Source organism: Bartonella fuyuanensis, from assembly GCF_014197255.1.
In the GTDB taxonomy this organism is placed as follows: Bacteria; Pseudomonadota; Alphaproteobacteria; order Rhizobiales; family Rhizobiaceae; genus Bartonella; species Bartonella fuyuanensis.
Genome location: NZ_JACIFE010000001.1, coordinates 1 through 57671, shown reverse-complemented (window position 1 = coordinate 57671; position 57671 = coordinate 1). Strand labels below are relative to the sequence as shown.

The window sequence follows — 57671 nt, the reverse complement described above, 5'->3', positions numbered from 1 at the left end:
TGCTGTGCTCGTTTTGGAAAATATTGTGCGCAAATTTCCTGCGGGTGAAACATTTGTTACTGTTTTGAGAGAGATCAACCTGACTATTAGGCGGGGCGAAATGGTGGCGATTGTGGGGGCTTCCGGTTCTGGAAAATCCACATTGATGAATATTTTAGGTTGTTTGGATCGACCAAATTCTGGCCGTTATTTGATTTCAGGACAAGAAACAGCTTCTCTTTCTGTTGATGAATTATCAGCTTTGCGCCGCAACTATTTTGGATTTATTTTTCAGCGTTATCACTTGTTGAATGAATTAACTGCACTTGGCAATGTTGAGATTCCAGCTATTTATGCAGGTTGTGCACCAGATGTGAGAAAAAAACGTGCTCAGAACTTATTAACACGTTTAGGTATGGGAGATAGAGTAAATCATCGTCCTAATCAACTTTCAGGGGGGCAGCAACAACGAGTCTCTATTGCTCGAGCATTGATGAATAATGCACAGGTCATTCTTGCTGATGAGCCAACCGGTGCTTTAGATAAATCTAGTGGACAAGAAGTGTTGCGTATTCTAGATGAACTTCATCAAGAAGGACATACCATTATTATCGTAACGCATGATATGCAGGTGGCTAAAAGAGCAGAGCGTATTATCGAAATCAGTGATGGAGAAATTATTGCAGATAATGTATTAAAGCGCAAAAAAATAAAGAATGCGTCTTATATTCAGGAAAAACAAAATTTGAAGGATCAGAAAACACTAGGTTTTTTTCGAGCTTTTGTTGAACGTTTTCGTGAAACATTTGTCATGGCTTTGTTGGCTATGAATGCACATCGTATGCGGACTTTTTTAACAATGCTTGGGGTGATTATCGGTATTGGAGCAATTATTGCTATGGTGGCTTTGGGAAATGGTACGCGGGAAAAAATTATGGAAAATTTTAAGAGTTTGGGTTCTAATACATTAACAATTTTACCTGGAAAAAACTTATCTGACCCACAGGCAGAGAAAATAACAAGTTTGGTGGAAGCAGATGCAGAGGCTCTCTCCGGCTTACCCTATGTTTCTGGTGTAACGCCTCAAATTTCAGTAAGCTCAACGGTACGTTTTGGTGCTGTTGAAGCCAATGCTGTAATTACTGGGGTAGGAGAACAATATTTTCAGACGCAAGGACTCAAAGCTGTTCAAGGAAGATTGTTTGATCAAAAAAGTGTGCATGAGCGAGCTGTTGATCTCGTGATTGAAAAAGAAGCACTTTCTGTGCTTTTCCCTCATAGTCATGAAAATCCCATTGGAAAAATTGTTCATTTGGGTAATGTTCCCGTGCGTATTATTGGTGTTGTAGATCCGCAACGTATGGGAGGAAATTCAAATACGTTGCAGGTTTATTTACCCTATACAGCTGTGCAAACACGATTTGTTGGAACAACGCAAGTTCGTGCAATTACGGTTAGGATCGCCGATGAAATTGATTCACATTTAGCAGAAACTATGGTTCGACGTTTTCTCATTATGCGCCATGGTGAGGAAGATTTTTTCATTAAAAATTCTGAATTTTTCCGTGAACGTATCATGGAGAGTACACGTATTTTAACGCTTTTAGTGTCTTCAATTGCATCGATTTCATTGATTGTAGGAGGAATTGGAGTGATGAATATTATGTTGGTTACAGTTTCTGAGCGGATCAATGAAATCGGGGTGCGTATGGCTGTTGGTGCACGACAGAGCGATATTTTACAACAATTTTTAATTGAAGCAGTTTTAGTATGTGTGATTGGAGGTGGTTTAGGAATTCTCTTTGGTTTTTCTGTTGGAGGTTTATTTCTTTTGTTTAAGGCGCCTATCCACTTAGTTTATACTATTGATTCTATCATCCTATCTCTTTCTTTTTCGACGTTCATTGGAATATGTTTTGGTTTTTCTCCAGCGCGCCAGGCTTCACGGCTTGCTCCTGTTGTGGCTCTTACGCGTGGTTAAGTAGTTATCAATTACCGGTGTGTTTGTTGTTATCTAAACTTGTATGAAGTGTTTATGAAGAAAAATATGGGAAAATGCTTAGTTATTCACTGCTCTTTCCTAATAAAAAGCCTTGATTCGTTAAAACTATAGGCTCTTTAGAAGAATGAAGTTTTTATAGAACAACAAATTAGGTGAGATGTGGTGTGTAAGATGCCTTGAGATATTAAATGTTTTGAGAATGCGTGATGAATATTCTTAAATCTTCTTTGTCAGGTCTTATGTGAGTGAACCATATAAATGGGGATGCAAGGTGAAATCTGCTAAATAAAACCGGATTGGTTACAAACTGGCGTTAACTAGGTATCTTTGTTCTTTGAGATGTAGGAAGGAAGTCGATAATCTTCATGAAACGTTGTCCTTTGAAGTGAGCAGGTGAAACGCGTTAGACAAAAAGTTGGATTTTGGGCTATTATTTTAAAGATTAATGGTGGGATTTATGGTGTCCTTTGAAGGAAGAAGAGGTAGCACCATTGAGAGTTAAAAAGATTGATAACAAAAAACTGGACGGGTGAACTTTTCAAAATAAAAAAGAAAACGAGATCCAAACTGGGTAAAGCTTTTAAATTTTGCTGTTTTGCTAAAGGATAATGTGCAGAATAAAACAGTTTTGCAAATGCGCACTGTTTTTTAGGCTTTAAGCTTGAAAGTGAACAATATAAACAAGACTCGTTTTAGATTTTGCTCTACATGATAAATGTTTCCCTCAATAATAGAAAGAAACTTGGCTTCAAGAATGTTATTCGCCAAATTTTACAAATCTTTAAGATATTGGAAGATATAACTTTTTTGCTTTTTTTAAAGAGCCTTTCATGAAAAATAGAACGCGGACAGAATAGACACGTGTTTTACATTCATGTACTTGTTCAAAAATATCTCTTGGTACATTTAAAATCTGTTTCATGATGCCTGAGTATGAATGATTTAAAAGTCCTTGTGAACGGAGTTCCCCAGTTTGCTGGAAATTCTATTTATAGCCATTGGAATATCATCTATAAATCAGGGTTGTGAGATAGGTTTGGGATGTGAGTGATGTTTCTTTAAGTGTGTCGAGGTGCAATCCGGTGAATGTGCAATTGAAGTGGATCATTCTATTTTGCCTGAATGGTAGGGTTTTTCTATAACCATATTGAAAGAGATTTCGTGGAAAGTGAATAGAGAAAACAGTGTGAAGCGGTTTGTAGGTGGAAAGGTTTCTAAAAAATTAAAAGGGTAAAAATCAGAATGCGGTTCTGATATAGACTTGAAGCGTTTTAATATATTGGAATATAAGAATGCGGATTTGATTGATCTGTTGGATTGTGCTTTCAGCATTGCTCTTTTTAACTGGATAAACAATGAAATGGATATCAGGCATTAAATATTTAAATTCACGCATTGAACGCCATATGTGGTAATCATGAGTGACGATATAAAGGGTTTTATAGTGGTGTTTTTTGATCCAGGCAGAGCTTTCTTCTGCATTGCCTCTAGTATTAATTGCTTGATATCCGATGTCAATACAGCAGGAGGTAAGTTGTGAAGTAATATGCATATGATGCATGAAATCCTTCAGATTGGTTGTCGTGTTTACGCCACTGATGAGGAGACGTGAACCAAGTCCCTTTTGTAAGAGATGGAGGCCTGTTTCTATTCGGTTTTCTCCGCCTGTAAGCACAATGATTGCATCAGCTTTGGAAAGGGGGATTGGAGGATAAAGTTGTTCGGTTTTTTCATAAAAAACAAGAAAACCACCCCAGAAAATGAAAACAGTAATTGCAAAAGCAAGAGTTGTCAGTGGAAAATAACGAAATAAAAAACACGGAGACCAACTATAGTAGGCCCGTTTTGGAAGAGGGCGCTTGAAATTGTTTTGCGTCAATGAGTTAGAATGATAGGAGTGGTGAGTCATAAAATTAAAATAAACCATTTTCACATTGATCGATTTTTTTCAGTTGCGTTAAAATAGTCATGTGATTTGTAAGGGTGGTGACAAAAGAAACAAAAATAATAAGGAAGATGATTTTTCCATAGGGAATGGAATTCATGGAAATATGTCCAAACAAAGCTGTTACTTGACTAGCTTCTACTCTTCCCAAGTTATAATTCGTCCAGATGCAAAAAACTAAAAACAGAAATATACTCGTGAAACCACCAAATAAGGCGCCACGGAGGGAGGTTTTAAAAAAATGCCAGGCAAATTGGCGTGCAATAAAAAGAGTTTCAGTACCAAGGAAATATAATACATTGATAATATGTGCATTTTCTGCTAGTGCATTGCGGGTGGAAAAAATAATGGTGAGCATAAGAGAGCCTAGAACTAATGCTAATATTGAAAGACCAATGAAAACAGTGGTGTGTGCCATGGTTGCAAAACGATGGACCCAAATGCGGTGATCATCAAATTGACCACCTGGAATTTGAGTTTTAATGGCGTGATTAATAGCAGAAAAATTGATTGTTTCATTCCCTTTTAAGGTGACAATGATAAGGCGGGGAAGAGGAAGTTCTTTGAAATTGAAACCTGTTCCAAACCATGGCTCTAGTAACTTTTCAGTGGCTTTTTGGTCAACAATTTTTGCATCTTGTACACCAGAAAATGTTTTAACTAATTGGACGGCATCACGGAGTGTTTTGTTGATATCAACATTGTCAACGGGGCGTATTTGGATTGTTGCTTCGTAGCTAATTTGATTGCTCCAATTTTTGGCCGCACGGTGGATTAAATCAACACCAATTAAGGTGAAACTTGAGAGAAAGGTCATAATAGAAATCACTGCAACTAATGCTTTCCCGGAAATATTGCTGCTGGGAATGATCGCCGTTGTGTTTTTTTGATTGCTTGTAAAAATGGAGAAAGATTTATTCATGAATTGTCATCCGTCCGTTATGGAGAAGCATACGCCGTGCTGCAACTTGTTCCATTAAGGCGATATCGTGGGTGGCAATGATAACAGCTGTTCCAAAACGGTTTAGTTCAATAAACAAACGGAGTAGGCGTTTTGCCAAGGGCGGATCGACATTGCCTGTTGGTTCATCCGCAAGTAGAATTTCTGGTTGATCAATGAGCGCGCGTGCAATGGCAACTCTTTGTTTTTCTCCACCGGAAAGAACTGGTGGTAAAACATGTATGTGGTCTCCTAGACCTACCCAACAAAGAAGATCTTCCACTTCACTGCGATAGGTTGCTTCTTCTTGCCCTTTAATGCGTAATGGTAAAGAAACATTTTCATAAGTGGTCATGTGGTCGAGTAAACGAAAGTCTTGAAAAACTACACCAATACGTTGTCGGATCGCAGGGAGTTCTTGTCGTTTGAGCAGCGCAGTGTCTGTGCCAAATAAATCAATATGACCGCGGGTGGGTTTGAGTGCCAAAAACATAAGCCGCATCAGCGACGTTTTCCCTGCTCCAGAGGCACCAGTAAGAAATTGAAATGATCCAGGAGGAATATGAAAGCTAATATCACGAAGGACTTCAGGGCCCATTCCATAGCGTAGACCAACATTTTCAAAATGAATCACTTTTTGTTATTACTCCTGATTTTATATTGCATCATTTATTTTAAGAATTCTTGCTTTTATTGTTTTAGGTTTTTGCTGTAAGCTTGTTTATTTTAGAGTTTATAATTTTCAATATTTTTTATATGCTTTTGTTATAGATAAATATTTTTTCTTAAAAATATGATCACTTATACTTTTTCTTTTTACTTTTATTTATGATTTTAACAGGAATTTCAAAGTGATTCTAGCATAAACATTAGAACTATTTTTCTTTCTTGCTCAGATGCTTTTTTACATTGAATGGGCAGTGAGGGATTTTAAAAAGCTATGTTGCTTTTTTGATCTCACTTTCTTGTTCGCATTCATCTCCTGATCTTGAAGTTTTTTCTTTAATTGTTTCTTAATTTGTTATGAAGAAAAGCCTTTATTGTTAGAATTGTTGAGTATCTCATGAATTGTTTTGTGTTTTATTCTCACCAGTGGTTCTCGTAACAATGCTGAGATAATTTTAGCAAAAAAACAAAAACCACCGTATGTTGTATTTTAGTATTGTTTCTTTAACTTTGTCGATTGGCAATCAGATCTTCAATAATTTGTGGCTCAGCGAGGGTTGAAATATCGCCAAGAGTATCAAAATCATTTTCGGCAATTTTCCGTAAAATACGTCGCATAATTTTTCCTGATCTCGTTTTGGGAAGCTGATGAACAAATTGAATTTTATCCAATATGGCAATGGGACCTATTTCCTTTCTGACATGCTTAATGAGGTCTTTTTGCAATCCTTCATGAGCAGGTGTTTTCTCCATTAAGGTGACAAAACTGTAGATTCCTTGCCCTTTAATGGGGTGAGGATAACCAACAACAGCAGCTTCTGAAATAGCAGGATGTGAAACAAGGGCTGATTCAATCTCTGCGGTTCCTAATCTGTGTCCCGAGACATTGAGAGTGTCATCAATGCGGCCTGTAATCCAATAGTATCCATCGTTATCACGTTTACAACCATCGCCTGTAAAATATTTTCCTTTATATGTGGAAAAATAGGTTTCTATAAAGCGCTTATGGTCATTGTAGAGGGTACGCATTTGACCAGGCCATGAGTCAATGATGCAAAGATTGCCTTCTGCCTCATTTTCTAAAATATTGCCTTGGTTATCGACTATTTGAGGTTGAACACCAAAAAAAGGGCGTGTGGCTGATCCTGCTTTTAAATTTGTGGCACCAGGTAAGGGAGTGATCATATGCCCTCCTGTTTCTGTTTGCCACCATGTATCGAGAATGGGACATCTGTCATTTCCCACTGTATGGTGAAACCATTCCCATGCTTCTGGATTAATCGGTTCGCCTACCGTGCCTAAAAGCCGTAAAGATGTTCTATCTGTGTGCTCAACAAATGAATCTCCTGCACTCATTAACATGCGAATAGCTGTGGGTGCAGTATAGAGCGTGTTCACTTTATGTTTATCAACAATTTCCCAAAATCTGCTTTTGTTAGGAAAACTTGGTATTCCTTCAAACATGAGAGTTGTAGCACGGTTGCACAGAGGACCATAAATCAAGTAAGAATGACCGGTAATCCAGCCAATATCAGCTGTACACCAGTAAACTTCATCAGGATGATAATCAAAAACATATTGATGGGTCATCGCAGCATAAACAAGATAGCCTGCTGTTGTATGCAAAACACCTTTGGGTTTACCAGTTGAGCCTGAAGTATAAAGTATGAAAAGCGGATCTTCAGCCTTCATTTGTTCTGGTGGACAGTCTGTTTTTGCATGAGATAGTTCTTCATGGTACCAAAAGTCACGTCCTTTTATCCATTGAATGGGGCCACAAGTTCGCTGTATAACCATGACTTGATTCACTTGCACATTCTGGCGTGCTGCAATGTCAATAGCATGATCAACATTGTCTTTTAAATTAATCTGTTTTCCTCCACGCAAGCCTTGATCGGCAGTAATAATGAAGGTTGATTCACAATCAACAATGCGTCCTGCTATTGCTTCACTAGAAAAACCAGCAAAAATAACCGAATGAATGGCGCCAATGCGAGCACAAGCGAGCATGGCATAAGCGGCTTCGAGGATCATGGGTAAGTAAATGGTAACTCTGTCTCCTTTTTTAACACCATGTTTTTTTAAGATATTAGCAAGACGACAAACATGTTCATAAAGTTCATTATAGGTTACTTTTTTATCATGATAGGGAGTGTCTCCTTCCCAAATGAGCGCAATGTGATCACCATGGTTTTTTAAATGGCGATCAATGCAATTATAGGCAACATTTGTTAGCCCATCCTCGTACCATTGAATCGATACATCATCATTAAAAGAAGTGTTTTTTACTTTTGTATAGGGTTTAAACCATTCAATGCGTTGCCCATGTTTTGCCCAGAAGGTTTCTGGGTCATTGATGCTTTCTTGATACCATTGTTGATAAGTCTCTTCATTGATCAACGCATTTTTTTTGATATCAGTTGGTATTGGATAAATTTTTTCAGACATAGGTTCCCTCTCTTATTTTTTTTGGAAAAATCAGTCGCTAGATTTTTGTGTTTTTTAGCAGAATTTTTCCAAAGAGCTTTTCATTCAAAAAACCTACTTGAGATTAGACTAATTTACAAAGATTTGCATAGTCAATTTTTAAAATCAGCGATGTTTGTATTTTAAGAGAGTGTTCTTCCACTGTTTAAGCATACAAGTGCTATAAAGCATGGAATCATCAAGAAATATAAATTGTAGAAGAATACAATAAAGAGCGTTTTGTTGGAGAGAGCTTTTTATAAGCAAGGAGCAGAAAGATAAAAACAACAAACATGCAAAACATTCTTATGATTTCATAATGAATATCCGTGTTATAGATAGGATACTAAATGGGTATATCTAAAAATATTTTATCCAACGATATTTAATTTTGGTGTATTTTTTCAAATATATTTATAAAATTATTTAACTTCAGAGATAGCTTTGTAACTATTCTCTATAAATTACAACCAAATATCCATAAGCTTTCTGTCTAAAGCTTAAAGCAGTAGTTCCTAAGAGGCCTTCTGTGAAACTTGTGATTCCAATTGTAATAATTTATTGCTTTTAATGGAATCATCGCAATAATTATATTGAATGTTTTTTTGCGATGAGTAATTTTGCAATCATTTTTTCAGGAATGCGTAACTCATTATTTTTCCTTTGTAAAGGATTTCTTTTTTGTGGGCATTGGGGTGGAGTAGTGAGTCCGAGAGAGCGTTTTGCAAAGTAGAGCCAATGCGCAAAATATGAGATCTTATTTTAAAGCTAGTGCTATTTTGAAGCTCTTGTAGGTGTTATGGCTGTCTTGGTGAGAAACTACTGGAATGTTTTCTGCTAGTTTGTTGAGAGCAATATTTTTTCTCATTGCTATTGTTTTTGACTTTTAAGAGGGTTTTCAATGGAAGTGAATTTCCATTAGGGGAAATTGTTTTACACAGGGCGCTTTCCAAATAAAGCGGAGCCAATGCGAAGGACATTAGAGCCAAATTGTAAAGCAGTTTTAAAGTCATTGGACATACCCATTGAAAGTTTTGGAAGACCTGCTTGCTTTGCTAATTTTGCTAACAGTGCAAAATAGGGGCCAGGGTTTTCTTGTGCGGGTGGAATCGCCATAAGACCGATAATATTGAGTCCATAATTGTTTTTGCATTGAAAAACAAAAGGGATCACGCTTTGTGGTGCAACGCCATTTTTTTGAGGTTCTAACCCAATGTTGACCTGAATATAGCAGGGGAGGGATCTTTTTTGTTTTTGCATTTCTTCGGATAAAATTTTGGCTATTTTTTCACGATCAACCGTTTGAATGACATCAAAAATTTTTACAGCTTCAGCGGCTTTATTTGATTGGAGAGGACCAATGAGATGAAGTTCAATAGTTTTAAATTGTTGCTGTAAATCAGGCCATTTTTGCGCTGCTTCTTGTACGCGGTTTTCTGCAAACAAAGATTGGCCTGCTTGCAAAAGGGGACGTATATCAGTGGCAGAAACAGTTTTTGAAACAGCGATAAGTTCAATTTCTTCTAGGGGGCGTTGTGTTTCTTGGCATATTGCTGCAATATCTTTTTTAAGGTTTTGCCATGCTTCAATGGAAGGAGCTTGAGGAGGTATTTGTATATTCATAGGTTTGTACTTTCTACCATTTTTATTCAAGAATTGGTCGCTTTTATAAAATACTTAGGGAAATATTTCATGAAAATGTTGACGATGAGGTTAATCCATGGTCAAGCATAATAAAATAAGTTTTTTGGTTCAGTTTTATTAAAAGAGTATAATGGGAATGACAATTCAACATTATAATATAGGCGAACGTTACAATCCGCGTGCAATAGAGAAAAAATGGCAAGAAATTTGGGATGAAAAGAAAATTTTTCAGACTACCCAAAAGAGTTGTAGCGAAAAATATTATGTTTTAGAGATGTTTCCTTATCCATCAGGTCGCATTCATATGGGACATGTGCGCAATTATGCGATGGGGGATGTGGTTGCACGCTATAAAAGGGCAAAGGGATTTAATGTGCTTCATCCTATGGGGTGGGATGCTTTTGGTATGCCGGCGGAAAATGCTGCTCTGCAAAGTAAAGTACATCCTAAAACTTGGACTTATCAAAATATTGCGGTCATGCGTGATCAATTAAAGCAATTAGGGCTTTCATTGGATTGGACGCGGGAGTTTGCAACTTGTGATGTGGAATATTACCATCGCCAACAAATGTTGTTTCTTGATTTCTATCAAAAGGGGTTGGTCGCCCGTAAAGTGGCTAAGGTGAATTGGGATCCTGTTGATCATACTGTTTTGGCTAATGAACAGGTTGTTGATGGTAGGGGATGGCGTTCTGGCGCGTTGGTTGAACAACGTGAGTTGATCCAGTGGTTTTTCAAAATTAGTGATTTTAGTGAAGATCTCTTGGCAGGGCTTGAAAAGTTGAACCAATGGCCGGAGAAAGTTCGCACGATGCAAAAAAATTGGATTGGAAAATCACAAGGTTTGTTGATTCGTTGGGCTTTAAAGTCAACCAAGGACGCTGATGATGTTTGTGAGAAATTTGATGAGGTTGTTTGTTATTCAACGCGTCCTGACACACTTTTTGGCGCTTCCTTTTTGGCTCTGTCTGTTGATCATCCCATTGCACAAAATTTGGCAAAAAAAAATAAAGCGTTGAGTGCTTTTATCGAAAATTGTCGATGTGGTGGAACGACAACCGTAACACTTGAAACAGCTGAAAAACAAGGGTTTCTCACTCCTCTTTTGGCGATACATCCTTTTGATTCAGCAATCCATATTCCCGTTTATATCGCTAATTTTGTGCTTATGGATTATGGAACGGGGGTTGTTTTTGGTTGTCCAGCTCATGATCAGAGAGATTTCGATTTTGCGTGTAAATATGATCTTCCAATAAAACCGGTGGTTTTGCCAAAGGGGATACACGCAGAAGATTTTGCGATTACTGAAACACCTTATATTGGTGATGGGGTGATGATCAATTCCGGCTTTTTGGATGGCTTGACACCTCAACAAGCTTTTGAAGAAGTAGCTAAAAGGCTCGAGAAACAAGTGCTTAATGGGCAACCTCAAGGGAAAAAAACGGTGCAATTTCGATTACGTGATTGGGGGATTTCACGTCAACGTTATTGGGGGTGTCCCATTCCGATGATCCATTGTCCAAGTTGTGGGGTTGTCCCCGTGCCACGCGCTGATTTGCCAGTTGTGTTGCCTGATGATGTTACTTTTGATCAACCGGGAAATCCTCTTGTGCGGCATGAAACATGGCAGAATGTTACTTGTCCTTCTTGTGGTCAACCGGCTAAACGCGAAACCGATACAATGGATACATTTGTTGACTCTTCTTGGTATTATGCACGCTTTACGGATCCTTTTTCACTGGAACCTGTTGACAAACAAGCTACAGCTGAATGGTTGCCTGTGCAACAATATATTGGTGGAATTGAGCACGCAATTTTGCATCTTCTTTATGCACGCTTTTTTATGCGTGCTATGAAATTAGTTGGTCATGTGATGGTAGATGAGCCTTTTAAGGGACTTTTTACTCAAGGGATGGTGGTCCATGAAACCTATCGAGATGAGTTGGGGTGGGTTTCTCCAATGGATATTTCAATTGTTGAAAAAGATGGAAAACGACAGGCTTATAAATTAACCGATCAAAGTGAGGTAACAATTGGTTCGATTGAAAAAATGTCAAAATCAAAAAAGAATGTCGTTGATCCTGATGATATTATCGCATCCTATGGGGCTGATACTGTACGTTGGTTTGTGTTGTCAGATTCTCCTCCTGATCGGGATGTTATCTGGACAGAATCTGGTGTTGAAGGTGCATATCGCTTTGTCCAGCGTGTTTGGCGTTATGTGGCTTTGAGTGCTGCTGTTTTAAAGGATGTAGCACCTTGTGCAGGGCATAAGGGGGAGGCTTTGGAACTTTCAAAGGTAGCACATCGCACGCTTTGCGCTGTAGAAGATGATTTGGAAAAATTCGCTTTTAACCGGGCAATTGCACGTCTTTACGAATTCTTAAATAGTCTGGCCCCATTGTTAAATAGGATAGCAAGTGTTGACGATGAAATGAAAGCTTCTTTACGTCAAGCCATGGATTTTTTTCTTGCCATGCTTGCGCCAATGATGCCCCATTTAGCAGAAGAATGTCATGCTGCTTTGGGGGGAAAAACTTTAATGTCTGTACTTGCTTGGCCTGTTTATGATCCCACGTTAACGATTGAAGAATGCTACACTTTGCCGGTACAAATTAACGGTAAAAAACGAGGAGAGATAACCGTTGCAGCAATAGCGAGTGAAACGATGATTAAAGAAGCAGTTTTGGCTTTAGATTTTGTACAGATGCAGTTGGTTGAAAAACCCATGAAAAAAATCATTATTGTTCCAAAAAGGATTGTGAATGTTGTTTTTTAAAAATTTGATTCGTGCTGTTTTAGTTGGTGTACTCACACTGTTGGGTGGATGCAAAGTTGAGCCGCTTTACCGTCAAGAGTTACAGAGTTCAATGACGATGGATTCTGCTACTTATGTGGATTCTATTGCTGGGCACCCTTCTGGGCGAGCTTCTTTGGGGCTTGCATCGAAGCTTGCTTCGATCGTTGTGGAAGAACCTTCGGATCGGTTTGGTCAAATGGTGCGCAATCATTTGCTGTTTCTGTTGTATGGAAAGGGGGGTAAATCTTCTACACCGGCTTATCGATTGGCATTGCAGATAGCTGTATTTACAAGAGAATCTATGCAGATAGAGATTGATTTCGAGAAAAAACGAAAGGGGAGACCTTCTGTTGGGACTGTTATGAGCAGAGCTTCTTACACTTTGCAAGATATGAAAAATACTTTTGTTGCAACAGGAACAGCGACATTAAATGCATCTTTTGACCGACTTCGTCAAGAATATGCAACGCTGCAGGCAGAAGAAGATGCAAAAAAACGTGTTGCAGAAGAATTAGCTGAACAGATTTTCTTGTTACTTGCAAAAGACCTTTCCAATAAAACTTCTAGATATTAAACAATATTTTGTCCTGTTTTTTTCCAGTCGTTGAGAAATATTTGCAATCCTTTTTCGGTAAGAGGATGTTTGACGAGTGCTTTTAAGATGGCTGGTGGAACTGTTGCAACATCAGCACCGCTTAGGGCTGCTTCTTTGACATGATTAACGGTGCGGATTGAGGCCGCCAAGATTTGTGTTTCAAAGTTATAGTTAGCATAAATTGTGCGAATTTCATGAAGTAGTTCACGACCATCGCTTCCGCAATCATCAAGTCTACCAATAAAAGGCGAAACAAATGTTGCGCCGGCTTTGGCAGCTAATAAGGCTTGATTGGTAGAAAAACAAAGTGTGAGATTTGTTTTTAGTCCTTCTGCTGTAAGGGCTTTACAGGCTTTTAATCCATCAAAGGTTAAAGGAAGTTTGATGCAAATATTATCGGCAATCTTTGCTAAAACAGCTGCTTCTTTCATTATATCTTCAAATTGAGTTGCTACAACTTCAGCAGAAACAGGTCCACTAACGAGGCCACAAATTTCTTTTGTAACATCAAGAATGTTGCGTCCTGATTTTAAGATAAGAGAGGGATTGGTGGTAACACCATCAACAAGGTTTAAATTCTGTAATTCTTGAATTTCTTCAATATTGGCGCTATCGACAAAAAATTTCATATCTAATCTCTTCTTTTTACTTTTACTCTTTTTATTCAAAGCTTTCATATCTTGTTTTTTGTTATGCGCTATTTTTGCTTGCAAAAGCAAGAGCCAGAATTAATATCTGTATAAAGAATAAGAATGCTATGGTGTTAATGATGCCTTTACTTTCTGGAAGGCAATTTATTAGTTATTTCTACGTTTATTTCATGGAGTTTTTCGTGAAATGCATAGGATTTATGGTAGACCACAACCGTTGCATATCTCCATCTTTGCGTTGCGGTATCTTTATACTTATGGAAATAAGTTAGGCATTATCATATACTTTGCTCATTTTCTATTTGTGATTACTTTTGTAGATTTGAGAATGTTCATAAGATGTTTCCTTTTCTTATGTGGTTTATGGTTAATTTTCTTTTAATATGCAACCGAATGGATTTATTGGGTCGAAAAACACCATCAAAGAAGGTATGTAAAATTTTACGTATAAAGTATTTTCTATGATCAATAAATTGATTTATAATGATAAATAATCATTTTTTATTTGGGTTATAATTCCGAAAACAGTAAGATTTTTTATTACATATCTTACTTTATGTTTGATCAATTAAATAATTTGCTTATCCCTCATAAGAGGGTTGGAATGTGGGGAGCAAACAGTTAAGAAACGATTAAAAGATGCTTCTTATGAATCGTTTTAAGTGCTAAAATCTGGTGCAACATTGAAGATTGATGAAGTTGTGATGGTTGTGCTGGCTTGCACTTTTGTGACACATAAAGATGGTGGTGATCAGTGGATTTATCGTGATACAATTCACGATTTCTGTCATGAAAAGAGTTTGTTTTTTTATGAGAGTGCGATGAAGGGGGGATGTATTTTATGAAATGGTGTACTTTAGGGGGAAATATAAAAACCACTTAGAAGAGGTCGTGGGTTTGTTTAGGACGCTGGGTTGTTTACAGTGCATTATTTCTAAGACATTGTTTACAGATTGGTGGGATTAAGATTTTCATTTTTTGATCTGTGGTGAGGTGCTTAATGGTTTATGATGGTTGGATGCGTCATGAGATGATGAAAAAAATAGACTAAAAATAGCGTTTAATATTTAGAGATTTTATTAGAAATATTTTTTGAAAATAGAAATCTGTATAGCCAATTCTTCAACAATATACTTTTGTATTTTGTTGTCTTGTTGTGGGTTCTCAATCAAGTTGAGAGATGGACGTGCTGTGGTGATGTTTTGGCAAGAAATAGATAAATATTGTGATACTTCCTCTAGAAATATATTCTATCTATAATCAAAATGTAGAGTATTCTCATGTCAATAAAGATTGATAAGTGTTCCTTGATGAATTTAAAATGAGAAAAACTTATCAGATTAAGGGTTTTTATTATAATATGTAAAATTGATTTATCTTTATAAATCAGTCTGTTTTGGATAAATTGAGCCGTAAAGCAGTAAAAAATAATGGTGTATGTGGTGGGAAGAAGTCACAAGAGGGGATGGTTTTGTTGAGCGGCACATTTACGATATCATGTTAATGCTTAAGTGATGGGTTTATTTGCCCGAGAAAATGGTGTTGTTTTTTTGCTCGGGAGGTTTTTATTGACGCGTTGGTGATGGAGTGAATGTTAAAAAGAATTCTTGTGAGAAAAGTGTTGTGATAGGGAGTGGAGAGATTGAATCCCGCAATGAATTTTATAAGAGTGTTTAAAGATAAAGCATAGATCTGTTGGTTCTCAAAGGGATGTAAATTGGTTAAAAAGATGAGCTCAAACATGATAGAGGAAAAGATTGTATCCGTGTTGGTTCCTCTTCCTGTTTCTCACGCTTATAGTTACAAAGTTCCACCTTCTATGGAAGTGAATGTTGGTTCTTTTGTTCGAGTTCCGGTAATGGGACGCGAATTTTGTGGTTTTGTTGTAGATGTTGGAGAAAAAATAGCTGCTGGGCAAGGAACTATTTCGGTGGCGCGTGAAAAATTACGCTCTCTTCTTCATGTTTTTGATTGTCCTCCATTAACGGCAGAAATGATTACATTTTTGCATTTTGTTAGTCGCTATACAATGGCACCTTTTGGTCTTGTTGCACGATTGGTTTTGTCTGTACCGGCTGCTTTAGAGCCGGAAGCGCAGGTGCTGGGGTTGCGATATTGTGGTGGAAATATAGGACGTATAACATCAGCGCGATCACGGGTTTTGAAATTGGTGCGTAATGAGAAGGTATGGACACGTTCTGGTCTTGCGCATGCGGCTGGAACTTCAGTTTCTGTTATTGAAGGTTTAAAAGCGTTAGGGGTTTTTGAAGATGTTATGGTTCCTGCTCCTGATCTTGTGGAAATGCCTGATCCTGATTTTTGCATCCCTCAGCTGCAGGGAGCGCAAAATAAAGCAGCAACATTGTTGCGGGAAGGTGTTTTATCTTCTCAGTTTCAAGTTTTTTTGCTTGATGGTGTTACGGGCTCAGGAAAGACAGAAGTTTATTTTGAAGCAGTGGCTCAAGCCTTCAAAGGAGCCAAGCAGGTTTTAATTTTATTGCCGGAAATTGCTTTAACTCAGCAGTTTTTAGATCGTTTTTATGCGCGCTTTGGTGCTGTTGCGGCAGAATGGCATTCTGATTTGACTCTACGTCGTAGAGAACGCGTTTGGCGGCAAGTTGCCGAAGGACGAGTGCGTGTCGTTGCGGGTGCTCGTTCAGCACTTTTTCTTCCTTTTCATGAGCTTGGCTTGATTGTTGTCGATGAAGAGCATGATAGCGCTTATAAACAAGAAGAGCGCATTTTTTATCATGCGCGTGATATGGCAGTGGCTCGGGGATCTTTTGAGAATTTTCCTGTTATTTTATCCTCAGCAACACCATCGATTGAAAGTCAAGCCAATGTTTTAAAAGGGCGTTATCAAAGGGTGTCTTTACCATTTCGTTTTAAAGAAGTAGCGCTGCCACAGTTGCGGGTGGTTGATATGCGTCAAGAAGGGGTACCAAAGGGGCGCTTTATTTCCTTTATTCTTGAAAGGGCTTTAAAACAAACGCTTGATAAGGGCGAACAAGCCCTTCTTTTCCTTAATCGCCGCGGTTATGCACCTTTAACTTTATGCCGAGTTTGTGGATATCGTTTTCATTGTAACGATTGTTCAAGTTGGTTGGTAGAACATCGCGCTCAAAGGCAATTGAAATGTCATCATTGTGGATATCATCAACCCCTTCCCGAGGCATGTCCTGAATGCGGAATATTAGATCAATTTGTGGCTTGTGGACCGGGTGTGGAAAGAATTGCAGAAGAGACACAAATGCTTTTTCCACAGGCACGATCATTGATTCTTTCAACAGATCTCAAAGGGGGAATTGCTCAGTTGCGAAGTGAATTGCACGCCATTGCGAATGGCGATGTGGATATTATTATTGGAACACAGTTAGTTGCTAAAGGATATCATTTTCCCAAGCTCTCTCTGGTTGGCGTTATTGATGCTGATCTTGGTCTGGCAAATGGCGATTTACGCGCAAGTGAAAGGACCTTTCAGCTTCTTTCCCAAGTTACCGGAAGAGCAGGGCGTGTGGGATTGGAAAGTTTAGGATTATTACAAACTTATCAACCAGATCATCCAGTCATAAAAGCACTGCTTTCATGCCGACCAGAAGATTTTTACACACGTGAGATTGCAGTACGTCAGCATTATCATTTGCCTCCCTATGGGCGATTTGCTTCTTTGATTGTGTCTGCGCAACAGCGCCAAGAAGCAGAACATTATGCGCGTGCATTACGTCAAGCAGCGCCGCGGGAAAAAAACATTTCTGTTATGGGACCAGCAGAGGCTCCTTTGGCTCTGGTTCGAGGGCGTTATCGTTTTCGGCTTTTACTGCAAGGACAGCGCTCTTTTAATATACAAGGGTTTATACGTGCAATGCTTGCAAATACACCCAAAATGCCCAGTTCTGTTCGGGTTCAAATTGATATTGATCCGCAAAGCTTTTTTTAAAATCAGTATCGTATAAAACGAAGAAATCTTTACTAAAGTGTTTTCTCTTTAGCTATTATATATTCAAGATAGTGTCTAAGCAGTAGAGTATTATCTGCGTGTGTTATGGCGAACAGCAGCATCGGAGAAATATCTTTGTTATGGGATCAGAAAAGGCACTTTTGCTCTGGTTCGCGGGTTTTATCGTTTTCTGCTTTTTTGTTTTAGGAACAATATCCTTTTGATAGGGGGAAATGTTTGCCAATGTTTCTAAAATGTCTAGTTTCGTTTGAATACAAATTGATATTAATCAATGATTTTTCTAAAATTAGGGCAAGATTCAAAGTAAAAGTTGTGGGTTTAAGGAAGGTCGTATTTTTAAGGTTATTTGATCTTTATCCCTTCTGCAGTTGCTTATTATAGAGGATTTGTGTTGTAGGAGGCATCTTGGTTTTCTGTCGAATTAGGATGAGAATGTAAATTTATTTTGGAGCGTAGAAGCACAAATAAGCATCTTTTATTCTCGTCTTTTTTATTTAATTTTGGAATTTTTACAAACGTTTGTAGCGATGTTTTTTAAATAATGGAAATTTCCCAGTTTCCTGACGCTTTTTTACTTTCGTTCTTTTAATAGGGGCACGTTTTTTATGCAAGGCAGAGCATCCCGAATAGATAGTCCCAAAACAACATATTATTATATTTATATGCTTGTTTAAGCAAATGGTTCTTAGCACGCTTGAATTCATTTTACGATGTGTACTATGGATGAAAAGTTTTCATGAATGAAAAAGCCGTTAGGGATTTTCAGCTTTATTTCATAAAGGTTAAAAGTTGACGCTATTATATTATTTTAGCTCTTAGTGTTACGAGAGCTCCTGATATTGAGAATATTATAGGAGGTGTTTTTTTTAATCGTTTTATCCATCTTTCTTGTTTGTGATGAGCAAAGGATCGATTTTGATAAAAAGATTTGAAGTGAAAAAAATTTATGATGTCAGAAGGGATTCAATATGAAGAATGATATGTTATTATTATAAATCAATATGTTGTATATTTAAAAAATATTTTTAAAAGGAAATATATTTGGTGAAACGTTTAAAGGAGGTGGATATTTGAAGAAAAAATATCGATTTTTTCTTCATGTTAAAGGAGATATCCGTTGTTTTCTTTGCTTATGAGTTTGAAGTAACATATTTTTGCGGTTGCAGCTCGCTTTTCGCGAAAGCTCTTGTAGAGAGAAGAGGGATGGTTTTTAATGCTAAAGAAGAATTGTTTTTGCAGGTGGAAAAAGCATTTGAAGCAAAATAAAAATAAAGGGAGTGAAAAAAAATCTCAAGGAATGCTAAAAAAGGCATAAGAAACCATGATGCCATTTTGCGGATCTAAAAAATTTTTTTCAAAAATATTTTGAATATTTTATCTAAAATTTTTTAAAAGTAGCAATTTGTGGTGTTGCGAGTCAGTTATGTCTATGCTAGAGATCAAGAAGTTTTTGTTCTAGATTTTAAGAAAAAAATTCTTGCAATCGGGAATATCTGTTTCATTTCATCTGATAACTATCAGAGAATCGCTCAAAGGAAAGAGGCGGTATTTCGTGTTAGATTCGTTTTCTCTCATGCCGCTGCCATTAGTAGATCAACGCTATGCGCAAGCGCTTTTTGATTGCGTTCAAGAAGCAGGAAATGTTGAAAAGGTCGAAAAGGCAGTGGAGGATTTTTTGCTTGTCTTGGAGCAAAATGAAGATTTAAAACGCTTTGTGCTTAGCCCATTCTTTTCAGTTAAAGAGCAAATGAAGGTGATGCAATCTGTTTGTAAACACATCAAATTTGCTGATAAAAATGTAGGGCGGGTTATTGGTGATTTTTTGCACGTTATCACAGTAAACCGTAGGCTTGGTGCTCTATGTGGTATTTTACATGCTTTTCAGCGCTGTGTTGCACGCGCTCGTAGCCAAATTACAGCGCAAATTATTTCTGCGCATTCACTGAGTTCTCAACAAAGTCAAGAATTGTGTAAGGCTTTGGAAGGTGTCGTTGGGGGAAAAGTCTTGCTACACATCATCGTGGATCCAACAATCCTTGGTGGATTAATCGTTCGTGTAGGGGCGTTTCAAATTGATACGTCTCTTCTAACAAAATTGTCTTCACTTAAGCTTGCATTGAAAAAAGAGGTCAGCTGATGGATATTAGACCATCTGAAATTTCAAAAATTCTAAAAGAGCAAATCAAAAACTTTGACCAAAAAGCTGAGGTTTCAGAAATTGGTTGGGTTCTCTCTGTGGGGGATGGTATCGCTCGTGTTTATGGTTTGGATAATGTTCAAGCAGGAGAAATGGTCACATTTCCAAATGGGGTATGCGGTATGGCTCTCAATTTGGAAGTTGATAATGTTGGTGTTGTAATTTTTGGTTCAGATCGCGATATTCGTGAAGGGGATTGTGTAAAGCGATTGGGCGCTATTGTGGATGTTCCTGTGGGGACTGCTTTGCTTGGGCGTGTGGTTGATGCTTTGGGGAATCCTATAGATGGTAAAGGTCCTCTTAGGGCAACAGAGCGTCGTCGTATTGATGTTAAGGCGCCAGGGATTATTCCGCGTCAGTCTGTGCATGAACCAATGTCGACTGGATTAAAAGCGATTGATGCACTTATTCCCATTGGACGAGGGCAGCGTGAATTAGTGATTGGTGATCGCCAGACAGGAAAAACAGCGATTTTGCTCGATACATTTTTAAACCAAAAACCTTTTCATGAAAAAGGTGCCGGACGAGATCAAGATAAAGTTTATTGTATTTATGTGGCTATTGGTCAAAAGCGTTCAACGGTGGCGCAATTTGTTAAAGTTTTGGAAGAACATGGTGCGTTGGAATATTCTATTATCGTTGCGGCAACCGCTTCTGATCCAGCGCCATTGCAATTTATTGCACCTCTTGCCGGATGTGCTATGGGTGAATATTTTCGTGATAATGGGCAACATGCTTTGATCGGTTATGATGATTTGTCAAAACAGGCGGTGGCTTACCGTCAAATGTCTCTTTTGTTGCGTCGTCCTCCAGGTCGTGAAGCTTATCCGGGAGATGTTTTCTATCTTCATTCACGTCTTTTGGAGCGGGCTGCAAAGTTGAATGCGGAAAATGGATCCGGGTCGTTGACGGCTTTGCCGGTTATTGAAACGCAAGCAAATGATGTTTCGGCCTATATTCCTACAAATGTAATTTCAATTACTGATGGACAGATTTTTCTGGAGACTAATTTATTTTATCAAGGAATTCGTCCTGCTGTTAATGTTGGTCTTTCTGTGTCGCGTGTTGGTTCTGCAGCGCAAATTAAGGCGATGAAGCAGGTTGCTGGCTCGATTAAAGGTGAATTGGCGCAATATCGTGAAATGGCAGCTTTTGCGCAGTTTGGCTCTGATTTGGATGCATCAACCCAGCGTTTGTTGAATCGGGGAGCGCGCTTGACAGAGCTTTTGAAGCAGCCACAATTTTCTCCACTCAAAACAGAAGAACAGGTGGTGGTTATTTTTGCGGGCGTGAATGGTTATCTAGATGCTTTGGCAGTTTCTGATGTTTCGCGGTTTGAGCAGGGGCTTTTGGTGCTTTTGCGTAGTGATTATCAAGATCTCTTAAAGGCAATTGCAGAGCAAAAGCAGATAACAGATGAGCTGAAAGATAAATTGATAACTGTTCTTAATACTTATGCAAAAAATTTTTCGTGATGAATTGATGGAATGCTTCGATGGCCTCACTAAAGGATCTTAGAGACCGTATTACTTCGGTTAAAGCAACACAAAAGATCACCAAAGCTATGCAGATGGTTGCAGCAGCGAGGTTGCACCGTGCTCAGGAGGCGGCGCAATCTGCACGTCCTTATGCGAAGAAGATGGCTGATATTTTGACCAGTGTTGCTGCTGATGTGGATGGTGTCGATGCGCCTGCTCTTATGCGTGGCACGGGACGAGATGATGTGCATCTCTTAGTGGTGTGTACAGCTGAACGCGGTTTATGTGGTGCTTTTAATGTGCAAATCGCTCGGCGCGCACGTGAACAAATTAAAGCACTGTTGGCAGTCGGTAAAATAGTAAAAATTATTACCGTGGGCAAAAAAGGTGCGGATATTTTATCGCGCGATTACAAGAGTTTGATCGTTGATCACATCGATTTGCATGCTGTAAAGCGAATTAGTTTTGCAGAAGCAGTGATGATCAGTCAACGGGTTGTCGATTTATTCAATGAAGGTGCTTTCGATGTTTGTACATTGTTTTATTCTGAATTTGTTTCAGTAATTAATCAGCGTCCAACAGCGTTTGCTTTGATTCCAATGATCGCTCCAAAAGCGGCCGTTGAGGCAATAGGCGTTGTAGAGCAAAGCAATCACAAAGGTTCACAATCGGTTGTTTATGAATATGAACCTAGTGCTGCTTCTCTTTTAGAGGCGCTCGTGCCGCGCAATCTTTCGGTGCAGATTTTTCAGGCTTTGTTGGAAAATGTTGCTGGTGAAATGGGTGCAAAGATGACGGCTATGGACAATGCATCGCGCAATGCAGGGGAAATGATTAATAAATTGACGGTGGCTTATAATCGTCAACGTCAAGCACAAATTACGACAGAATTGATCGAAATTATTGCGGGCGCTGAAGCGCTTTAAATGGAAAAGGTAAGGATTGATGGTAAAAGCAGTAACCTCAAGCAAAGAAATAGAAAAAGGTGAAAAAAAGAAGCCAGCTGTTCGTTCCAGCGTAAAAAAAGCCACTTCAAAATCTCAGGTGGATGTAAAGGTTTCATCTGCATCTGCGCGTAGTGCGGCTAAAGATATGTCTGGAAAAAAAGATGCATCCACAAAAAAAGAAGAGCGTCCCAAAAATGCTATTGGTGAGATCAAGCAGGTTATTGGAGCTATCGTTGATGTGCAATTTGAAGGTGCGTTGCCAAATATTCTCAACGCTTTGGAGACAGAGAATTTAGGCAATCGCTTGGTGTTAGAAGTTGCGCAGCATTTGGGTGAAAATACCGTGCGTACGATTGCCATGGATACAACTGATGGTTTGATGCGGGGCCAAAAAGTTGTGGATACAGGCGCGCAAATTAGCGTTCCTGTAGGAGAAGCAACGTTGGGGCGTATTATGAATGTGATTGGAGAACCAGTGGATAATGTGGGGCCAATTCGTGCGACCAAAACGCGTTCTATTCATCAAGCCGCACCTGAATATGTCGAGCAATCGACGGTTTCAGAGATTCTTATCACTGGTATTAAAGTCGTGGATTTGTTAGCCCCTTATTCCAAAGGGGGTAAAATTGGTTTGTTTGGTGGTGCTGGTGTTGGAAAAACCGTTCTGATTATGGAGCTTATAAACAATATTGCAAAGGCGCATGGTGGTTATTCTGTATTTGCTGGGGTGGGAGAACGTACACGTGAGGGAAATGATCTTTATTATGAAATGATCGAAAGCCGCGTGAATGTGAATCCAAAAGAAAATAATGGTTCGACGGAAGGGTCAAAATGTGCACTTGTTTATGGACAAATGAATGAGCCACCAGGAGCACGGGCGCGTGTAGCACTTTCAGGATTGACAATTGCAGAAAGCTTCCGTGATGAAGGACAAGATGTTCTCTTCTTTGTGGATAATATTTTTCGTTTCACACAAGCAGGAGCTGAGGTATCAGCTCTTTTAGGGCGTATTCCTTCTGCTGTGGGGTATCAGCCAACTTTAGCAACAGATATGGGAGCTTTGCAAGAACGTATTACAAGCACAAAAACAGGCTCAATTACTTCTGTTCAGGCAATTTATGTTCCAGCAGATGACTTGACGGATCCAGCACCAGCGACGTCTTTTGCCCATTTGGATGCAACAACTGTTCTTTCTCGCTCTATTGCTGAAAAAGGAATTTATCCGGCAGTTGATCCGCTCGACTCTTTCTCGCGCATGTTGGATCCGTTGATTGTGGGAGAAGAGCACTATACTGTTGCTTGTCAAGTGCAGACCATTTTACAACGTTATAGAGCACTTCAGGATATTATTGCTATTCTTGGGATGGACGAACTTTCTGAAGACGACAAATTATTGGTAGGACGGGCGCGTAAAATTGAACGTTTCCTTTCGCAACCTTTCCATGTAGCTGAAGCTTTTACTGGTTCTCCAGGAAAGCTTGTCTCTCTGGAAGATACAATCAAAGGTTTTAAAGGTCTTTGTGCTGGAGATTATGACGATTTACCGGAAGCTGCTTTTTACATGGTGGGATCGATTAATGAAGCACTTGAAAAAGGAAAACGTCTTATGGCAGAGGCTTCTAAGTAAGAAAAAATCTGTCATGAATATTTATCGCTAAAAAGGATAAGTCGTTGAAAAAAACGGATAGGCCTTATATCGAATATTGTGGAGTTTTTTGTGGAAAACAATAGAGAAGAGCATTTTTTGTTTGAGCTTGTGTCACCTGAAAAAATTGTGTTTTCAGAACAGGTAGTTTCTGTTGTTCTTCCTTCAGCTGCAGGTTCTTTGACAGTTATGGCGCATCATGCACCATTGGTGGCAAGCATTGTGTTGGGCGGTATTCGTGTTTGCACTTCTTCGGGTGAGAAATTATTTGCTGTTTGTGGAGGTGTTGCGAATATTACTTTTTCAGGATGCTCTTTATTAGTAGAACATGTGGTGGCTGTAGATCATATTTCTTTTGATGTATTAGAACAGAAAATTTTACAGATTCAAGCAACATTAGAGGGGGGAGAAAGTGATGAGGACAACCATAAAATAAAGGCTTTTTTCCAGCAGTTGTCAGCTGATGCCGCTGTATTGATAGAGGCGTAACAGAGTATACAGGAAAAAGTAACATGATCGGGAGAAAGAGTGCGGTTGTGTCTGCTAAAAGAGGCGGAAAACCTTTCCCTCGTCCTGGTCGTGTTTTTGCGGGACCTTGGCCAAAATGTTTTGTTTATATTTTTGCTTCTCTTATTTTGCAATGGGCTTATGGTTTAGGGGCTAATATTGTTCAGTCTAATATTGTCCATCTTACCGGCGATTTTCACGCAAATTTGGCTGAGACAACATGGTTGGTTGCTGCCTATATGGCACCAAATGTGAGTGTAGCGATTATGTTGATCAAAATCCGCTATCAATTTGGTTTGCGGGCTTTTGCTGAATTATCAATTCTTGGCTTTGTTTTGGTTTGCGTGTTGCAGCTCTTTGTTACGGATTTACGCTCGGCATTGATTATTCGCTTTTTTGCTGGTATTGCTGCTGCCCCTTTGGCTTCGCTTGCATTACTTTATATGATGGAGGCTTTTGCACCTGCAAAGAAATTTACTGTTGGTCTTAGTTTGAATTATATGAATGCGGCTTTAGCAGCTCCTTTATCACGTTTGATTTCTCCTGATTTGATGGAAAATGGTGGTTTTTCCAATCTTTCTGCTCTGGAAATGGGGTTGGTGCTTATCAGTTTGGTCTGTATCTATACTTTGCCTCTTACTCCAGTTGTCCGTAGTAAGGTTATTCAAAGGTTAGATTGGATAAGCTATGGTTTGATTGCCCTTGGTCTTGGATTAAATGCCGTGATTATGTCTGTTGGCATATTGTATTGGTGGTATGAAGCACCTTGGATTGGTTGGGGCCTCGCACTTGCTGTCTTCTCACTGACTATTGCTATTATTATTGAGCTTAATAGAGAAAAACCATTGATTGATTTGCGTTGGATTTTCAGTAAAGAAATGGTCCAATCTGTTTTTATTTTATTGATCTTTCATGTTTTCTTGTTAGAGAGGTCAACTTTACCCGTAGGTTTTTTTAAGCTTTTTGGTCTGTTCAATCGTGAAATGGCTCCTATGTATCTTGCGGTGACATTGGGGACGTTATTGGGGGGGGCAGTTTGTGTCTTTTTTTTACGCGCAGGACGTGAGGATTATTTTTATTTGTTAGCTTTGGGTTGTTTGGCGTTGGGAGCTTATTTAGATAGTCATGTAAATCATTTAACGCGTCCACGAGATATGATGTTGAGTCAAGGATTGGTGAGTTTTAGTTATGCACTTTTTTTGCCTCCTGCTCTTTTCAAAGGGTTTGTGATAGCTGGGGCACGAGGACCGCGTTACGTTTTAAGCTTTATCGCTGTTTTTTTGCTAACGCAAGTGACCGGGGGGTTGATAGGGGCAGCTTTTTTTGGCAGCCTACAGTTTTATTTCGCCCATAAAAACTTTGAGTCCTTAACACAAAATATTGTTGTTACTGATCCGCTTGTTTCTGCTGAGATGAATACTTTATATTCACCTTCTTATGATGTTGCTATTCCCAATGGCTTGGGGGGGGAGAAGGGCACTTCTATATTGGTCGAGAAATTTAAGTTAACAGCAAATATTTTTGCTTATGATGACGTTTTTCGGCTTTATTTTTATATTTCAATGGTTGTATTCGTTATCTTCCTTGTCACAATGATTGTTAAATCATGCTCTTTGCGAAAATTAGAAAAGTAGAGTAATGTCATAGAAAGAGGGGTGCAAAAAATGATAAAAGCGTTACGGTCAAAAGCTACGATTGTTGCATTCCTATCAGGCGTTACGGGTATTTTGTTGATTTTGTGGGTCTGGAGGCTTCCTCCTTTTGTGAGTAATATCCAAATAACGGATAATGCTTCTATTAAAGGTGATATTATTCTGGTAAGTTCACAAATTTCTGGTGTGATCGCACGAATATATGTGCAAGATTATCAACGTGTTGAAAAGGGAATGTTGTTATTTGAGCTTGATGATTCTCTTTTTCGTCAGCAGTTTGCAAGGGCACAGGCTATTCTCGATTCAAAAAATGCAAAATTGGCAAGTATTGAATTGCAAGCACAGCTTTTACAGGGCGAAATTAATACAGCAGAAATCGAATTGGCGCGTTCGCGGGCATTTTCCAATGTTGTTCCTGAAAGTAAAAAATTAGGCTTTGGTGAGGCAGAAAATTCTGTTTCTCGTCCTTTTTCGCAGCTCTTGACTGCACTTGAAACAAAACGACAATTGCAAAAACAGTTAAATCTTGAACGGCAAAGTTTACAGTCGGAAATTGCGGGAGCTAAAGTGGGTGTTGAGTTGGCAAAACTTAATCTTGATCATACAAAGATTTTATCTCCTCGAACAGGCTATATTGGATTAGTGGGAGCGCGGGTAGGGCAATATGTTATGCCGGGTACACAATTGGTCTCTGTTATTTCTGATGATATTTGGATTATTGCTAATTATAAGGAAACGCAGCTTTCTCAGATGCGTGTGGGGCAACCGGTTGTTTTTTCTGTTGATGCTTTGAACAATAAAAAGTTAACAGGGCGGGTGGTTCGTTTTGCACCTGCTACAGGTTCAGAGTTTTCATTGTTAAAAACGGATACGACAATTGGTAATTTTATCAAAATTGCGCAACGTATTTCAGTACGGATTTCTTTGGATCCCGGGCAGGAAGGAATTGAAAAACTTATTCCTGGAATGTCTGTGGTTACCTATGTGGATACTTCGCAGTAGATCGATTCTGGAGGATAAAAGTTTGGATTTTTTCAGTTTAAGTTTTATACTATTTTCTTATAGTAAGTGGCTATTCACGTTGGAAGAGTTCGTGTGGTTTGTTATAATCCGGCTTTTAAAACTCTTAAAATTCTTATTTGTTATGTTGTCAAGTAATGTTTTTTGGAACATTAAAGCGCCTGCATCTTTAATTTATTCTATTTCTTTTTAAATAATTCAGAAGAGAGGGGTGGAATATTGAAAGTTTTCCTGTAGTTCATAATAATGCCATCCTTTGAGATGTCGTGATACGAACTGTATGTATGAGCAGTAGAAGAGCCTGCTAGACAGGATCATCAATTGGTGAGATGGATGAAAACTTATCCTTTGGGGGAGGGGTATGAAATGCAGAGGAGGGGGTAGAGTGTTGTGTTTTGTAAACTATAAAAATGCCCGCTTTGAAACGGGCATTGAACGGGGAGGTTTTGGTTATATCGTTAATTTTTACGTATTAGAAAGAGGCTTGCTAAAACGACCCCTGCTGCTAATGCAAGGGTTTTTTTAGGGTTTTCTTTCGCTTTTTTCTTTAATTTTGTAGCGTGTTCATTGAGGTGATAAAAGGCGTGACGGCTTTTTTGTTTCCATGTGTTAAACAGCTCAGAAATGTTTTCGAAGCTATCATTTTGAAACTTCCAACGATTTACGGGAACTAGCTCTCTTTTTAAAAGTGCAATACGTTTTTTAATTTTAGCATTTTTGCTATGGGTTGAAAATAGACACATCTACTGACTCCTTCATGTGTTATATGTTGCATGATGGTTGGAATTGTGTTTGGGATTTTTCTATAACGGCTTGAAAATTGAAAAGTTGCATTGATTATACGGTTTCTGGGTGGGATGAAAATTAAAAGTTTGGGTTTTATAGACATTTCTTAATGTGCATGAGTTTATTTCATAAGCGCGTTTGTTAAGGGTAGAAGTTGAAATTTTGTAAAATGGTGTAAGGTCCATTGTACACCTCTATCGTTATTTTATAGAGGTGGAAGATGATGCTTTCATTTTTTGGGGGGCTTGTTTTTTTAAGTGTTGTGGAATAGCCTTTAATCTTTGGAGTGGTTTATGGGGAATCTTTATTCTTTATTTATCGTTTTTATCTACATGTTTGCTTGTGGTGCGTTGGGGAGTGTGATTAATTATTTTAATCTAAGAAGATTTCAAATGGGAAAATCTTACAATATTTGAGTTTGCCATTCAAATTTGTAAAAAGATAGATTATTATAAATCGACATATTGGCTTAATTGGGCGATATTTTTCATGTATTTTTTAAAATTGCATTTTGATGGGTGCTATTTGTTGTGTTGTAAAATACTGTTCTGCGATAACATTAATATGAAATAGGTTTGCAACTTAGAAATACAATATTATCTCTGTTTGATTTCAGTTTCTTTTTGAGGAAACAAAGTGTGAAAGCATAAACTTGAACGGGAATGGTAGAATTTATCCGGTGTGTCTAGAGAATGAATCGCATCTATGAGCTGAATTGCATCAGTGGTTAGCAGGTAAGTCTAGAACAATCTATGAAGATGGGCGGAGGTATAATTTTCATCCTTTGAGGCCGCACGGAGGAAGTCAATGTAAATGATGATTGAGAGTGCAGGTTTTAAAAATTTGAGGAATTAATGAGTACGACCTATGCTTTATTTAAACCACTTGAGCGTCGTTGGTCTGTTAGTGTTGCTGTTGGGGGTGTGATCGTTGGGGGGCAGAGTCCAATCGTTGTACAGTCAATGACCAATACAGATACAGCAGATGTCGATGCAACTGTTGCACAGATTGCTGCCCTTTGGCAAGCTGGTTCACAATTGGTGCGGCTTACTGTTGATCGCGATGAAGCAGCCGCTGCTGTACCAAAAATACGAGAGCGATTGGAAAAATTAGGATTTTTTGTCCCGTTGGTTGGGGATTTTCATTATATTGGCCATAAGCTTTTATCAGAGCATCCTGCGTGTGCTGAAGCACTTGCAAAATATCGCATCAATCCTGGAAATGTTGGTTTTGGCGCAAAAAAAGATCGCCAATTTGCTGAAATTATTGAGATTGCTTGTCGGTATCGTAAACCTATTCGCATTGGTGTGAATTGGGGTTCTCTTGATAACGCGTTGTTAACACGACTTATGGATGAAAATGCACAGCAAGAAAATCCTTTATCTGTTGCTGAAGTTATGCGAGAAACTGTTGTGCAGTCAGCTCTGCAGTCGGCTCTTTGGGCTGAAGAGATGGGATTGGGGCGTAATCAAATTATTCTTTCTGCTAAAGTGAGTGATGTCCAAAATCTTATTGCTGTTTATACTTCCTTGGCAGAGCGCTGTGATTATGCCCTTCATTTGGGATTGACTGAGGCAGGGATGGGAACAAAGGGAATTGTTGCTTCTTCGGTGGCTTTGGGCATTTTATTGCAGCAAGGGATTGGCGATACAATACGAATTTCCTTAACGCCAGAACCTGGTGGTGATCGGACACGAGAAGTAAAAGTGGGGCAGGAACTTTTGCAAGTAATGGGGTTTCAGCAGTTTTTGCCTGTGGTTGCGGCTTGCCCTGGATGTGGGCGTACGACCTCAACGGTTTTTCAACAATTAGCGCAAAAAATTGAAGCGAATTTATACAAAAATATGCCTGTTTGGCGTGAAAAATATCCTGGTGTTGAAAGTTTGAAGGTTGCTGTGATGGGATGTATCGTCAATGGACCGGGAGAATCAAAACATGCGGATATTGGAATTTCATTGCCTGGAATGGGGGAAAGTCCAGCAGCACCTGTTTTTATTGAAGGAAAAAAGGTGAAGATTTTGCGTGGAGAACATATTGCTGAGGAATTTGAATCTCTCTTGAGTGATTATATTCATACACGCTTTGGGCAGGGATAAAATAGATTCTTGGAATTTCTTTGCTTGTAAATCAATATTCAGTCCTCATTTAGCCGCATGTTGAAAAAAAGCTAATTGTTCTAAATTGAAACGCTTTTGTATTGTTTTCAAAAATTTCTCCTTGATGACATTACTTTCATAGCAGAGCACTTAAAAACTAAACGTAACATTATCTCCAAAACATTTTTATGATTTTTTTGTAAAGTTGAATAAATCGTATTATGATTTTGCATAATTAATGAGGTAGTTTTCGTTGTTTTAAAAACCTTATTATTTAATTTTTTAGACAAAAACTTCACTGTTTGAAGATCATAAGGTTGTATGATTCCTTCGATTTACAGATTGTAGTCATATGAGTTTACAGAGTAAAGGTGCGTTGCTATAGTTTCTTTATTTTGTGCTTATAAGAAAAGCATTATTATGGTTGACTCTGCTGGATGCTGAAAAGCTTTTTTAGAATAAAATATAAACTCTTATAATCGGTACATATTTTGTTGATTATTTAGCCAATATATGGATATCGCGGCGTTTTTAATGTTGATGACAACACCATTTGGTTGGTTTTTTCTTGATGACCTTAAAGGGGAGAGAAAAAACCAAAAAGCGAATTCTCTTATTTATAAAGCTGATTCTCTGATCTTGCACGCTCAACTCTTGGTTAGTTTTCTCTTTATAAAACTAAGTGAAAAAGTAAATTTTATTTTATGGTTGTTTCTTTCAGTTTTACTGATTTTTGCAATGGTTTTCTTTGAGCTGAAAAAAGAACTTGCTGTTATTTTAGTCTGTATGATTTTTTATTTAATTAAGGATAAATATCTTCTTGTAGAAGTTATTTTGCATGATGGTATGAATGATTATTTCAAAGCTACATATGAATTTTTCTTGGAAACCGTTGGGGGATTTAGCTTATTGGTATTTTTACATGAGTGCATCTATGGTTAATATATTTTTTTCTCATTCGTTGATATTTGGGGTATCTATTTATTGGTTTATCTGTTGATAGATTTTTTAAAAAGTTCTAAAGAAATTTTAATGAGAATAGTAGCGTGTTGTCGCGTGTGTTTTGTGGGGTTTTATAGTGGGTTAAGGCTTTAAGTTATTAAAGCGCATCATTATTTCAAATGTTAAATAAAAAACCGAATATTTTCAGTTTTCCTTATTTCAAATCTGGCTATATTAAATCAATCAAAATCATGTTTCTTGTCCATTATAAATTGGCTTGAGGTAAAAGTTATTGAAGAAGGAAGTACAAGTACTTCTTGTGAATCTTTTCACGCGCTAGAATCTTTGATACAACAGAAAGCTGACAAAGAAAATGATTGTACCAGATTATGCCTTTATCAAGGAGTAATCATGGTATACACTAGCTTTTTTCTTCTTGTTTGTATTTTTGATACTACTTCACTAAGTAGAGTTCAAGGGAAGGAAATTTATAGTCTCTTCCGACAGGATTTTTTCATTGCTGATTTTATTATTGGTATCTTTAGCGGATTATACTACTATCTCCCTTAAAATATAAGTCATCTTTTTAAGATAATTTTTATAGCTCGCATGCTTATTGTGAGTAGTTTTTCTTCAATTGTACAGTGAGTTCTGTATTTTCTGATGTTAGAAGATATTCTTGGCTAAATAATAAAAAAATTATTTATGGAGTTTCTGAGTGACATATCCCTTTGGATAGATCGTAAAATCAAATGCAGCAATAATTTGATATAAATAAGCTCAAAACAAAAATATATATTAGCATAGTTGATGAGAATCATCTAAATCAAATAAATTATGTTTATTAAAAGGTTAGAGTGGGGAAATCATAATATATAACGCGTGTTATAGTATTTATAGCTTTTTTTCTACATCATTATTATTGCGATGTATTCGCGTAGATAGTCTAGAGTAGTACAATAAACTTTATGAAGAATGTATAAGTAAAAAATACGATTTTCTCCCGAGAGTATTATGCTTTTTTATTGTCTTTTACGGGCTTATAAAATGTCCTGTTTTATCCTTATCCTGTTTATTTTTACTTTCTAGTAGAAGATGAAAACATAAAGGAGAAAACGAGTTTTCCTTTTTACAGTCGTTTTTTATTCGGCTTTAAAGTCTTCATGCCAATATCTTTTAAAGTGTGGAAATTACGCATAACTTTACCATTTTCATTTTTTAATGGAGTATCTTTCATGCAATAGGACTCCTTGAATATATTTATGTTATAAATTTGTGCACTTGGTTTAATGCCCTCAATGTTTGTCACATCCATTTCATGATAGAAGCTATAATGTAGATCAATGATATTGAAGTTTCTTTGAAAAATCTATTATGCATTCAACAAAGAGAATGCGTACAATCGGGAGACGAAGTTTAATTTTTGCGTGTAGCGCTAAAGCGAGCTGCTTGGTGGAGAGGGAGTGCTTTAGGATCAAAAGGGTGTAAGAGTGCTTCTGCTTTTGTAATCAGTTTATCGCGTTTTTTTTGCGTTTCTTTAATGCCATAAAGACGAACAAAAGTTGCTTTTTGTGCTGTTTCATCTTTCCCAGCAGTTTTTCCTAGAGTTTGCGTGTTGGCGGTGACATCAAGAAGGTCATCGGTTAATTGAAATGCTAAACCAAGATAGGTACCAAAAGCAGTAAGCTTTTCGGTTAATTCTTTGGATGCATTACCAATGATGGCACCTGCTTGGCAAGCAAAGCTTATGAGGGTTGCTGTTTTCATGCGTTGTAGAGTGATGATGTCAATATTTTCTTGCGGGCGTTTTTCAGCTTCAAGATCCAGCATTTGCCCACCTAGCATACCACCAAGTCCTGCTGATTGTGCAAGAGATGTGATCAATTTTATTCTAATGTCTGTGGATAATCCACACGCTTTATGGGCAATAATTTCAAAGGCAAATGTCAAAAGAGCATTGCCTGCTAAAATTGCTGTTGCTTCATCAAATGCTAGGTGGACGGTGGGTTTTCCACGCCGGAGTGTATCATTATCCATAGCAGGAAGATCATCGTGAATGAGCGAATAACAGTGAATACACTCTAAAGCACATGCAACATCGAGAGAATGTTCTATTGGGATATCAAAAAGTGCAGCGCTTTGAATCACAAGAAAAGGACGTAGGCGTTTTCCACCGTTCAATACACCATAACGCATGGCTTTGATTAATTTTTCAGGGCGTAAAATTTCACCATTTTGGATTTCATCATTTAACAATATGGTTAATCGTTTTTCAACGGCGTGGCCATGTTCTGCAAGAAGGGTGGTAAATTCGTGCATTCTTGCTTCCTTTGTTTTAAGAAAATGAAATTATAAAGTTCAAACAGAAAAGATGTTGCTTCTACTTAATTTTCATAAATTTGCGTAGGTTTTCATTAAAAATCAACTTCTCTTTTAGGCTATATCGCCACTGTAGAGACAAATTCCTTTTAAAGCAAAATAAAAATTAAATAAAAGTCTTATGAAAATGCTTTCATTTTTGGATAAAATGCTTAAATTCTACGAAGAATGGTCGATATTCATTTAGGTGTTGTGAACATTCTTTATGATAAAAGGAAGATCATTTTGACATTGCCTCTTCTTTTTTATCAGTGTATAATGCTCCAGAATTTTATGGTGTTTTAACTAAAGCGTTGTCATTTTGACGTTAGCTTTTTTTGTTTAATGGATTTGGAGTGTCTTTTTATGGCTGTACCTAAACGAAAAACCTCTCCAGCAAAGAGGGGCATGCGCCGTTCGGCTGATGCTCTGAAGGTGCCGACTTATATCGAGGATAAAAATTCTGGTGAATTGCGTCGTCCTCATCATATTGATTTGAAAACGGGAATGTATCGTGGGCGTTCTGTCTTAGTGGTTAAGAACTGAGCGTTTTATTTCTTTTCCAGTCTAGAATTAATTCTTCCTTGAAACATCGGTAAATGCTTGGGATAAGCGTGGGGAGCCGAGGGTTTTTGTCATAGAAAATTGTTGGAGATGATTTTCTTGTTTCCTTGAGACGCTGTAAAGGATGACTTGTATACAGTTCTTTTCAGATGTTTTAATTGAACTTTTTGTTGAATTTAGTATAAGCAGCTCGGTGATGGAATCGTTTTCCTTAAGAAGATTCTTAAAAATAGCTTATAGAGAAGTTAAAAGGTGAAAATAATCAATGCTATCATAATGTAAAACTGTATAGTTCATTTGCATTGTTCTTAATTTTATTCATCTATCTATCTTTTAAGGGGGTGTATATTTCTAATCTTGTTAGACTGTAAAATATTTTCATTTAGGGTGATTATATAAGACTCAGACGAGATTTGAAATATGAGCTGTTTTGCTGAGAATATCTGATGAAATATTGAAGGTAATGGTTTGTCCATAGAACTTATATTGTGGTCTGTATTTCTCAGGAAAAGAATTATGATTTATGCTCATGTTGTATTGGCAGATAAAAATGATGCATTATTTTACGCTGTGAATGAAAGATCTATCGTAGGATTGTCTCGTTTTAAATTGGTTCCGTGCAATCTGATAACAGTTACTTGCTTATAACGCTATAGGGGGTAGGGGGATAAAATTCTATAAGAAAGGAGAAAATGTCTGTAATGAATGATTTTAAATGCAAAGCTTAGTTGCAATGTGGAAAGCTAAGTATATTTTGATAACAGCAGACTTCCTTATGAGAAAAAAAACTTTAGTAAGATAAAGGGTATGCTTATTTGATAATATTTAGTACTTCTGATGATAAAGGTATATAAGGCTTTTTTTATGAGTATTACGCTTTCTTTTCATATTTTTGAGTTAAGAATTTTTCATATATTTTTCTTATCTTTATGAATATAAAGAATTTATTACGAACGCTTGTGAAATAAGTCAACGTAAAATCGGATGTGTCATGCATGGGGTTTTGCGAAGTATTTTGTTAAAGCCGGTATGGTTCTTCAATCCATAGCTGGTTTATTAAGGATTTTATGGGATTGCTTGTCTCATACAGTTTGTGCTTTTTTGCTGTCTGTCGATCAATATTCAATTCCCTGCAGAATGTTTGAAACAATGATTAAGACTTTTAAAGGTTTTATGATTCGTTCCAGATTTTGTGTGTCTTATTAGTGTAAGAATATTGCATATAGCTTTTTGCATAGTCATTGCAATGAAAATCTAGCTTTATTTCGAAAAAATATGAACTTGCAAATGTAAATACCAACATTCGTTTTTATTGTTGTTTTTTTAATTTAGCTTTATATTTTTTAAAAGCATTGAAAGAAGCGCTTTTTAAAGAGTAAAGATTACAGTTTGTTTCACATTTTTGTTTTTTTCATTTTCTATGGGCGTAAGCTTTTCTCATGCAAAACAAAACATCCAATACAAAATACATTTATGTTGTACATTTGTGCGGTTTAAGAAATATTTCTTAATGTTGATCTCACCTATTTTATAACGGTGTTTATGAATAATACAAGGGTAAAGTTTCTGTAAAGTGTATAAACTTCATAGGGTATTATGGTCGTTAAACGTAATCAAAGAGCAGATTGTCACCGTCATGACATTTGCAAGCTCTCAATGTTGTTTACAGCTTTTGGTCCTTGAGCTGGTTCATGAATAGGTATTTTGGGTTTTTTCTTGTACAGTTTTACCTGATAAGCTAGTTTTGCTTGTGGTATGCAAGAAAGTGTTTTTGATTGATTCAATATAAGAGAAATTTAAAATAAGCGAATCATACGATCTTCAGAGGTTTAATTTAATATGAATTGCACTATATTATGATTTTAAATCGATATTTATCTATAGATCAAGCAAATGAGGGTTCAGTTGGTAGATTTCACTAACAAGTTAGACTGTTTATAGATTGGTGCTGGTTAAAAAATCTTCTCCTTGAAAGCATAAAAGATGTTAAAAAATAAAACCAGCAAAGAGCTGGTTTTATAAAAATATCTTGTTAGAGGGAAGAGTGCATTATGCAGCGTAGACGGCTTTATTATCTCCCTCTGTCTCTTCTCTTTCAGTTTTAAATTCATGTTTCGGTTTGTTGGAAAGATGCATCTCTATAAGATTGATAGCTTCCGTTTCAGAAAGACGATTAATAACCGCAATTTCGCGGGCCATTCTTTCGAGAGCAGCAGTATAAAGTTGACGTTCAGAATAGGATCGCTCGGGCTGTAAGGTAGAGCGGAAAAGATCACGCACTACTTCAGCAATACAAATAAGATCTCCTGAGTTGATTTTAGCGTCATATTCTTGTGCGCGGCGCGACCACATGGTTCGTTTAATACGCGCTTTTCCGTGTAAGATTTTTAAGGCACGTTCGACCGAATCACCAGCAGATAATTTCCGCATTCCAATGGAAAGGGCTTTTGCAATGGGGACTTTGATATCCATTTTGTCTTTCGCAAAATGAATGACAAAAAGTTTTAATTTATGTCCTGCAACTTCCTGATCTTCAATTGCTATAATTTGTCCTACTCCATGAGTAGGGTAGACGATATATTCAGAAGTTGCAAATTCTTTAGTCTTGGAGGATGTTCCATGCTGGGATGCCATATTTTAGTTTACTCCCTTATGATCAACAAATGTATCGGAAAACAGGTTATAAACCTGAGGGTTGAGTTTTCTTTAACCAAGTATATTGTCAATTTAAGCGAGTATAAAAGCTGCATACTTTTAAATTCAACAGAAATACATTGCTTTACTACAAAAAGCAAAGAAAAATACTTAGAAAGATGATCATGTTAAAATAACATTAACATCAAATGTTAAAAGAATCAATCATTTCGCTTAAGGATTTTTTTTTATTTTTACAAAAAAAGTCTTTCAATTGTTGAAAAAGGAGGGGGTGTACACAGTATCATTACTATTCTCCACTTCCTGGATTTTCCGAAAAATACTTTTCTAGTTTATTTGGAACACCATCCATCTCTTTCGCTTGAGGAAGAGGCTCTTTTTTGGTTGTCAGATTAGGCCATTTGTTTGCGTAATGAAGATTAAGTTCTAACCACTTTTCGAGCCCTGGTTCTGTATCAGGCTTAATTGCTTCTGCTGGACATTCTGGTTCGCAAACACCACAATCAATACATTCATCGGGGTGAATGACCAACATATTTTCACCTTCATAAAAACAGTCAACAGGGCACACTTCAACGCAATCAGTATATTTGCAATGAATGCAGTTGTCGGTTACTACATAAGCCAAGATCAAACTCCATTTGTTACTTTAATGCTCTTTAGAAGAAGGTGTGTGCGTATTTTGATGCTTGGTGAGTTGATCGCGTAGCACAGCTAATTTCGCAAAAGGTGAATCAGGATTAAGGCGTTTTTCTTTTTGAAAGGGTTTATGATTCGCACGTTTCCCTTGGAATTTCTGGTGTTTATGAGAACATTTCATTTGTGATGAGGCTTCTTGAGGGGAATTCTCATTTTCTTTTTCCCCCTTTTTTACAGCATCCTTCAGCTTATTTTGCCACTTATTTCCAGATTTATCACGTTTTTTTTGTGGAGAGTGGTGAGATTGATGCCTATAATGCCATAACAAGATAATCTTATCTTTTGCTGCAAAGAGGGGAGGATTGGAAAAAATTCCAACAGGTTCAGCTTCCGGTAAATGATTGGGATTATTGGGATGTTTTTCAACACAAGAGGATGAAACGTTTGAAGATGAGGTATTTTTTTCTTCTTGTGTTGTTTCTGAAGCTTGCCATTGCCTACCAACACATTCTGCTGCAGGAACATTTCGGGCTGTTCCATTGTTAGGAGAAGAGCTTTTGTGAGAAAGGAGATTTTGTTCAAAAACAACACTGTTTATGCTGTACGATTGATAGCCAAGCCCTTTGAGGATTTCTTCCATATCATTTCCATTGGCCCCTAGAATGGACATCATGGTTGGTGTAATAAAAAAACTTTTTCCGTCGTAGGCACCATCAGGTTTGGGATCACTTCCTTGTTTCCAATGAAGTGCAGGGCGGATGAGATTTGCAAGACGTTCTAAAATATCAATTCGGACTGCACGTTGTCCTAAGATTCGGTAACCGGCTAATTGATAAAATTGATGGTTATAGGTGGGATCAACAATCAAAGAGGTTCGACCCGCTGATAATGCTGCAAAAATTTCACCCAAACCAGTTTGATCTGCTCCCGCATTTTGAAGATTCCATAGAAGGGTAATGGCTTGAACTGGGGAGGGTTTAAGCATGCCTGCAATATAGATATGAAAAGCGCCAAAACGCACGCCTAGACGCCGAAGGATAGTTCGTGATTCTTGCGCAAGATTTTTAACAATATCTAAGACTTCGCGACGAGGTAAAATCCCTAAAGAGTTAACCAGTTGTAAGGCAAGATTGTGCGTTGAATCCGTTAAATTATCAGCATTGCGTAAATCGAAGAGGGGTTTTAAAGCGGTTTCAAAATGAAAGGTTACAAAACGCTCTAATCGTTTTACAACGTTATCGCGAGATTCGCCTGTGAGTTGTGCATCCGCTAAAATAATCAGTTTGGGTTTGAAAAAATCTTCTGTTGCTACAAGTTGTCCTACGGGTTGACCAATCCAGCGTACAATGCCATCAGAACTGAGGGTAAAATCTCCATTGGCACAAGCACAAAAACGCATTGCGCGCTTGGAAAAAGCAAGAACCAAATTTTCATTCTTTGTTGAAGTTTGATGATCAGGTGTTTGATCGGTACCGTGTTTGTTGGCATAAAAACGAAAACCTTCAAATTTTCCTTGTCCGTGTTTTTCAATGAGAATATCATCTTGAAGAATTTCATGCTGTTGAACAATCTTGCTATTCATGATTATTTTCTTTCTCAGTCCAGACTAGTAAAAAGCTTTCTGCGTCAATTTTATAATGATGTTATTTCTTTAACACGTTTGTTGCGTTTGCTTCAATCACTCTTGTCGTTTTTTGATGTTTCTTTTTGCACCTTTAAAAATTAGGTGATTTTTTTATTCAGGTTTCATTCAGCTAAGATGCTTTATGCTTGTAAATTACACTTATTAGTTGTAATGTAAAGCTGAAAGCATGAATAAGTTCTTCAATTTAAAAGGAAACGGAATCAGTCATTAAAAAACAGCTTTTGTTTTGCCTGATTATTTTATTTTTTTGCTGTTTTATCATGAAAAATGAAAAGAATTTTTTCAAATAGTTCATAGACTAAAAGGCATACTATAAAGGCGCTTTGTAGGTGAAATTGTATCTTATGACAAGAAGTTTTACCATAACAATAAAAAAAACAATTGCGATTATAAAATTACACGCTAAAGTAGTGTACGCATAAGTAAGCAACTTTTGCGTTATTTAAAAACAATGATGCCGTTGCCAAATCAATTTTGATAATTTTAATCGCAAGGGGTTATTATGGGTAATCTTTCAAATGCTGTTTATAAAAGCAGCAAAAATTATAGCGATGCAGACAAAAGCTTAGGGCGTAATATGATGCGTTCTGCTATGCAAGCACCTTATCTTGAACGACAAAAAGAGCATGATTTGGCTCTGCGGTGGAAAGACAAACGTGATGATGATGCCATGCATCAAATTGCAGCCGCTCATATGCGTTTGGTGATTGCTATTGCTAATCGCTTTAAACGTTTCAAAATGCCATTGGGGGATTTGGTACAAGAAGGGTATGTGGGGCTATTGGAAGCTGCTGCACGTTTTGAACCTGATCGGGAAGTGCGTTTTTCAACGTATGCAACATGGTGGATACGTGCTTCGATTCAAGATTATATTTTGCGAAATTGGTCAATTGTTCGAGGGGGAACTAGTTCTTCGCAAAAAGCTCTTTTCTTTAATCTGCGGCGTTTGCGAGCAAAATTGGTTCAAGATGATAGTGCTTTGTCAAAACAGGATATTTTTCGTACAATCGCTGAAAAACTTGGTGTTTCCGTGCGCGATGTGGAAACAATGGATTTTCGTTTTTCCAGTTCTGATAATTCCTTGAGTGTTTCTATTTCTGAGAACAGTGATAATCCCATTGCTAAGATGGATGTGTTGGTGGATGATAGTCCTCTTCCTGATGCTTTAATTGAGCAAGTGATTGATGGTCAACGGCGTACACAATGGCTTTATGATGCGTTGCAAATTCTTAATGAACGAGAATTGGAAATTATTCGCTTTCGTCGCTTGAATGAAGAGGGGGCTACTCTAGAAGTTCTCGGTGAAAAGTTAGGAATTTCGAAAGAGCGCGTACGCCAAATTGAAGCACGGGCTTTGCAGAAATTGCGCTCTGCTCTTCTTACCGTTCATTCAGAAGATGCTTACGATATATAAATAGAGAAAGGCTTTATGGGGCGAAAAAGGAAGAATGTATAAAGAGGGGCGTATGAGACCATGATTGAAGCTAGATTTAGGTTTAGCCAGATTTGTCGAAGCATACGTCTTCTGTAGGTACTTTTAGCGATAGTTGATGAGCAGAGCAAGAGAGTTGAGGGGGGAGAGTGATGTCGGTTTGAAGAAGTGTGTATCAAGAAGAGTCATACGAAGGCGTGATGAAGTGGATTTTAAGTGTCTCACTTCATTTTCTAATATGCTTTAAAAGAGAAGGATTTGAGACAGACAGAAAAGAATTAAGCTTGTAGTAGAGAAAGAAAATTTATTCTGTGATGATTTTAACCTCTGTACCTGCGTTTAAAGTTTGAGTTGGTGAGAGGCCATTGAGAATGCGAAAAAGTTTTTCTTTGTTTGGTGTATGTTGCATTTTATTTGCAAGATTGGCAACGTTTTCTCCTGGTTTAACGCGGATAACACGGATTTTTAGGGGCTTCAGTTTTTTTAACTGTGAAGGTGAAAGAATATGAAAACTTTCTACCGTTTTTTGAGCAATTTCTGAAAAATTTTGAAAATTATAGGGAGCAGCTGTCAGAAAACGAAAGATGTGATTGTTGAACAGAATGACAACCACATCAAATTTCCATTGCTCATTAGTAGCATGTGCATGCGCTCCAAGTAAATTTGGGCTTTGAAATTCTTGATGCGTAAATCCTTGAATTGTGATGGGGCGGATAGAAGATTGATCTAGCCCGATAATCCATCCACTTTTCAAATAGTCACTGGCAGATATCTCAGCAGAATATGGAATAGCATCAAAACGGATCGCAATTTTATCTGGTCCGCTGGCCCAAACAGTGTGGCCTGAATGTTCTATGGTAAAATTGGTCGGAACAGAAAAAGTTATGCGTAATTGTGGATGAATAAATTGGTTGCCTCGTACAAAGCCTGCAGATAAGCTTCCTCCAAAAATCATGCCATCAATGCTTTTGAGAAAAGAATCATGATTGGTAGTTTTACTATTTTCTTTACTGATTTTGCGTGCTTTTTCTATTGCAAGTTGAATGCGTTGCGGAGTGGTTGGGTGAGATGCTAGAAAGTCTAAAGAGGCATTTGGAGTGCCGGAAATATGACTAAAAGCGCTATAGGCTGCCATTGTTTGAAGAAAATGCGGTGAAGCAAAGGGATCATATCCTGCTTGTTGGAGCATTTCGAGTGCAAGAGAATCAGCTTCTAATTCTTGATTGCGTGAAAATTGTGCGAGTTGTTGCTTGTTTTGTATCGGGGTGTGAAGTTTTTTGCCAATAGAAGAAGGAAGACGGGCGGATATGTGATTTGCCATCTTTAATTCGATTTCTTTTTGCAGGCGTAAAATACCATGATTGGCTCTGATATGTGCTATCTCATGGGCTAAAATTGCTGCAACTTCTGAAGAATTATTGGCTAATGCTAGCATACCACGAGTGATGTAGATCGAGCCATTAGGGAGCGCAAATGCATTGACACTTTCTGAGTTTAAAATCGTTACAGAATAGCTTTGATGGGTCTTGTGGGATGCAATTGTTAGTTTACGGATAATCTTTGCTAAAAGGCGTTCAAGTTTTGCATCATAATAGGCGCCGCCATACATTTGCAAAATCCGTGGGTGTTGTAGAGCGCTTAATGTAACATAGATATTGTTAGGGTCAGAAAGTTCGATTGTTTTAGAAGAAGTGGAAGAAAGCCTCTTATTTTGAGAAAAAGGCGTATGACAAGCAGAAAGAAGAAGCACTAAACTTATGAAAGTTGCCCTACACAAGGGCGAGAGAAAAAGAAAATTTCGTTGAAGAATGGAGTCCATTAGATTATGGTGCGCTTTGTTTCAGCAGTGTAATTTGGCTAATTTCATTTGTGCTTTTCTATCGTGTGTTTTTGACAAGATAAGACTTTAGAGATAAGAATTCTCCTGATTGTATCACGGTTATTGCTTATAAAAATAGCTCTTACTTTATAACAAAGATACACTATAAGGAAAATTTTGTGAAAGGCAAAGTATGGCATGACAACATTTACACTATTATTAAATGGAGATGTTCGTATCACTGATCGTTTGCTTAATCAAATTCAAAATAGTCGGGTGATCGCTGCTGATGGTGGTATGCGTCATGCGGCAGCGCTTAATGTGGTGCCTGAGTTGTGGTTAGGGGACTTTGATTCATCTGATGAAAATTTAATTCGTAAATATAGCCATGTTCCGCGTGAAGTTTTTTCTTCTGATAAAGATATGACAGATAGTGCTTTAGCATGTGAAAGAGCACTGCAAAATGGCGCTAAAAAGCTTATTTTGTGCGGTGCTTTGGGAGGTGAAAGAAGTGATCATAGCCTTGCTCATATGACGCAAGCATTGATGTTGGCTGAAAGGGGAATTTCAGTATTGTTAACATCTGGTTTGGAAGAAGGTTGGCCAGTTTTGCCAAAAATTTGTTCGTATGATTTGCCTGAGGGATGTTTGTTTAGTCTTATCGGTTTTGCTGATTTAAAAGGTTTAACTTTGACAGGGGTAAAATGGCCAATCTGTGATAAAAATGTGCCATTTGGCTCTTCTTTGACACTTTCTAACCATATTTGTGGAACCTTTTCTTGCTATTTAAGTTCTGGAAAAGCTATATTATTAGCGTCTGTGCCTATTCCATAAAAGCTCTTCCGATATATTTAAATAAGGCAGGGGGGGGCTCGAGTGATTAAGTGCCGACAGAAACGATATATTGTTGTATGATCTTGAAAAGGAAAGGTTTTGATATGTTAAAATCAATTTTTAAAGTGGCTGTTGTTTTAGTCATTGGTTTCAGTTCGGTAGCTTGTACTACAAATGATGAGCGCGTTGCACGTTACGGTATAGGAGGTGCAGCAATTGGTGCCTTGGCTGGAACTGCTATTGCTGGAACTACTCCTGGAGCAGCGCTTACCGGAGCAGCATTGGGGGCTTTTGCTGGAACAGTAACGGGGGCAGCTGCAAATCAAAAAAGACAACAAAAACAGGAATCACAATTGTGTATGTATCGTGGCCGTAGAGGATCTATTTACCAAGCTCCTTGTGTACAAAGAATACAACAGGTACAAGAATTGTGTACTTATCGTAATGCAAGAGGGGTGATGTATCAAGCACCTTGTCCTCACCGCATTCGTTAATGGCGGTGCCATTACTGCGGCTTGACCGCATTTTCTTAAATTTTGGAACAACGCCTTTGCTCAACCAAGCTTGTTTATCAGTTGAGCAAGGTGCGCGTATCGCGCTAGTTGGCCGTAATGGTTGTGGAAAATCAACCCTGTTAAAAATTGCCGCAGGCATATTAGAACCCCATAGTGGAGAAATTTTTCGCCACCCACGAATGACATTTCGTTATGTCTCACAAAATCCAGATTGTTCAGGATTTGAAGATATTAGTGCTTATATGAAAGCCGGGCTTGACGATACAGCTGATCTTCAATGGATCAATACACTTCGCACAAATTTAGAGTTTTCGGGAGATGAAAAATTAGAAACGCTTTCTGGAGGCGAAAAACGGCGCGTTTCATTATTACGTGCCATTGCAGCAAAACCTGATATTTTGTTCTTAGATGAACCAACCAATCATCTTGATTTACCAACGATTGAATGGCTGGAAGCTGTTTTATCTTCTTTGGGTTCAGCAGTTGTTGTGATTTCTCATGATCGGCGATTTTTAGAAAATGTCACGTGTTCAACGGTATGGCTTGATCGTGGCACAACAAAAAGGTTGGAAAAACGTTTTTCAGAATTTGAAAATTGGCGAGATAAAACGCTTGAAGAAGAAGCTATCAAGCAGCATAAATTGGGACGACAGATTGCACGTGAAGAACAATGGTTGCGTTATGGGGTAACTGCACGGAGGAAGCGTAATGTAAGGCGCTTGAGGGAATTAAAAGAACTACGACAGCATCATCGAACCTATAGAGGGCAACCTGGAAATGCACTGTTGACTGCTGCAAAAAGTCATGATTCTGGACAGTTAGTGCTTGAAGCAAAGAAAATTTCAAAATCCTATGGTGATCGTGTTATCGTAAAAGATTTTTCTTTGCGTATTCAGCGTGGTGATCGAATCGGTTTAGTAGGTCCAAATGGTATTGGAAAGACAACGCTCCTTGCTGCATTGATTGGGCAAATAGCCGTTGATAGCGGAACGGTCAGGCATGGTTATAACCTCTCCATGGCATTGCTTGATCAGCAACGTATTTTAAATGAAGAAGAAACTTTAGCGCATTATTTAACAGGGGGAAGGGGAGATACTCTTGTGATCAATGGGCAAGAACGGCATGTGGTTTCTTACATAAAAGACTTTTTATTTTTGCCTGAGCAAATCCGCACACCACTTAAAGAATTTTCAGGGGGAGAAAGAGCACGCCTCATGCTAGCGCGGCTTCTTTCTCGCCCTGCAAATTTTTTGATTCTTGATGAACCGACCAATGATCTGGATATGGAAACTTTAGATTTGTTGCAAGAATTTATTGCTGATTTTACGGGAACAGTGTTATTAGTTAGCCATGACAGAGACTTTTTAGATCGTACTGTAACCCATATGTTGGTACCTGAGGGTGGTGGTCATTGGGTTTTGTATGCAGGAGCTTATAGCGATGTGATGGCGCAAAACCAGCATGTTTTCCGCTTACAACGCAAAAAAACAGAATTAGTTCAGCGTAAAGAATCTTTAAAATCTCATACGGGAGAGTTTTCAAAACAGGCTGCAGCAACAAATGGTCATTTGATAGAGCGAGAGAAAAAAATACAAGGCAAATTGTCTTATAAGCAGGTTTATGCATTGAAAAAATTGCCTGAAGAAATTGCTATTTTGCAAAATAAAATAAAAAAAATAGAACAAGAACTCTCTGATCCAGCTCTTTATTGCCGTGATGGAGAACGTTTTGAGCGTTTATCAACAGCATTGGAAAAAAAGAAAAATATTTGCACACAAAAAGAAGAAGAATGGCTAGAACTGGAAATTTTACGTGAAGAAATAGAAGCAGGTTCACGTTAATGTTTTAAGGCGTTTTTAAAAGTCTTATGGCATCACTTTATGGATGGTGTTTGGGCACATTAAATCTGTAAAATCAGATTTAGGAAACGTGCTTTTGCTTGCAGTTAAAAGTTATGATTTTGGTCAACGGGTGTTTGAAGTAAATTTTACTTTTCACGTTTGTTTTTTGCACAATTCTTGACAAAGAGAAAATTATTGTATCAGGAAATTTTATCAAATTCTCATGCGGGAAAATATGGAAAATATCTTTTATCAACAAATGGTCATTTGATAGAGCGAGAGAAAAAAATACAAGGCAAATTGTCTTATAAGCGGTTTGAAACATTGGAAAATTTTCCCGAAGAAATTACTATTTTGTGAAATAAAAAATAGAACAAATAGACTCTGATCCAGCTCTTGATTGCCGTGATGGAGAACGTTTTGAGCGTTTATCAACAGCATTGGAAAAAAAGAAAAATATTTGCATACAAAAGGAAAATCGGCTGAAATTTTTAAATGAAGAACGTGAAAAAGAAATCCTTGCGGATTCGTGAGATTTACAGTTTGTTGTGCTGTAAAGGACCATCATTTAGGGAAAGGTGTGTGAATTTATCCATGAGGTGTTCATGATCTTTCATGTTTCATGAAGCAGTGTCCTTTGAGGTGCGGTAATCATCAAATCTTATGGTTTCCAAGGTGGCAAATGAATCGCATTCCACAAATAAGAAGAAAGCAACACAGTTACATTTTTTTAACTGATCAAGGAAGAAATTGTTCGCTTTATTTTAATGGCAATAGTTTTCTCCTCTTAGAAATATTATAATAAAACTTTGATTTCTCGTGATAAATTTTTATTTGAAAATTTAAATTATAAAGTCCAATACAGTAGGACTCTTTTATCATAACGCTTCTCATTTTGGAACCAATTTGGATTATTTTTTCTGTCACAAATGGGATTGGCGTGTTTAGAGTATAAGGGGAAGATAAGAAAATATGTTTTTATGAATATTTTCTAATACCAAAGGGAATGTGTGTGATGGTGTCTGCTTGTTACGAGTTGACATATTTTTTTCATTGAAATTTTTCAAATGTTTTTTTCTTTTTGCAAAGAAGCACTTTATTTAGGAAAAATTTTTAGTGCATAAAATTGCTCACGAAGACAATTTGCTTCGTATTGTTTTCTTGTGTCCTATAACTGAAATGTGTGGATGAGGCATGTTTTGTAGATTTTTGAAGATTTGATAACACTTTATGCTGCGATGATTCTCTTTATTATTCAAGAAGCATACAAAAAAATCTAAGTTTGAAGAACAAGAAAAGCAAAGATATGTTTTACAATGTTTTTAATATCAATAGAGGTACTTCACTTTTTTGTTACAAGTTTAACTCTTCTTTTTCATTTGGTATCGGCTTTTTCTTTTAGAGTTGTTTTTTAACGTTTGAAATGGTTTTTCTGTTTGCAATAGAAGGATCAGAGAATTCTTTTATTTCGTTTGGATGAGATTACTTTCAGAAAATAGGGAGTTAGCCATTTCATCAAAAATGATCATTTGAAGAGGAAAGAAAAATATTGCAAAAAACCAGATAGCATTATTGATCATGTACCGTGATTCTTGATTGCACTTTGTGCATGGTAAAATCTCTCCTATTTATAATAGTAAATTGATTTATAATGATAATTTATCATTGTTTGTATTGAGTTCGAACTCTGAATACTGTAAAATTTTCTCATTTCAAATTTTTTTGTGTTGAATCAATCAAAACCCTGTTTCGCTTGTATATTACAAATGAAATCACTGAGGAAGCATGAAACTATACAAAAAAAGAGTAAAAGCGCCTATAATGAACTGTCTCAAGTCCTGAGAGTTTATCGCAACATTGAGAGTTGGTAAAGTGTGGGATGGGTGCAGGTTTGCTTCTTCATAAGTGTAAAGATCGTGTGGCTCAATAGATTTATCGCTATATTGCTCGTAGTTGATGCTGTGAAATGGGCTGAGATACCTTAAGAGATATTTTTTCATAAAAAACTTATGTGCTTATGGGGACAATGGTCGGCAAAGCAGCAAGACTTTTGTTTAGCATTGATTTGATTATTTTAATGCATTTGTTTTTCTCTAGGTATGAATGATGTTTTTATTTCTGTTTATAGATTTTAAAATGTCTCATTTATTCCATTGAGTTGCAAAATGTTGTCATTTATAGGATGGTATAAGACATATCAGATTTATTTAAGTGGTCCTAGAGTTTTTGCTGAAGATTCAAGGTGGCAGCCTTGATATTCCCACATTTTGAATGAGCTATCTTTTGACAGCGCAATAAGACAAAAAGCCCAACATCATTGCAAAAAAAATCATGTAAATTACAACAGCAAGAAATAAGCAAAGCATTCTCAAGAATAAAGAGCTCTATTCAAGGTAGGGCTTACTTGGGGAGCTTTGTGAAATGAACCGTAAGAAGTGGGAAGCCAAGAAAAACATGCTAGAAAAGAAGTTGAATTGTTTGCAAATTGATCTTGGGGGGGATCTCTGCCTTGGAGTGGAGAATAAGCCAAGAATAATGTACGCAAATGGGAAAACGCAATGTCTTGGCGATTTGATTCGCCATTGCAGATTATTTATCCTTTAACAATCTTGTATTTTTCTTTCAAATAATAGTGTTATTTTCATTTCATCATCATTCTATTTCTTTGTTTTTTATATTTTTAATTTATTTGCAGTGATGTAACCGTTTCGTAAGAAGTTTTTCATCCTATTTTAAAGGGAGCTTTTTTACGATTTCAGCTGCAGGATTCTTTTGCTATGTGATTTAGATATATTATTTCAAACTTATCTGGTGCTTTCATTATCCGTCTCACTTTATGTTTTTAAAACTGATTGAGCTATCAGAATGATTTTGGGTGCAAGCGATCTTATGCTCTTTTCAGTAATCTATACGCAAATAATTTAACATCTTGATTTATAAAGATTGTTTATATTCCGCTTCAGAGAGTATTGTAAGTTTTTCTCATTTTAAATCTTATCTTATAAGTTGTAGCAACCAAAACAGCTTCGTTTGCACACATAAATAAGGCTGGTGTTTACAAGCTGATGGTTCAGGTAGATGAAACTGATTGGATAACAAGAATAAAAATGCGTTGCAGAAATTCTTTCCAATATGAGGGCTGTTGCAATATTTTGTGACTGAGCATCTCATCACTCGTTACACAAGTCGCTTATTATTGGTAGAAACTTTTGCATTTTCATTATTGTTTCTTAAGGAAATTTCCAATGTTATTAATGGTGCTAATTCATACCAAGCGCATTTTTATAAAGCTCAATGATTGCTTCTTCTTCCATTCGTTCATGCTCTTCTTTTTTACGTAATCGTATAATGCTTCGAACAGCTTTACTATCAAAACCAGAGCCTTTGAGTTCAGTGTAAACGTCTTTAATATCATCAGAAATGGTTTTTTTCTCTTCTTCTAGCCGTTCAATACGTTCAATAAAAGAGCGTAATTGATTTACGGATATAGCGTGTGTTTGATCGGTTACTGTATCGTTCATTATAGTTTTCTCCAGGTTATATATTTTAAGTTATTTTTCATGACAAACTTGTGTTGAAAAAGCTTGAAAAACTAAAAATAAATCAAGCTACACAGTTTTTTATAAATTGACTTTAAATATTTTGTAAAATTTTTAAGCTATATGCATTGATAAAAGGGCTATAAAAAGAAAAATATAAAAATATATTTTTAAACTTGAAAGGCTTTTGCAAAAAGAAATGTATCATCTGTTTTGAGAATTGACCTTATAAAGGAAGTTTTGTGTTTTTGAAAAAACAAAATTGGATATTTCAGAGAGGATTAAAGGTTTTTCTCTTGAGCATTTTGCTCTTATTCCCTCTTATTGTTTTTGCAAAAGCCGATTTTAGAGTTTGTAATACAACCCAACAAACTGTTGGGGTCGCGTTGGGATATCGTACCTTTTCAGGGTGGGTGAGTGAAGGCTGGTGGGTGGTTCCTGTCACAGAATGTAAAACCTTAATCGAGGGACCTCTTGCTTCACGTTTTTATTATTTTTATGCGGAAGGGGCACAAAAAAAAGGAAATTGGGCAGGCTCTGTAACTATGTGTGTACAAGATAGCCAATTTACCATTCAAGGAGTTCATGATTGTTTTCCTAGAGGATATCAAAAGGCTGAATTTAAAGAAATCGACACTGGAAATCAAACCAGTTGGATGATCCAGTTAACAGATGAATCTTTGTTCAACAGTTCAGTTTCACCTTCTCTTTCAGGAAATTCTCCACCCTGAAACATGCACGTAAAGTAAAAATTATTGCAACTCTTGGTCTTTCTTCTTTTTCTATTTCAACGATTGAGAAGTTTTTAGGGCAGAAGAAGGCGTCTTTCATCTTAATATAAGCTATACTGACTGTGACACAGTGGTTGATTTTTCAAGTAGATACAAAAAGTTGAAAAAACGGTTCGGTGGCTAATTGGTATTGTAGCGAATCTTTAGAGGATAATAGAAGAAGGTTATTTTTTAAATATATTAAATCTAGATTGAATTTGTCTGATTATATCTAAAGAAAAGAACTTTTTATGTGGCTATAGTTTAGGAAAAATATGAATATAGCTCGTTATTCTTGGAGGATGATTTGCTTGTTTGTTGCTGTTATAATTTATTATGATTTTCTTTAATAATGATAGTGGGCTTATTATTTTGTTGCCTTGGAAAGATAATACCTCATTTGAGCGTGGTGATATAAGGTTACCTTCTTGATATATGAAGTGTTTATCCATAGGTGAAGGATGCAAGGGAGAGTTTTCTTGTTGGGACTTAAGTTTTAAAAGTAATCTTCATGAGTGATGAGTCAGTGGAATCTTCTCGATAAAAGAAACTGAATTGTTTACAGACTGATATGGGTTTTAGGATTTTTATTCTGTAAAGTGGGGGAGGGAAGTCAAATCCCTGGTTTGTTACAAGCTAATGGGTCTTTAAAAGTCTTCCTGTTCTTGTTCTTGAATGTTGGTGCCGTTTTGATCATCTTTGAGCAATTGATTGGTGAGATTTTCAATGCGTTGTGTAGTTTCACGCATAATTTTTCCCATGGTGCGGTCTTTTTCATTGTGGAGTCGTAAAAGAGCATCGTAGTCTTCTTGTAATTTTTTATTTTCTCGTTTTATCTCTTCCATTTCATCGATAATCATTATGCCGGCCATAACCGATAAACGATGATCCCCAATTTCACCGAAATTTTTCTTTAAATGTGTAATATATTGATCTAATTGAGCCGCAAGTGCAATAAGATGACGTTCTTGTCCTTTATCACAAGCCATGCGATAATTTTTACCATCAATGGTGACGGAAACAGTTTCCATACATTCAAACCTTTATCTATCAATGACGACACGAATTGTTTCCATTGCTTTAATAAGACGTTTGGAAACTTCTTTATTTACGGATTCTAAGCGTTCAATTTGGGCTTCAGCTTTATCGAGTGCTTGGGCAAGATGACTGCGGTCAGCATTCATTCGTTGAATTTCTTCTTCCCATTCATTATTTTTATCAATAACGGCATTGCGGTTTATTATGGTTATCTCTAAGGTTCTAAGTGCTTTTTCGAGGTGCTCTAGCGCATCTTGCAGAACCGTAGGCTCTTGGTTCATTGCTTTTATCCTTCGGGTAATCGTAGCCTTTATCAATGTGTTATGCAAAAACGAATCACTTGTATGTTTATATCGTGTGCGCTTTATTTTTAAATATGTAGGATATTTTAGCAAGCAAAGCAGGGAATCTATATGAATTAAAAGCTGGATTTTTTGAAAGTATTGGCATAAATGACATGAGAAAAGGTGCGTGAGGGCAATGTTATTGAAATGGTGACAAGAAGTCTCATGCTAATGGTTTAAAATAATATTGCTCAAGAATTTTAAGAGAATACGGAAACAACAGAATAACGTATTTAACGAAATGGTCTATCATTTATGAAAAACAACCAACAACAAAATCAGATGGCTAATGCTATTCGTTTTCTTGCTATTGATGCGATTGAAAAAGCGAATTCTGGTCATCCCGGGTTGCCAATGGGGGCAGCTGATATTGCCACGGTTCTTTATACGAAATTCCTTGCTCATGATCCCCAAAAACCTCATTGGCCTAACCGTGATCGTTTTGTATTATCGGCAGGACATGGATCTATGTTGCTCTATGCTCTGCTTTACCTTTCTGGTTATGAAGATATTGGTATTGAAGATCTCAAAAATTTTCGCCAATTAGGGGCAAAGCTTGCTGGACATCCAGAATATGGACATGTGGCAGGAGTGGAAACAACCACGGGTCCCCTCGGACAAGGGTTGGCTAATGCTGTGGGGATGGCGCTTGGGGAACGATTGCAAAATGCCCGTTTTGGTGATCTCATCAACCATTACACTTATGCATTGGTGGGCGATGGATGCCTTATGGAAGGGATTTCTCAAGAAGCGCTTTCCTTGGCTGGGCATTTAAAGCTTCATAAGCTTATCGTGTTGTGGGATGATAATAATATTTCTATCGATGGAGAAATTTCTCTTGCTGATAGTACAGATCAGATAGCTCGCTTTAAAGCATCAGGTTGGAATACGCTCAAAGTTGATGGACACGATCAAGCCGCCATTGCATGCGCTATTGAAACAGCACGCCATAGTGATAAACCAACTTTGATTGCCTGTAAAACAACAATTGGTTTTGGAGCACCTAATAAAGCTGGAACCAATAAAGTTCATGGAGCTCCTTTAGGTGCGCGGGAAATTGCTGAGACTCGGATCGCTTTAGGTTGGGAGGCGGAGCCTTTCGTTATTCCAGCCGATATTCTTGATAATTGGCGTTTGGCGGGGCTTAATGCCGCTAAAAAACGGCAAAAGTGGGAAGCAGAATTAGATGCTCTTCCTGTATCGGAACGGGTGGAGTTTGAAAGATTTATGCGTGGTGATCTTGTAGGTGGATTTGATAGCGCGGTCGATGCTTATAAACAAAAACTCGTTGAAAAGCGTTCTGTTGTGGCTACGCGGAAAGCTTCGGAAATGGCTCTTGAAGTGATCAATGAAGTCGTTCTGGAGACCATTGGTGGTTCTGCTGATTTAACAGGATCCAATAATACAAAAAGCAGCCAAATGAAAAGCATCTCGGCAAATGATTTTTCAGGGCGCTATCTTCATTATGGTATTCGGGAACATGCAATGGGCGCTATAATGAATGGGCTTGCTCTCCATGGGGGATTTATCCCTTATGGGGGAACATTCTTATGCTTTTCTGATTACATGCGGTCTGCTATGCGTTTGTCTTCGCTCATGGGGTTGCGGGTGATTTATGTTATGACCCATGATTCTATTGGGCTTGGGGAGGATGGACCTACCCATCAACCTGTGGAGCATTTGGCTTCTTTGCGCGCAATGCCTAATCATTTCGTATTTCGTCCTGCTGATTCTATGGAGACAGTCGAGTGTTGGCAATTGGCTTTGAAAGCACGGAAAACACCTTCTACCTTGGCTTTAAGCCGACAAAATCTCCCACTTTTGCGTCAAGAGTATGAAGAAGAAAATCTCTGTATGCTTGGTGCTTATGAATTATTAACGGCAAGTGATGAGCCAAAAGTGACTTTGTTTGCTTCCGGTTCTGAATTGCAAATTGCAGTACAAGCACATGCCGTTTTAGAAGAAAAAGGTATCCCAACGCGTGTGGTCTCAGTGCCTTGTTTTGAGCTCTTTTTTCAGCAATCTTATTCTTATCAGCGGGCTCTTATTGGAGCGGCACCGATTAAGATTGCTATTGAAGCTGCCGTTCGACAAGGATGGGATCGTTTTATTGGCTGGAATGGGATCTTTATTGGTATGGATAGCTTTGGCGTAAGTGGAACGGGTGATGATCTTTATGCGCATTTCGGTATTACCTGCGAAAATGTCGTTGCTACCGCTGAAAAAGAGCTTGGAAAGATCAAAGAGAAAAGTATAAAATGACAGCTTAGATTGTCGTGAGTGGGTTTGATTGCAAGATGTATATTCTATGGAGTGCTGTGGATGGTCTTGTGCATTATTGTGGATAAGTGATTGATTGATTAAAATATTGACGTTATGAAAGTTAACAATTTAGGATGGGTGAAATGCCCATTTATTGTGTACCAAATGGTATGCTTTAAGAAACTAACGAGGAAACAGCTGAAATGACAGTTCGTGTTGCAATTAATGGGTTTGGTCGTATTGGTCGCAATATTTTGCGTGCTATTGTAGAAAGTGGACGAAAAGATATTGAAGTGATTGCAATTAATGATTTGGGATCAGTTGAAACAAATGCTCATTTGTTATGCTATGATTCAGTTCATGGGCGTTTCCCTGGGACTGTTAAGGTAGTGGGGGATGGCATTGATGTGGAAGGTAGTTTAATAAAGGTGTATGGAGAGCGTGATCCTGCACAATTGCCTTGGAAAGATTTGGAAATCGATATTGCTTTGGAGTGTACGGGCGTTTTTACAGCCCGTGATAAAGCAAGTGCTCATTTGGATGCGGGGGCAAAGCGTGTGCTTGTTTCTGCACCTTCTAAAGGGGCAGATCTTACGGTTGTATACGGGGTTAATCATCAATCTTTGAGAAAAGAGCATCGCGTTGTTTCAAACGCTTCTTGTACAACCAATTGTTTGGCGCTTGTTGCACAAGTTTTACATAACACCGTGGGTATTGAAAAGGGCTTTATGACAACAATCCATTCTTACACCGGTGATCAGCCTGTGTTGGATACAATGCATCGTGACCTTTATCGTGCACGGGCGGCAGCTCTTTCTATGATCCCTACATCAACAGGAGCAGCAAAAGCTGTGGGATTGGTTTTGCCAGAATTAAAGGGGTTACTCGATGGTGTGTCAATTCGTGTTCCAACTCCTAATGTTTCTGTCGTTGATTTTACATTTACCGCGAAGCGTTCCACAACAATTGAAGAAATTAATACAGCTATTGCGATTGCTGCACGAGGTTCTTTGAAGGGAATTTTAGAGACGACAGAAGAAAAACTTGTGAGTTGTGATTTTAATCATAATCCTCATTCCGCTATTTTCCACAATGATCAAACCAAGGTGATTGATGGGACGCTTTGTCGTGTTCTGGTTTGGTATGATAATGAATGGGGCTTTTCTAACCGTATGTGTGATACGGCTGTGGCTTTTGCTCAGACAGTATAGAAAAAAGGACCTTCGGGTCCTTTTCTTATAAGAAAAAGTTTCGCGTTTGTAAAAATTAAGGCGCGTTCTTTAAAAAAGTCGATAAAAGCAATTGTTTCATATGGTGGAAAAAAGATGCTGTTGAGAAATAGATGGTGCTGTGTGTTTTCATTATAGACATGGTTTAAAAATACGAGGAAAAGAAAAATTTATTTAAAAGAGTGAGATTTAAACGAGATAAAGTTTGAAAAAAACGAAAAAAATAGATCCTTCTTATGGAAAAGCAGAGAAATAATAAGAGAGAATAAAGTTAGGCAAAAACGTGTTTGTTCAAAGCAATGGAAAATAAAGAGAAACAGTGATGGATTTTCAGACACTTGATGATGTTGATGTCGCTGGGAAGCGTGTTCTTGTAAGGGTTGATTTTAACGTGCCAATGGCACAAGGCAGGATATGTGATGAGACCCGTCTTAAGCGTCATAAAGAAACACTTGTTGAATTGCAAAAACGGCGTGCTAAGCTTGTTCTTCTTTCTCACTGTGGTCGCCCTAAAGGAAAAGTGGAACCAGAATTTTCACTACGCCCCGTTGTGGAAGTGTTGGAAAAAATTATCGATTTGCCGGTGGCGTTTGCGGCCGATTGTATCGGTGCAGAAGCACAGATAGCCGTTGAAGCATTGCAAGATGGTGGTGTTTTACTGCTTGAAAATGTTCGTTTTCATTCAGGTGAAGAAAAAAATGATTGTTCTTTTGCTGAGGCTTTAGCTCATCATGGTGATCTCTATGTTAATGATGCTTTTTCAGTTTCTCATCGTACCCATGCTTCAGTAGAGGGAATAACACGTTTGTTGCCTTCCTATGTGGGGCGTGCTTTGCAGTGTGAGTTGCAGGCATTAGAAAAAGGACTTGGTAACCCAACACGTCCTGTGATTGCAATTGTGGGAGGTGCAAAGGTTTCTAGTAAGCTTTTTGTGCTCAATCATTTGGTTGAAAAAGTCGATCATTTGGTCATTGGGGGGGGCATGGCCAACACTTTTTTAGCAGCGCAAGGTGTCTGTGTTGGAAAGTCACTGTATGAGCATGCATTGATGGAAACAGTAAAAAAGATTATTGAAAAAGCACAGCAGTGCCAATGTAGACTTCTGCTCCCGGTGGATGCGATCGTTGGATTTCGCTTTGAAAAAAATGCACCGCATCGTCTCTATGATATCGGGGATATTCCGCAAGAAGGTATGATTATGGATATTGGTGCACGGTCTGTTGCTTCTATCAATGCTGCGATTGATGAAGCTGCTACTCTCGTATGGAATGGACCCCTTGGTGTTTTCGAGATGTTGCCTTTTGATAAAGGAACAATTGCTGTGGCCCGTCATGCAGCAGGACGTAGTCAAAAAAGGCAGTTAGTTTCAATAGCTGGAGGAGGCGATACGATTTTTGCTCTTAATCATGTTGGCGTTGCAAATGATTTCACTTATCTCTCGACGGCTGGAGGAGCTTTTTTAGAATGGATGGAAGGAAAGGCTTTGCCTGGCATTCTTGCTCTTATGCAAGCTTAAAAGTTTATTTAAAGAGAAGATTTAAAGAAAAACTTGTATATCCCCTTATGAAGGGCGTGTTGAGCGTGTTATGCACTTTTGAGAAATTTAAAAATAAAGTAAAGAGGAATTTTTTATGAATGAACGTCTTGAAGATATTACACTTGCTTTAGTGCAGACAGGTAAAGGCATTTTAGCAGCAGATGAAAGTACAGCGACTATTGGAAAGCGTTTTGAAAGCATTGGTATTGAATCTGATGAAGATAAACGTCGTGCTTATCGTGAAATGCTTTTTAGTGCAAAAGATGCTATGGAAAGCGCTATCTCTGGAGTTATTTTATTTGATGAAACCATTCGACAAAAAGCATCAACTGGGAAAATGTTGACGGATCTTATTCGTGATGCAGGGGTGTTGCCAGGAATTAAAGTTGATACAGGGGCTAAACCATTGGCTGCTTTCCCCCACGAGACAATTACTGAAGGGTTGGATGGTCTTCGTGAACGGTTAAAGGATTATTATGCTTTGGGGGCACGTTTTGCTAAATGGCGTGCGGTGATTGCTATTGATGCAGATACTTTGCCAACAAGAGGAGCAATTAATCAAAATGCACAAGCTCTTGCACGCTACGCTGCTTTGTGTCAGGCGTTCAATATTGTGCCAATTGTTGAACCAGAAGTGTTGATGGATGGGCTATCATGTCAACATTCTATTGCGCGTTGTTTTGAGGTGACACGTGCTGTTTTACAGGCTGTCTTTAAGGAATTGTTTGAAGCGCGTGTGCTTTTGGAAGGGATGATTTTAAAGCCCAATATGGTGATTGATGGAAAGGATGCGCGCAAGGCTGGTGTTGAAGAAGTTGCTGAAAAGACTATTCAGGTGCTTAAACAGACTGTTCCTGCTGCTGTTCCAGGAATTGCTTTTCTTTCTGGAGGGCAGTCTGATGAAGAAGCAACAGCGCATTTATCTGCTATGAATTCTTTAGGCGCATTGCCTTGGAAATTGACCTTTTCCTATGGACGCGCATTGCAAGCGGCTGCCTTAAAAGCATGGGCTGGAAAAGATGAAAATATTGCTGTTGCACAGAAAGCGTTTAGTCATCGTGCTCGGATGAACCATCTTGCTGCTTTAGGACAATGGACAAAAGAGCAGGAAAAAGCAGGCTTTTGAATTGTAATAGATATGAATGACTATAAACAGGGTGTGTGTGAATTGCTATCGATGCAAATGCTGTGCTAACAAGAAAGATAAGAAAAATACATAAGTTTTTGCGCGCTATACTGTTTTGTATCCGATCTACAAGTCGGCTTCCAATATTGAGTCGCTTGTTGCACCGGAAGTGATGATGGTAAGACCTGCGTGTCAATATTCTATTAGTGCGTTGCTTTGAGGTGATATGCTCTATTTTACAGGTTGTGCGGGATTGTTTGAAGTCCTATCCTTTTGGGGGAATGATTCTAAAGCTTAAGATGGTGATGACAAGGATTCGCGTAAGGTTAGGATTGAATAAGTCAGTATGATCATTGTTTTTTCTAACGCTTAAGCGTGTGATGGTTCTTGGTTGTTAAAGGAGTGAGAGAGGTGTTTTATGCTTTTCTTGTGTGGTTTTTATCCATATGGCAGCTTTGTTTATAACGTGCAAGCAAGAGTGATTTTGTTTGATTCATTATGAGAGGATGCCATGAGAAAATTTTAAGATCTTCGGACTTCTCATGAAAAACAATAAATTATCTTTACACATCAACGCAATGATACTGTTATGAAAAGCGTTCGTTGCAC

The 57671-nt window shown here is 37.8% G+C and carries 40 protein-coding genes (1 of these 40 running past the window's edge); 25 read left to right on the top strand and 15 right to left on the bottom strand.

Annotated elements, in window-relative coordinates:
* Positions 1-1960, top strand: partial view of a MacB family efflux pump subunit gene (locus GGR08_RS00200; RefSeq protein WP_183193411.1) — the 3' portion only. It extends 20 nt beyond the left edge of the window; only the last 1960 of its 1980 coding nucleotides appear in the window; its start codon lies off the left edge, out of view; its stop codon occupies positions 1958-1960.
* A gap of 1258 nt (positions 1961-3218) precedes the next feature.
* Here the strand turns inward: GGR08_RS00200 and GGR08_RS00195 are convergent.
* The 5 genes from GGR08_RS00195 to GGR08_RS00175 all read right to left on the bottom strand — a co-directional run bounded on the left by GGR08_RS00195 (position 3219) and on the right by GGR08_RS00175 (position 9621).
* Entirely contained in the window at positions 3219-3908 is a 690-nt protein-coding gene (locus GGR08_RS00195; protein ID WP_183193410.1) for a YdcF family protein, read from the bottom strand.
* Positions 3895-4848, bottom strand: a complete 954-nt coding sequence (locus GGR08_RS00190; protein WP_183193409.1) for a cell division protein FtsX — start codon at positions 4846-4848, stop codon at positions 3895-3897. The genes GGR08_RS00195 and GGR08_RS00190 overlap by 14 nt, the downstream gene beginning before the upstream one ends.
* Positions 4841-5500 carry a cell division ATP-binding protein FtsE gene (gene ftsE / locus GGR08_RS00185; protein ID WP_183193408.1) on the bottom strand — a complete coding sequence of 220 codons (660 nt, stop codon included), beginning with the start codon at positions 5498-5500 and terminating at the stop codon, positions 4841-4843. Before ftsE ends, GGR08_RS00190 begins: the two co-directional genes overlap by 8 nt.
* 536 nt (positions 5501-6036) lie before the next feature.
* Positions 6037-7980 (bottom strand): acetate--CoA ligase, encoded by a 1944-nt coding sequence (gene acs, locus GGR08_RS00180; protein WP_183193407.1) that lies wholly within the window; start codon positions 7978-7980, stop codon positions 6037-6039.
* A 951-nt stretch (positions 7981-8931) separates the two neighbouring features.
* Positions 8932-9621: a YggS family pyridoxal phosphate-dependent enzyme gene (locus GGR08_RS00175; protein WP_183193406.1), complete on the bottom strand. Its 690-nt coding sequence runs from the start codon at positions 9619-9621 to the stop codon at positions 8932-8934.
* Between the two features lie 157 nt (positions 9622-9778).
* Between GGR08_RS00175 and leuS the strand changes: the two genes are divergently transcribed.
* The gene (gene leuS, locus GGR08_RS00170; RefSeq protein ID WP_183193405.1) at positions 9779-12421 is read left to right on the top strand and encodes a leucine--tRNA ligase; all 2643 of its coding nucleotides are present in this window, start codon (positions 9779-9781) and stop codon (positions 12419-12421) included.
* Positions 12408-13016: an LPS assembly lipoprotein LptE gene (lptE, locus tag GGR08_RS00165; protein ID WP_183193404.1), complete on the top strand. Its 609-nt coding sequence runs from the start codon at positions 12408-12410 to the stop codon at positions 13014-13016. The genes leuS and lptE overlap by 14 nt, the downstream gene beginning before the upstream one ends.
* Here lptE and fsa read toward each other — a convergent pair.
* Positions 13013-13666 carry a fructose-6-phosphate aldolase gene (gene fsa / locus GGR08_RS00160; RefSeq protein WP_183193403.1) on the bottom strand — a complete coding sequence of 218 codons (654 nt, stop codon included), beginning with the start codon at positions 13664-13666 and terminating at the stop codon, positions 13013-13015. The genes lptE and fsa overlap by 4 nt on opposite strands.
* 683 nt (positions 13667-14349) lie before the next feature.
* Here fsa and GGR08_RS00155 point away from each other — a divergent pair.
* The 9 genes from GGR08_RS00155 to GGR08_RS00115 all read left to right on the top strand — a co-directional run bounded on the left by GGR08_RS00155 (position 14350) and on the right by GGR08_RS00115 (position 27073).
* Positions 14350-14532 carry a hypothetical protein gene (locus GGR08_RS00155; protein ID WP_183193402.1) on the top strand — a complete coding sequence of 61 codons (183 nt, stop codon included), beginning with the start codon at positions 14350-14352 and terminating at the stop codon, positions 14530-14532.
* 884 nt (positions 14533-15416) lie between these two features.
* Positions 15417-17624, top strand: a complete 2208-nt coding sequence (locus tag GGR08_RS00150) for a primosomal protein N' (protein WP_281377780.1) — start codon at positions 15417-15419, stop codon at positions 17622-17624.
* A 1573-nt stretch (positions 17625-19197) separates the two neighbouring features.
* A complete protein-coding gene (gene atpH, locus GGR08_RS00145; protein WP_183193400.1) occupies positions 19198-19782 on the top strand; it encodes an ATP synthase F1 subunit delta in 585 nt (194 codons plus the stop codon).
* Positions 19782-21317, top strand: a complete 1536-nt coding sequence (gene atpA / locus GGR08_RS00140) for a F0F1 ATP synthase subunit alpha (protein ID WP_183193399.1) — start codon at positions 19782-19784, stop codon at positions 21315-21317. The genes atpH and atpA overlap by 1 nt, the downstream gene beginning before the upstream one ends.
* Before the next feature lie 20 nt (positions 21318-21337).
* Positions 21338-22246 (top strand): F0F1 ATP synthase subunit gamma, encoded by a 909-nt coding sequence (locus GGR08_RS00135; protein ID WP_183193398.1) that lies wholly within the window; start codon positions 21338-21340, stop codon positions 22244-22246.
* Positions 22247-22265: 19 nt separating this feature from the next.
* A complete protein-coding gene (atpD, locus tag GGR08_RS00130; RefSeq protein WP_183193397.1) occupies positions 22266-23894 on the top strand; it encodes a F0F1 ATP synthase subunit beta in 1629 nt (542 codons plus the stop codon).
* A 90-nt stretch (positions 23895-23984) separates the two neighbouring features.
* The gene (gene atpC / locus GGR08_RS00125; RefSeq protein ID WP_183193396.1) at positions 23985-24401 is read left to right on the top strand and encodes an ATP synthase F1 subunit epsilon; all 417 of its coding nucleotides are present in this window, start codon (positions 23985-23987) and stop codon (positions 24399-24401) included.
* A 23-nt stretch (positions 24402-24424) separates the two neighbouring features.
* Complete coding sequence (locus tag GGR08_RS00120) at positions 24425-26053, top strand: MFS transporter (RefSeq protein WP_183193395.1); 1629 nt, start codon at positions 24425-24427, stop codon at positions 26051-26053.
* A 30-nt stretch (positions 26054-26083) separates the two neighbouring features.
* Positions 26084-27073 (top strand): HlyD family secretion protein, encoded by a 990-nt coding sequence (locus GGR08_RS00115; RefSeq protein ID WP_183193394.1) that lies wholly within the window; start codon positions 26084-26086, stop codon positions 27071-27073.
* A gap of 476 nt (positions 27074-27549) precedes the next feature.
* Here the strand turns inward: GGR08_RS00115 and GGR08_RS00110 are convergent, their stop codons facing one another.
* A complete protein-coding gene (locus tag GGR08_RS00110) occupies positions 27550-27834 on the bottom strand; it encodes a hypothetical protein (RefSeq protein WP_183193393.1) in 285 nt (94 codons plus the stop codon).
* 897 nt (positions 27835-28731) lie between these two features.
* On the opposite strand from GGR08_RS00110, the gene ispG reads away from it, so the two are divergent.
* Positions 28732-29973 (top strand): flavodoxin-dependent (E)-4-hydroxy-3-methylbut-2-enyl-diphosphate synthase, encoded by a 1242-nt coding sequence (gene ispG / locus GGR08_RS00105; protein ID WP_183193392.1) that lies wholly within the window; start codon positions 28732-28734, stop codon positions 29971-29973.
* 540 nt (positions 29974-30513) lie between these two features.
* Positions 30514-30915: a hypothetical protein gene (locus tag GGR08_RS00100; RefSeq protein WP_183193391.1), complete on the top strand. Its 402-nt coding sequence runs from the start codon at positions 30514-30516 to the stop codon at positions 30913-30915.
* A gap of 1416 nt (positions 30916-32331) precedes the next feature.
* Here the strand turns inward: GGR08_RS00100 and GGR08_RS00095 are convergent.
* Complete coding sequence (locus GGR08_RS00095; protein WP_183193390.1) at positions 32332-33234, bottom strand: polyprenyl synthetase family protein; 903 nt, start codon at positions 33232-33234, stop codon at positions 32332-32334.
* Positions 33235-33639: 405 nt separating this feature from the next.
* On the opposite strand from GGR08_RS00095, the gene rpmF reads away from it, so the two are divergent.
* A complete protein-coding gene (gene rpmF / locus GGR08_RS00090) occupies positions 33640-33819 on the top strand; it encodes a 50S ribosomal protein L32 (RefSeq protein WP_183193389.1) in 180 nt (59 codons plus the stop codon).
* 2067 nt (positions 33820-35886) lie between these two features.
* Here the strand turns inward: rpmF and GGR08_RS00085 are convergent.
* The 3 genes from GGR08_RS00085 to GGR08_RS00075 all read right to left on the bottom strand — a co-directional run bounded on the left by GGR08_RS00085 (position 35887) and on the right by GGR08_RS00075 (position 38713).
* The gene (locus GGR08_RS00085; RefSeq protein WP_183193388.1) at positions 35887-36471 is read right to left on the bottom strand and encodes a CarD family transcriptional regulator; all 585 of its coding nucleotides are present in this window, start codon (positions 36469-36471) and stop codon (positions 35887-35889) included.
* A gap of 310 nt (positions 36472-36781) precedes the next feature.
* Complete coding sequence (gene fdxA, locus GGR08_RS00080) at positions 36782-37120, bottom strand: ferredoxin FdxA (protein ID WP_183193387.1); 339 nt, start codon at positions 37118-37120, stop codon at positions 36782-36784.
* Positions 37121-37141: 21 nt separating this feature from the next.
* Positions 37142-38713, bottom strand: a complete 1572-nt coding sequence (locus GGR08_RS00075; RefSeq protein WP_183193386.1) for a hypothetical protein — start codon at positions 38711-38713, stop codon at positions 37142-37144.
* A gap of 565 nt (positions 38714-39278) precedes the next feature.
* Between GGR08_RS00075 and GGR08_RS00070 the strand changes: the two genes are divergently transcribed.
* The gene (locus GGR08_RS00070; RefSeq protein WP_183193385.1) at positions 39279-40190 is read left to right on the top strand and encodes an RNA polymerase factor sigma-32; all 912 of its coding nucleotides are present in this window, start codon (positions 39279-39281) and stop codon (positions 40188-40190) included.
* Between the two features lie 322 nt (positions 40191-40512).
* Here GGR08_RS00070 and GGR08_RS00065 read toward each other — a convergent pair whose 3' ends face one another.
* Entirely contained in the window at positions 40513-42027 is a 1515-nt protein-coding gene (locus GGR08_RS00065) for a M48 family metalloprotease (RefSeq protein WP_183193384.1), read from the bottom strand.
* Positions 42028-42225: 198 nt separating this feature from the next.
* On the opposite strand from GGR08_RS00065, the gene GGR08_RS00060 reads away from it, so the two are divergent.
* The 4 genes from GGR08_RS00060 (at position 42226) to GGR08_RS00045 (ending at position 45577) form a co-directional block, all read left to right on the top strand.
* Positions 42226-42861, top strand: coding sequence for a thiamine diphosphokinase (locus GGR08_RS00060; RefSeq protein WP_183193383.1), 636 nt, complete (start codon positions 42226-42228; stop codon positions 42859-42861).
* 104 nt (positions 42862-42965) lie between these two features.
* Positions 42966-43355 (top strand): hypothetical protein, encoded by a 390-nt coding sequence (locus tag GGR08_RS00055; RefSeq protein WP_183193382.1) that lies wholly within the window; start codon positions 42966-42968, stop codon positions 43353-43355.
* Positions 43355-45217: an ABC-F family ATP-binding cassette domain-containing protein gene (locus GGR08_RS00050; protein ID WP_183193633.1), complete on the top strand. Its 1863-nt coding sequence runs from the start codon at positions 43355-43357 to the stop codon at positions 45215-45217. The genes GGR08_RS00055 and GGR08_RS00050 overlap by 1 nt, the downstream gene beginning before the upstream one ends.
* Positions 45218-45412: 195 nt before the next feature.
* Positions 45413-45577 carry a hypothetical protein gene (locus tag GGR08_RS00045; protein WP_183193381.1) on the top strand — a complete coding sequence of 55 codons (165 nt, stop codon included), beginning with the start codon at positions 45413-45415 and terminating at the stop codon, positions 45575-45577.
* Between the two features lie 2900 nt (positions 45578-48477).
* Here the strand turns inward: GGR08_RS00045 and GGR08_RS00040 are convergent.
* The gene (locus GGR08_RS00040; protein ID WP_005774567.1) at positions 48478-48738 is read right to left on the bottom strand and encodes a DUF2312 domain-containing protein; all 261 of its coding nucleotides are present in this window, start codon (positions 48736-48738) and stop codon (positions 48478-48480) included.
* 260 nt (positions 48739-48998) lie between these two features.
* Here GGR08_RS00040 and GGR08_RS00035 point away from each other — a divergent pair, with 260 nt between their 5' ends.
* Positions 48999-49487 (top strand): DUF1036 domain-containing protein, encoded by a 489-nt coding sequence (locus tag GGR08_RS00035; protein WP_183193380.1) that lies wholly within the window; start codon positions 48999-49001, stop codon positions 49485-49487.
* A 686-nt stretch (positions 49488-50173) separates the two neighbouring features.
* Here GGR08_RS00035 and GGR08_RS00030 read toward each other — a convergent pair.
* Entirely contained in the window at positions 50174-50557 is a 384-nt protein-coding gene (locus tag GGR08_RS00030) for a cell division protein ZapA (protein WP_183193379.1), read from the bottom strand.
* 12 nt (positions 50558-50569) lie between these two features.
* Complete coding sequence (locus GGR08_RS00025) at positions 50570-50845, bottom strand: DUF4164 domain-containing protein (RefSeq protein ID WP_183193378.1); 276 nt, start codon at positions 50843-50845, stop codon at positions 50570-50572.
* 318 nt (positions 50846-51163) lie between these two features.
* On the opposite strand from GGR08_RS00025, the gene tkt reads away from it, so the two are divergent.
* From tkt to GGR08_RS00005, 4 genes are all read left to right on the top strand, one after another.
* The gene (gene tkt, locus GGR08_RS00020) at positions 51164-53170 is read left to right on the top strand and encodes a transketolase (RefSeq protein ID WP_183193377.1); all 2007 of its coding nucleotides are present in this window, start codon (positions 51164-51166) and stop codon (positions 53168-53170) included.
* Positions 53171-53373: 203 nt separating this feature from the next.
* Positions 53374-54381, top strand: a complete 1008-nt coding sequence (gene gap, locus GGR08_RS00015) for a type I glyceraldehyde-3-phosphate dehydrogenase (protein ID WP_183193376.1) — start codon at positions 53374-53376, stop codon at positions 54379-54381.
* A gap of 340 nt (positions 54382-54721) precedes the next feature.
* A complete protein-coding gene (locus GGR08_RS00010) occupies positions 54722-55915 on the top strand; it encodes a phosphoglycerate kinase (protein WP_183193632.1) in 1194 nt (397 codons plus the stop codon).
* Positions 55916-56030: 115 nt separating this feature from the next.
* On the top strand, positions 56031-57062 hold the full coding sequence (locus GGR08_RS00005; RefSeq protein ID WP_183193375.1) for a class I fructose-bisphosphate aldolase: 1032 nt from the start codon (positions 56031-56033) through the stop codon (positions 57060-57062).
* The last annotated feature ends 609 nt before the right edge of the window (positions 57063-57671 follow it).

Excerpts from the sequence above, each read along its gene's own strand:
- GGR08_RS00195 (WP_183193410.1), bottom strand. The coding sequence starts at position 3,908 with ATGGTTTATTTTAATTTTATGACTCACCACTCCTATCATTCTAACTCA.
- GGR08_RS00190 (WP_183193409.1), bottom strand. The coding sequence starts at position 4,848 with ATGAATAAATCTTTCTCCATTTTTACAAGCAATCAAAAAAACACAACG.
- acs (WP_183193407.1), bottom strand. The coding sequence starts at position 7,980 with ATGTCTGAAAAAATTTATCCAATACCAACTGATATCAAAAAAAATGCG.
- GGR08_RS00175 (WP_183193406.1), bottom strand. The coding sequence starts at position 9,621 with ATGAATATACAAATACCTCCTCAAGCTCCTTCCATTGAAGCATGGCAA.
- leuS (WP_183193405.1), top strand. The coding sequence starts at position 9,779 with ATGACAATTCAACATTATAATATAGGCGAACGTTACAATCCGCGTGCA.
- lptE (WP_183193404.1), top strand. The coding sequence starts at position 12,408 with ATGTTGTTTTTTAAAAATTTGATTCGTGCTGTTTTAGTTGGTGTACTC.
- fsa (WP_183193403.1), bottom strand. The coding sequence starts at position 13,666 with ATGAAATTTTTTGTCGATAGCGCCAATATTGAAGAAATTCAAGAATTA.
- GGR08_RS00150 (WP_281377780.1), top strand. The coding sequence starts at position 15,417 with ATGAGCTCAAACATGATAGAGGAAAAGATTGTATCCGTGTTGGTTCCT.
- atpA (WP_183193399.1), top strand. The coding sequence starts at position 19,782 with ATGGATATTAGACCATCTGAAATTTCAAAAATTCTAAAAGAGCAAATC.
- GGR08_RS00135 (WP_183193398.1), top strand. The coding sequence starts at position 21,338 with ATGGCCTCACTAAAGGATCTTAGAGACCGTATTACTTCGGTTAAAGCA.
- atpD (WP_183193397.1), top strand. The coding sequence starts at position 22,266 with ATGGTAAAAGCAGTAACCTCAAGCAAAGAAATAGAAAAAGGTGAAAAA.
- GGR08_RS00120 (WP_183193395.1), top strand. The coding sequence starts at position 24,425 with ATGATCGGGAGAAAGAGTGCGGTTGTGTCTGCTAAAAGAGGCGGAAAA.
- GGR08_RS00115 (WP_183193394.1), top strand. The coding sequence starts at position 26,084 with ATGATAAAAGCGTTACGGTCAAAAGCTACGATTGTTGCATTCCTATCA.
- GGR08_RS00110 (WP_183193393.1), bottom strand. The coding sequence starts at position 27,834 with ATGTGTCTATTTTCAACCCATAGCAAAAATGCTAAAATTAAAAAACGT.
- ispG (WP_183193392.1), top strand. The coding sequence starts at position 28,732 with ATGAGTACGACCTATGCTTTATTTAAACCACTTGAGCGTCGTTGGTCT.
- GGR08_RS00100 (WP_183193391.1), top strand. The coding sequence starts at position 30,514 with ATGACAACACCATTTGGTTGGTTTTTTCTTGATGACCTTAAAGGGGAG.
- GGR08_RS00095 (WP_183193390.1), bottom strand. The coding sequence starts at position 33,234 with ATGCACGAATTTACCACCCTTCTTGCAGAACATGGCCACGCCGTTGAA.
- rpmF (WP_183193389.1), top strand. The coding sequence starts at position 33,640 with ATGGCTGTACCTAAACGAAAAACCTCTCCAGCAAAGAGGGGCATGCGC.
- GGR08_RS00085 (WP_183193388.1), bottom strand. The coding sequence starts at position 36,471 with ATGGCATCCCAGCATGGAACATCCTCCAAGACTAAAGAATTTGCAACT.
- GGR08_RS00075 (WP_183193386.1), bottom strand. The coding sequence starts at position 38,713 with ATGAATAGCAAGATTGTTCAACAGCATGAAATTCTTCAAGATGATATT.
- GGR08_RS00070 (WP_183193385.1), top strand. The coding sequence starts at position 39,279 with ATGGGTAATCTTTCAAATGCTGTTTATAAAAGCAGCAAAAATTATAGC.
- GGR08_RS00065 (WP_183193384.1), bottom strand. The coding sequence starts at position 42,027 with ATGGACTCCATTCTTCAACGAAATTTTCTTTTTCTCTCGCCCTTGTGT.
- GGR08_RS00060 (WP_183193383.1), top strand. The coding sequence starts at position 42,226 with ATGACAACATTTACACTATTATTAAATGGAGATGTTCGTATCACTGAT.
- GGR08_RS00055 (WP_183193382.1), top strand. The coding sequence starts at position 42,966 with ATGTTAAAATCAATTTTTAAAGTGGCTGTTGTTTTAGTCATTGGTTTC.
- GGR08_RS00050 (WP_183193633.1), top strand. The coding sequence starts at position 43,355 with ATGGCGGTGCCATTACTGCGGCTTGACCGCATTTTCTTAAATTTTGGA.
- GGR08_RS00040 (WP_005774567.1), bottom strand. The coding sequence starts at position 48,738 with ATGAACGATACAGTAACCGATCAAACACACGCTATATCCGTAAATCAA.
- GGR08_RS00030 (WP_183193379.1), bottom strand. The coding sequence starts at position 50,557 with ATGGAAACTGTTTCCGTCACCATTGATGGTAAAAATTATCGCATGGCT.
- GGR08_RS00025 (WP_183193378.1), bottom strand. The coding sequence starts at position 50,845 with ATGAACCAAGAGCCTACGGTTCTGCAAGATGCGCTAGAGCACCTCGAA.
- tkt (WP_183193377.1), top strand. The coding sequence starts at position 51,164 with ATGAAAAACAACCAACAACAAAATCAGATGGCTAATGCTATTCGTTTT.
- gap (WP_183193376.1), top strand. The coding sequence starts at position 53,374 with ATGACAGTTCGTGTTGCAATTAATGGGTTTGGTCGTATTGGTCGCAAT.
- GGR08_RS00010 (WP_183193632.1), top strand. The coding sequence starts at position 54,722 with ATGGATTTTCAGACACTTGATGATGTTGATGTCGCTGGGAAGCGTGTT.
- GGR08_RS00005 (WP_183193375.1), top strand. The coding sequence starts at position 56,031 with ATGAATGAACGTCTTGAAGATATTACACTTGCTTTAGTGCAGACAGGT.